The sequence below is a fragment of the Pseudomonas sp. MAFF 730105 genome (genome assembly GCF_055380705.1).
Genome location: NZ_AP018438.1, coordinates 2,543,967 through 2,599,800 on the forward strand (window position 1 = coordinate 2,543,967; position 55,834 = coordinate 2,599,800).

Annotated in this window: 59 protein-coding genes (2 of these 59 only partly in view); 10 read left to right on the forward strand and 49 right to left on the reverse strand. The window is 57.4% G+C overall.

Going from position 1 to position 55,834, the window contains the following annotated elements:
* From PCOSP_RS11430 to PCOSP_RS11440, 3 genes are all read right to left on the reverse strand, one after another.
* Window positions 1-432: the 5' portion of an integrating conjugative element protein gene (locus PCOSP_RS11430; RefSeq protein WP_464711225.1), read on the reverse strand. It extends 951 nt beyond the left edge of the window; 432 of the gene's 1,383 nt are visible here — the first part of the coding sequence; it begins with the start codon at window positions 430-432; its stop codon lies off the left edge, out of view.
* Window positions 429-1,385 (reverse strand): TIGR03756 family integrating conjugative element protein, encoded by a 957-nt coding sequence (locus tag PCOSP_RS11435; protein ID WP_464711227.1) that lies wholly within the window; start codon window positions 1,383-1,385, stop codon window positions 429-431. Before PCOSP_RS11435 ends, PCOSP_RS11430 begins: the two co-directional genes overlap by 4 nt.
* A 115-nt stretch (window positions 1,386-1,500) precedes the next feature.
* Window positions 1,501-1,755, reverse strand: a complete 255-nt coding sequence (locus PCOSP_RS11440; RefSeq protein WP_039011243.1) for a helix-turn-helix domain-containing protein — start codon at window positions 1,753-1,755, stop codon at window positions 1,501-1,503.
* Window positions 1,756-1,915: 160 nt separating this feature from the next.
* Between PCOSP_RS11440 and PCOSP_RS11445 the strand changes: the two genes are divergently transcribed.
* Complete coding sequence (locus PCOSP_RS11445) at window positions 1,916-2,173, forward strand: LasR-specific antiactivator QslA (RefSeq protein ID WP_464711229.1); 258 nt, start codon at window positions 1,916-1,918, stop codon at window positions 2,171-2,173.
* Between the two features lie 41 nt (window positions 2,174-2,214).
* Here PCOSP_RS11445 and PCOSP_RS11450 read toward each other — a convergent pair whose 3' ends face one another.
* From PCOSP_RS11450 to PCOSP_RS11525, 16 genes are all read right to left on the reverse strand, one after another.
* Window positions 2,215-4,968, reverse strand: coding sequence for a conjugative transfer ATPase (locus PCOSP_RS11450; protein WP_464711231.1), 2,754 nt, complete (start codon window positions 4,966-4,968; stop codon window positions 2,215-2,217).
* Window positions 4,968-5,384: a TIGR03751 family conjugal transfer lipoprotein gene (locus tag PCOSP_RS11455; protein WP_464711233.1), complete on the reverse strand. Its 417-nt coding sequence runs from the start codon at window positions 5,382-5,384 to the stop codon at window positions 4,968-4,970. The genes PCOSP_RS11450 and PCOSP_RS11455 overlap by 1 nt, the downstream gene beginning before the upstream one ends.
* A complete protein-coding gene (locus PCOSP_RS11460; protein ID WP_464711235.1) occupies window positions 5,347-6,864 on the reverse strand; it encodes a TIGR03752 family integrating conjugative element protein in 1,518 nt (505 codons plus the stop codon). The genes PCOSP_RS11455 and PCOSP_RS11460 overlap by 38 nt, the downstream gene beginning before the upstream one ends.
* Entirely contained in the window at window positions 6,854-7,666 is an 813-nt protein-coding gene (locus PCOSP_RS11465; RefSeq protein WP_434652523.1) for a TIGR03749 family integrating conjugative element protein, read from the reverse strand. Before PCOSP_RS11465 ends, PCOSP_RS11460 begins: the two co-directional genes overlap by 11 nt.
* On the reverse strand, window positions 7,663-8,304 hold the full coding sequence (locus PCOSP_RS11470) for a PFL_4703 family integrating conjugative element protein (protein WP_464711237.1): 642 nt from the start codon (window positions 8,302-8,304) through the stop codon (window positions 7,663-7,665). The genes PCOSP_RS11465 and PCOSP_RS11470 overlap by 4 nt, the downstream gene beginning before the upstream one ends.
* A complete protein-coding gene (locus PCOSP_RS11475; RefSeq protein ID WP_464711239.1) occupies window positions 8,301-8,714 on the reverse strand; it encodes a TIGR03750 family conjugal transfer protein in 414 nt (137 codons plus the stop codon). The genes PCOSP_RS11470 and PCOSP_RS11475 overlap by 4 nt, the downstream gene beginning before the upstream one ends.
* Window positions 8,715-8,721: 7 nt before the next feature.
* The gene (locus PCOSP_RS11480; protein WP_464711241.1) at window positions 8,722-9,093 is read right to left on the reverse strand and encodes a TIGR03745 family integrating conjugative element membrane protein; all 372 of its coding nucleotides are present in this window, start codon (window positions 9,091-9,093) and stop codon (window positions 8,722-8,724) included.
* Window positions 9,094-9,110: 17 nt separating this feature from the next.
* Window positions 9,111-9,350, reverse strand: coding sequence for a TIGR03758 family integrating conjugative element protein (locus PCOSP_RS11485; protein ID WP_464711243.1), 240 nt, complete (start codon window positions 9,348-9,350; stop codon window positions 9,111-9,113).
* The gene (locus tag PCOSP_RS11490) at window positions 9,347-9,682 is read right to left on the reverse strand and encodes an integrative conjugative element protein, RAQPRD family (RefSeq protein WP_464711245.1); all 336 of its coding nucleotides are present in this window, start codon (window positions 9,680-9,682) and stop codon (window positions 9,347-9,349) included. Before PCOSP_RS11490 ends, PCOSP_RS11485 begins: the two co-directional genes overlap by 4 nt.
* 360 nt (window positions 9,683-10,042) lie before the next feature.
* Window positions 10,043-11,290, reverse strand: a complete 1,248-nt coding sequence (locus PCOSP_RS11495; RefSeq protein ID WP_464711246.1) for an OprD family porin — start codon at window positions 11,288-11,290, stop codon at window positions 10,043-10,045.
* Between the two features lie 99 nt (window positions 11,291-11,389).
* On the reverse strand, window positions 11,390-12,607 hold the full coding sequence (locus PCOSP_RS11500; RefSeq protein WP_464711247.1) for a M20 family metallopeptidase: 1,218 nt from the start codon (window positions 12,605-12,607) through the stop codon (window positions 11,390-11,392).
* Entirely contained in the window at window positions 12,597-14,231 is a 1,635-nt protein-coding gene (gene nikE / locus PCOSP_RS11505; protein ID WP_464711249.1) for a nickel ABC transporter ATP-binding protein NikE, read from the reverse strand. Before nikE ends, PCOSP_RS11500 begins: the two co-directional genes overlap by 11 nt.
* Window positions 14,228-15,061 carry an ABC transporter permease gene (locus tag PCOSP_RS11510; RefSeq protein ID WP_464711251.1) on the reverse strand — a complete coding sequence of 278 codons (834 nt, stop codon included), beginning with the start codon at window positions 15,059-15,061 and terminating at the stop codon, window positions 14,228-14,230. The genes nikE and PCOSP_RS11510 overlap by 4 nt, the downstream gene beginning before the upstream one ends.
* Window positions 15,054-16,001: an ABC transporter permease gene (locus tag PCOSP_RS11515; RefSeq protein ID WP_464711252.1), complete on the reverse strand. Its 948-nt coding sequence runs from the start codon at window positions 15,999-16,001 to the stop codon at window positions 15,054-15,056. Before PCOSP_RS11515 ends, PCOSP_RS11510 begins: the two co-directional genes overlap by 8 nt.
* A 15-nt stretch (window positions 16,002-16,016) precedes the next feature.
* Window positions 16,017-17,588 carry an ABC transporter substrate-binding protein gene (locus tag PCOSP_RS11520; RefSeq protein WP_464711254.1) on the reverse strand — a complete coding sequence of 524 codons (1,572 nt, stop codon included), beginning with the start codon at window positions 17,586-17,588 and terminating at the stop codon, window positions 16,017-16,019.
* Between the two features lie 84 nt (window positions 17,589-17,672).
* Window positions 17,673-18,962: a M20 family metallopeptidase gene (locus PCOSP_RS11525; RefSeq protein ID WP_464711256.1), complete on the reverse strand. Its 1,290-nt coding sequence runs from the start codon at window positions 18,960-18,962 to the stop codon at window positions 17,673-17,675.
* A 69-nt stretch (window positions 18,963-19,031) separates the two neighbouring features.
* On the opposite strand from PCOSP_RS11525, the gene PCOSP_RS11530 reads away from it, so the two are divergent.
* Complete coding sequence (locus tag PCOSP_RS11530; RefSeq protein WP_464711258.1) at window positions 19,032-19,802, forward strand: GntR family transcriptional regulator; 771 nt, start codon at window positions 19,032-19,034, stop codon at window positions 19,800-19,802.
* 518 nt (window positions 19,803-20,320) lie between these two features.
* On the opposite strand, the gene PCOSP_RS11535 is transcribed toward PCOSP_RS11530, so the two are convergent.
* From PCOSP_RS11535 to PCOSP_RS11590, 12 genes are all read right to left on the reverse strand, one after another.
* The gene (locus PCOSP_RS11535; RefSeq protein WP_464711260.1) at window positions 20,321-21,052 is read right to left on the reverse strand and encodes a TIGR03747 family integrating conjugative element membrane protein; all 732 of its coding nucleotides are present in this window, start codon (window positions 21,050-21,052) and stop codon (window positions 20,321-20,323) included.
* Window positions 21,053-21,141: 89 nt separating this feature from the next.
* Window positions 21,142-23,247 (reverse strand): type IV conjugative transfer system coupling protein TraD, encoded by a 2,106-nt coding sequence (gene traD, locus PCOSP_RS11540; RefSeq protein ID WP_464711262.1) that lies wholly within the window; start codon window positions 23,245-23,247, stop codon window positions 21,142-21,144.
* A gap of 9 nt (window positions 23,248-23,256) precedes the next feature.
* Complete coding sequence (locus PCOSP_RS11545) at window positions 23,257-23,772, reverse strand: integrating conjugative element protein (RefSeq protein WP_464711264.1); 516 nt, start codon at window positions 23,770-23,772, stop codon at window positions 23,257-23,259.
* A complete protein-coding gene (locus tag PCOSP_RS11550) occupies window positions 23,769-24,311 on the reverse strand; it encodes a lysozyme family protein (protein WP_464711266.1) in 543 nt (180 codons plus the stop codon). Before PCOSP_RS11550 ends, PCOSP_RS11545 begins: the two co-directional genes overlap by 4 nt.
* Entirely contained in the window at window positions 24,293-25,012 is a 720-nt protein-coding gene (locus PCOSP_RS11555; RefSeq protein WP_464711268.1) for a TIGR03759 family integrating conjugative element protein, read from the reverse strand. The genes PCOSP_RS11550 and PCOSP_RS11555 overlap by 19 nt, the downstream gene beginning before the upstream one ends.
* 9 nt (window positions 25,013-25,021) lie before the next feature.
* Entirely contained in the window at window positions 25,022-25,693 is a 672-nt protein-coding gene (locus PCOSP_RS11560; protein WP_464711269.1) for a chemotaxis protein, read from the reverse strand.
* On the reverse strand, window positions 25,690-26,229 hold the full coding sequence (gene pilL2, locus PCOSP_RS11565; protein ID WP_464711271.1) for a PFGI-1 class ICE element type IV pilus protein PilL2: 540 nt from the start codon (window positions 26,227-26,229) through the stop codon (window positions 25,690-25,692). The genes PCOSP_RS11560 and pilL2 overlap by 4 nt, the downstream gene beginning before the upstream one ends.
* A 106-nt stretch (window positions 26,230-26,335) precedes the next feature.
* A complete protein-coding gene (locus tag PCOSP_RS11570) occupies window positions 26,336-27,082 on the reverse strand; it encodes a DUF5983 family protein (protein WP_464711273.1) in 747 nt (248 codons plus the stop codon).
* Window positions 27,083-27,136: 54 nt separating this feature from the next.
* On the reverse strand, window positions 27,137-27,631 hold the full coding sequence (gene radC / locus PCOSP_RS11575) for a RadC family protein (protein ID WP_464711274.1): 495 nt from the start codon (window positions 27,629-27,631) through the stop codon (window positions 27,137-27,139).
* A 101-nt stretch (window positions 27,632-27,732) separates the two neighbouring features.
* Window positions 27,733-27,990, reverse strand: a complete 258-nt coding sequence (locus tag PCOSP_RS11580) for a hypothetical protein (RefSeq protein ID WP_464711275.1) — start codon at window positions 27,988-27,990, stop codon at window positions 27,733-27,735.
* Between the two features lie 71 nt (window positions 27,991-28,061).
* Window positions 28,062-28,643 carry an STY4534 family ICE replication protein gene (locus PCOSP_RS11585; RefSeq protein ID WP_464711277.1) on the reverse strand — a complete coding sequence of 194 codons (582 nt, stop codon included), beginning with the start codon at window positions 28,641-28,643 and terminating at the stop codon, window positions 28,062-28,064.
* A gap of 868 nt (window positions 28,644-29,511) precedes the next feature.
* A complete protein-coding gene (locus PCOSP_RS11590; RefSeq protein WP_163854356.1) occupies window positions 29,512-29,853 on the reverse strand; it encodes a helix-turn-helix domain-containing protein in 342 nt (113 codons plus the stop codon).
* 209 nt (window positions 29,854-30,062) lie between these two features.
* Between PCOSP_RS11590 and PCOSP_RS11595 the strand changes: the two genes are divergently transcribed.
* Window positions 30,063-30,320 carry a hypothetical protein gene (locus PCOSP_RS11595; protein WP_464711279.1) on the forward strand — a complete coding sequence of 86 codons (258 nt, stop codon included), beginning with the start codon at window positions 30,063-30,065 and terminating at the stop codon, window positions 30,318-30,320.
* 37 nt (window positions 30,321-30,357) lie between these two features.
* On the opposite strand, the gene PCOSP_RS11600 is transcribed toward PCOSP_RS11595, so the two are convergent.
* The 10 genes from PCOSP_RS11600 to PCOSP_RS11645 form a co-directional block, all read right to left on the reverse strand.
* Window positions 30,358-32,325: a DNA topoisomerase III gene (locus PCOSP_RS11600; protein ID WP_464711281.1), complete on the reverse strand. Its 1,968-nt coding sequence runs from the start codon at window positions 32,323-32,325 to the stop codon at window positions 30,358-30,360.
* 224 nt (window positions 32,326-32,549) lie between these two features.
* Window positions 32,550-33,020 carry a single-stranded DNA-binding protein gene (locus PCOSP_RS11605; protein ID WP_025214465.1) on the reverse strand — a complete coding sequence of 157 codons (471 nt, stop codon included), beginning with the start codon at window positions 33,018-33,020 and terminating at the stop codon, window positions 32,550-32,552.
* Window positions 33,017-33,535 (reverse strand): DUF3158 family protein, encoded by a 519-nt coding sequence (locus PCOSP_RS11610; RefSeq protein WP_464711283.1) that lies wholly within the window; start codon window positions 33,533-33,535, stop codon window positions 33,017-33,019. Before PCOSP_RS11610 ends, PCOSP_RS11605 begins: the two co-directional genes overlap by 4 nt.
* Window positions 33,532-34,287: a PFL_4669 family integrating conjugative element protein gene (locus PCOSP_RS11615; RefSeq protein ID WP_464711284.1), complete on the reverse strand. Its 756-nt coding sequence runs from the start codon at window positions 34,285-34,287 to the stop codon at window positions 33,532-33,534. The genes PCOSP_RS11610 and PCOSP_RS11615 overlap by 4 nt, the downstream gene beginning before the upstream one ends.
* 144 nt (window positions 34,288-34,431) lie before the next feature.
* Entirely contained in the window at window positions 34,432-35,619 is a 1,188-nt protein-coding gene (locus PCOSP_RS11620) for an STY4528 family pathogenicity island replication protein (protein WP_464711285.1), read from the reverse strand.
* The gene (locus tag PCOSP_RS11625) at window positions 35,616-36,164 is read right to left on the reverse strand and encodes a DUF2857 domain-containing protein (protein ID WP_464711287.1); all 549 of its coding nucleotides are present in this window, start codon (window positions 36,162-36,164) and stop codon (window positions 35,616-35,618) included. The genes PCOSP_RS11620 and PCOSP_RS11625 overlap by 4 nt, the downstream gene beginning before the upstream one ends.
* Window positions 36,161-37,744 carry a ParB family protein gene (locus PCOSP_RS11630; RefSeq protein ID WP_464711289.1) on the reverse strand — a complete coding sequence of 528 codons (1,584 nt, stop codon included), beginning with the start codon at window positions 37,742-37,744 and terminating at the stop codon, window positions 36,161-36,163. The genes PCOSP_RS11625 and PCOSP_RS11630 overlap by 4 nt, the downstream gene beginning before the upstream one ends.
* A 304-nt stretch (window positions 37,745-38,048) precedes the next feature.
* Entirely contained in the window at window positions 38,049-38,891 is an 843-nt protein-coding gene (locus PCOSP_RS11635; protein WP_464711290.1) for a ParA family protein, read from the reverse strand.
* A gap of 4 nt (window positions 38,892-38,895) precedes the next feature.
* Window positions 38,896-39,126, reverse strand: coding sequence for an AlpA family phage regulatory protein (locus tag PCOSP_RS11640; RefSeq protein WP_464711291.1), 231 nt, complete (start codon window positions 39,124-39,126; stop codon window positions 38,896-38,898).
* Window positions 39,127-39,234: 108 nt separating this feature from the next.
* On the reverse strand, window positions 39,235-39,987 hold the full coding sequence (locus PCOSP_RS11645; RefSeq protein ID WP_464711293.1) for a hypothetical protein: 753 nt from the start codon (window positions 39,985-39,987) through the stop codon (window positions 39,235-39,237).
* Window positions 39,988-40,473: 486 nt separating this feature from the next.
* On the opposite strand from PCOSP_RS11645, the gene PCOSP_RS11650 reads away from it, so the two are divergent.
* From PCOSP_RS11650 to PCOSP_RS11680, 7 genes are all read left to right on the forward strand, one after another.
* Entirely contained in the window at window positions 40,474-40,785 is a 312-nt protein-coding gene (locus tag PCOSP_RS11650) for a Dabb family protein (RefSeq protein ID WP_464711294.1), read from the forward strand.
* Window positions 40,786-40,992: 207 nt separating this feature from the next.
* Window positions 40,993-41,445 (forward strand): nuclear transport factor 2 family protein, encoded by a 453-nt coding sequence (locus PCOSP_RS11655; RefSeq protein WP_464711296.1) that lies wholly within the window; start codon window positions 40,993-40,995, stop codon window positions 41,443-41,445.
* A 10-nt stretch (window positions 41,446-41,455) separates the two neighbouring features.
* The gene (locus tag PCOSP_RS11660) at window positions 41,456-42,790 is read left to right on the forward strand and encodes an MBL fold metallo-hydrolase (RefSeq protein ID WP_464711298.1); all 1,335 of its coding nucleotides are present in this window, start codon (window positions 41,456-41,458) and stop codon (window positions 42,788-42,790) included.
* Window positions 42,787-43,542 (forward strand): SDR family NAD(P)-dependent oxidoreductase, encoded by a 756-nt coding sequence (locus PCOSP_RS11665; RefSeq protein WP_464711300.1) that lies wholly within the window; start codon window positions 42,787-42,789, stop codon window positions 43,540-43,542. The genes PCOSP_RS11660 and PCOSP_RS11665 overlap by 4 nt, the downstream gene beginning before the upstream one ends.
* 28 nt (window positions 43,543-43,570) lie before the next feature.
* Window positions 43,571-44,737: a serine hydrolase domain-containing protein gene (locus PCOSP_RS11670; protein WP_464711302.1), complete on the forward strand. Its 1,167-nt coding sequence runs from the start codon at window positions 43,571-43,573 to the stop codon at window positions 44,735-44,737.
* A gap of 10 nt (window positions 44,738-44,747) precedes the next feature.
* Complete coding sequence (locus PCOSP_RS11675) at window positions 44,748-46,388, forward strand: GMC family oxidoreductase (protein WP_464711304.1); 1,641 nt, start codon at window positions 44,748-44,750, stop codon at window positions 46,386-46,388.
* Between the two features lie 374 nt (window positions 46,389-46,762).
* Entirely contained in the window at window positions 46,763-47,167 is a 405-nt protein-coding gene (locus PCOSP_RS11680) for a tautomerase family protein (protein WP_464711306.1), read from the forward strand.
* Window positions 47,168-47,327: 160 nt separating this feature from the next.
* On the opposite strand, the gene PCOSP_RS11685 is transcribed toward PCOSP_RS11680, so the two are convergent.
* The 8 genes from PCOSP_RS11685 to PCOSP_RS11720 form a co-directional block, all read right to left on the reverse strand.
* Window positions 47,328-48,623, reverse strand: a complete 1,296-nt coding sequence (locus tag PCOSP_RS11685) for an FAD-dependent oxidoreductase (protein ID WP_464711307.1) — start codon at window positions 48,621-48,623, stop codon at window positions 47,328-47,330.
* A 170-nt stretch (window positions 48,624-48,793) separates the two neighbouring features.
* On the reverse strand, window positions 48,794-48,997 hold the full coding sequence (locus PCOSP_RS11690) for a hypothetical protein (protein WP_464711308.1): 204 nt from the start codon (window positions 48,995-48,997) through the stop codon (window positions 48,794-48,796).
* 4 nt (window positions 48,998-49,001) lie between these two features.
* A complete protein-coding gene (locus PCOSP_RS11695; RefSeq protein ID WP_464711310.1) occupies window positions 49,002-50,588 on the reverse strand; it encodes a phytoene desaturase family protein in 1,587 nt (528 codons plus the stop codon).
* A 125-nt stretch (window positions 50,589-50,713) separates the two neighbouring features.
* Window positions 50,714-53,482, reverse strand: a complete 2,769-nt coding sequence (locus PCOSP_RS11700) for a LuxR C-terminal-related transcriptional regulator (RefSeq protein ID WP_464711311.1) — start codon at window positions 53,480-53,482, stop codon at window positions 50,714-50,716.
* A 105-nt stretch (window positions 53,483-53,587) separates the two neighbouring features.
* On the reverse strand, window positions 53,588-54,391 hold the full coding sequence (locus tag PCOSP_RS11705; protein ID WP_464711313.1) for an N-acyl homoserine lactonase family protein: 804 nt from the start codon (window positions 54,389-54,391) through the stop codon (window positions 53,588-53,590).
* Window positions 54,392-54,458: 67 nt separating this feature from the next.
* Window positions 54,459-54,845, reverse strand: coding sequence for a carboxymuconolactone decarboxylase family protein (locus PCOSP_RS11710; RefSeq protein ID WP_464711315.1), 387 nt, complete (start codon window positions 54,843-54,845; stop codon window positions 54,459-54,461).
* Between the two features lie 15 nt (window positions 54,846-54,860).
* The gene (locus PCOSP_RS11715; RefSeq protein ID WP_464711317.1) at window positions 54,861-55,808 is read right to left on the reverse strand and encodes an NAD(P)-dependent oxidoreductase; all 948 of its coding nucleotides are present in this window, start codon (window positions 55,806-55,808) and stop codon (window positions 54,861-54,863) included.
* On the reverse strand, window positions 55,801-55,834 hold the 3' portion of the coding sequence (locus tag PCOSP_RS11720; protein WP_464711319.1) for an alpha/beta hydrolase. The gene runs 626 nt beyond the window's last position; only the last 34 of its 660 coding nucleotides appear in the window; the start codon falls outside the window, past its right edge; the stop codon is at window positions 55,801-55,803. The genes PCOSP_RS11715 and PCOSP_RS11720 overlap by 8 nt, the downstream gene beginning before the upstream one ends.

Consider the following 55,834-nt stretch of genomic DNA (forward strand, 5'->3'; position numbering starts at 1 on the left):
GATACGCCCCTGCATCACCCCGTTACTGAGCAACTCATAGAGACCGGGATTAGCGCGCTGAATAATCAGCGCCGGCAGCGACATGACTGCTTGGGTCGCGTTCTGCACGATGCTGCCCATGATCTGCTGGAAACCTTCGGTGACGCCGTTCAACTGGTTTTGCAAGGTGTTGGTGAGGCTCATGTTTCCGCACATCATGTTCGCCTGCCAGGATCCGCCAACACCGAGGCCGTTGGGGCGATAGAGCGAGCTCGGCGAGCCCGCTGCCGAGCCGCCACCGATGGTGTACATCACCCGGTCGTCGAGCACTTCGCCTTGAGTGCCTAGACGGTAATCGTCCTCGGCGCCGTGGGCATGCGTGGTCACGGCGAGCAGTCCGCAGAACAACAAAGTCATAGGGCTTAACCATGGTTCTGCAAGAAGCCGACTCATGAAGCACCGCCTTCGAAGTCGATGCTGAACAGGAAGGTCTGTCCCTCACGCTTGCAGCAGCTATAGGGGCGCCACAGCGACCAGGCGTAGCCGCCATCCGCGCTCTGCACCGGATCGCTGGGGAAGATGGCGCATGTGGGTTGAACCCGGGGGGAGAGCAATTGCCATTTGTGGGTCGAAGCGTCGTTTTCAACGATCGGGCCAGGCGGCCAATAACCATCGCGTGGTACGGGTGTGAGCGGGACATACACGTGCGGTTGCCAGTTGAGGGTAATGACGTCACCCGCTCGCTGCGCCATCACCGCAGCGGCTTTGAAGTCGTCGGGTTGCACCAAAAATCCTTGCCGGGGATAGACGTTGCCCCACATGTTTCCCGCGAGCTGACGACCGATTTCACGGATTCCCGGCACGAGTGACTCGGGGTAGAGGCTTTCCGGGATGCCATGACGCCAGGCCAGTGAGTCCAAAGTGCTCAGGTAATAGGGCATGAACGCAGTGGCGCCGCTGGCGCAGGCGTAGCCGGATTGCGAGGCCAGATGCGTGGCGGCCCAGCCACCGGGATGGCCGATGCCATCAACGTTTTTGAAACGAGGCAGATTATCGCGCTGGGTGTTCGGCGTGATCAGGTTACCGCCTCCTTCCGCCCCACTGATAGGAGAGGATAGGGCGGCCATCTCGGTCCAAGGATTGGCACCGGTGGTGGCATAGCTCGAGACCACCAGCTCAGGAATGAAGTGACGAACCTTGGTTGAGGTTTTAATCGTGCAGCCGAAGGGGGTGCAGAGCAACCAAAAGCAGATGCCGATGACTCTGTACTCGAGGCAGTCTGGAGAAAGTACGGAGGCGGTAATGCTGCCGGTATCTAGCGCCACGCTCGACCCGGATGCCAGCAGAATGCTTAGCACCAAAGGATGTAACTTTTGGGGTGAAATATGCGGGCAGGCGGCAGACATGATCCAGGCTCTGGGTGTATGGCCTGGACAGGTTCAATGATCGAAAGAGGGGTGTCAGTGAGAAAGCCGAAGGCAGGATAATCGGTTTACAGCGACCTTCTAGATCAGCAGATAGTCATTCAGCGCTCAGCGTACGAGCAAGCGCCTCAGACTCGATGAGCAACTGATCCGTTCTGATCTCGAAAATGTTGGCGAGTTTGCAGAGGACCAATAACGACGGGTTGCCTACCCCTCGTTCAATTTGACTCACGTAGGTACGATCCACCTCGGCCATGAGCGCCAATTGCTCCTGGGTAAGGTTCTTCACGCGTCGCAACGAGCGGATGTTTTCCGCAAGTTGCAGACGAAGTTGTTCGTAGTCTTGAGTCATGCGCGCAAACTGCGCCTTGAGGGACTCTCAATCCACGGGATATAGTCTACATGGCTCTGATTCGGGCGCTTTTTTGATGCTTAAGCGAAGTGTCAGTTTTGTTTCTATGCTGCTTGGGACAGACCCAGCATTAATAATTAAATCGAAAGCTAAGGTGTCTATGGACGAAAATTACGTTTCAATTCCGGCGGCGGACGGCTGCCCGAGCCTTTTGACGCCGTGGGGCAGCGAATTTGCGCCTATGATCGAACGCGGTGCGCAATGCGCCCAGGCTTGGCTCGATACTCCCGGCGAGACTCCACTGTGGTGGGAGCTGGCCCAAACACGCAAGACCTTTCCTGTCGGTGACTGCCAAGATGCTTTTGAAGCCGGATTCTTGTTGAGGATTCAGCAGCGGCTTCGAGGCGCATCGCAGTAACCGGCCGCTAGCTTTAGAGCGCGATACTTGAGTAGATTTCCCTATACGGGTTCTATGCCTCGCGCTCTATCGATCCGTTCAGCTACCCGGCAAGCGGCTTCCAACTCCGAACAGCCAATGTTCTGCATCAATGTCCAGCGCTCTGCTTTTTCCTCGGGTTCCGTCATGGCCAGGGCGAGGTAAAGGCTGGGCGGCACGGCTCGAAACAGCGTTTCGAGCTTCTTCGACAGCACCACTCCCTCGGTATATTTCCCCGGATCTTTGCTAGCTGAGAGCAACAAAGATTTCTGTGCAGGCGTGAGCTTCTTGAAGCGTGCTATTTCTTCGATTTCCGCGGGCGGCATGTTCAAGCAAATCCACCATTCGATCATGTTGAGCATGGTCTGCGCGGCGGTGGGGAAGTCGGCAAGGTTTTGCGTTGCCAGCCAGAACCAGGCACCGAGCTTGCGCCACATCTTCGTTCCCTTGACCACAAACGGCGCCAGCAGCGGGTTTTTGGTGATGATATGGCCCTCGTCAGTGACCATGATGATCGGTCGGCCCAGGTACTGGTCGCGCTCGGCCAGGTTGTTCACGGTGTTCATCAGGCTGATGTAGCTGATGGACATCTGGGCCTCGTAGCCTTCGCGAGCGTAAGTGGCGAGATCGACAATGGTCACATCGCTTTCGGGCCAAGGTGTGCCTTCGCGATCGAACAGTTCCCCCTCGAAACCCTGGCAAAACAGGTCGATGGATTCACCCATTTCCTGGGCACGCTCACGACGCTTCTCCGGCAAGTGCGTGTCGGCGGCGACGCGCAGCAACGCGTCGCGCACATCGTGGGTCAATACCTGTCGACACGACGCGACACAGGTCTGTGCCGCATCGAGAATGCACTCGCGGATTAAGCTGCGATCGGCTCGACTCAGGCGCGCCTCTTCCTTAGCCTCGCCGCCGGTGATCATCAGCCGGGCGGTGATTTCCAGTTCGCCAAGAACATCGCGTTGGTCTTCTCGACTTGCTATCGCCTCATCGTCCAGCTCATCAATCGACAGACTCGCCACCTGATCCGGTTGCTCGACCAGGCGCCAGGCATCGGCGAACGGGGCGAGACTGACCGAGGCGCCAGGTTTTAATTGGACCTTATTGACCGACAAGCCCCGAGTTGCGAAGTAATCACCCTGCAAGCCGAATGAGTTGCCGGCCTCGACGATAAACAGGCGAGGGCGGTACACGGCCATGACCTGCATCAGTAGGGTGACCAGGGTGGCCGACTTGCCGGCGCCGGTGGGGCCGAACAACAGCAGATGGCCGTTCATGGCCCGATCTAGGCGTGACAATGGATCAAAGCTCAACGGCGAGCCACCACGATTGAACAGGGTGATGCCTGGGTGGCCTGTGCCGGTACTGCGGCCCCACACCGGAACCAGGTTCGCCAGGTGCTGGACAAACATCAGGCGCGTGTACCAGTTGCGCGTGTCGCGGGCCGGGTTGTAGATCATCGGTAACCAACGCAGATAGCTGTTACAGGCGGCAACCTCGTCGCCTTCACGTACTGGTTGCAGTCCCGCACCCAGCAGCGCGCTGGCCAGGCTGATCGAGCGCTGGTGCAATTGCTGCTCATCGTGACCGCGCACGTAAAACGCCAGGGTGCCGCGGTACAGCTTGTGCTGGCGGCCGATGATCGCGCGAGCCTCTTCAACATCCTGACGGGTCTGGGTCGAGGCCAGGTTTTCACCGATGGCTTTGCGCGCCAGGCGGTTCAACTGCTCCTCGAGCATATCTTGGGGTTTGACCACCAAGGTCAGGCTCATCACCGTGCCTTCGGGCAACTGGTCGAACAGCGCATTCACCGCGTCGCCCTTGCGGGTTTCGCCAGTGAGTTGGCCTATCAAGGGGGCCCGCCGCAGCTTGTCCACCACCATGACTCGATGGGGCTGACCATCGAAAAACCAAAGTCCACGCTGAACATCCGAACGCGGTTCGTTGAAGAATAAACGCTCGGCAAAGTCGTGATCGAAGGGCAGTTCCGGCGACTCACCGTCGGCCGACTCCGGATAGGCCACTTGGTGGTAGAAATCTTCGGGCGATTCATCGGTGAGCTTGGGGGCTGGATTGAACCAGGGCAGCAGCCAGGCATACAAACCTGGGCCATCGACTCGCGTCGATTTCACCCCACACGTTTGCAACGAAGCCGCGATACGTTCGCAAGCCTGATGCAGGGCTTGCACTGGGATAAGTCCGGTCTCCTCAGCGTCAGACTCGAGCCAACGATAGACCACCAGGCGCACCCGGCGGCTGTTGCCCCTCCAGGGTAGGCGCGTGACGGCCTTGTCCTCGAACAGACCTCCCGGCTTGGCGATAGCCTTCAGATGACGGCGGCTGAGTTCCAAATACGCTTCGGTGAAGACCGTACCTCGCGCGCTGTCCTGAATATAATCGGTGAGCCGGGTCAGGTAGGGGATGAAGTCGTTGTCGTCCTGGCAGAAAAACTGCGCTACCCACGGCGCTTGATCCAGTTCATCAAAACTATCTTGCAGGGCATCCTCGAGGGCATCGCGGGCCGCCATCAGCCAATCGGGTTCGCGTCCTTCGGTGCCGATGGGCAGTAACTCGAACACCGCGCCTACCGAGCGATTGTCATCGAGTAGAAAACACTGCTCGGTCTCCAGGTATTCGACCCAAGGCAAGTAGTCGGTGAAGCTCGGGTTGTGCGCATAGAGTGCAGTTTCATCGGCTATGGTTGCGCGAGGGCGCAACGGGTGGCGCCAGGCTTTCCACGCCGAAGTGCGATTGCTCGGATCACCGGCACGCACTACAGGTCTTCCTGTCGTTCACCGGGCAGTGCGTATTGCACCCGCTGGTAGAACGGAAAGACGGTCGAGTAACCCGGAATCGGTGCCTGCTCGGTACCGCTCAGATGCGGATACACGTACAGCACCAGATCGGGATTGGGCAGGCGCGGGAACAGGTTGCGGATCTCGTTCGCCGCTGTGCGCGTGTACGGCTCCTGGAGAACAACGGAGAAATCTGCCTGGTCCAGCGGACGGCGTAACTGGTGCCGAGCATCCAGCAGTTGCTGCTGAGTGCCTTGCGAACCAGCACCGTTCCAGATGTCCAGCATGGTTTGCTCGCCATGGGGCAGCAGCGTCTCCTTGTCGGTGGAACACCCCGCCATGACCCAGCAGAGCAAACTAATCCAGGGCAGGCAGAGAGGCTTGGTCTTTTTCATGGCGAACGCTCCGGCCCTTCGGCTCGTAGTCGATGGTGATCTCATGGTCGAGGTGCAGGGCGACCTGTGCCGCCGGCGGCACGTACACGGCGGCAAAGGTCTCGCCATACAATTTGTTGATCCACGCGCGAATGTCGCTGACGCCACCACTGAGAATTGAATTCAGCGCGCTATTGCCACTGCTGCTAGTGACCCCGAGCGTACTGCCGCCCGAACTGATCACGCTGCTGTTGTTCCGCTCATCCCCAAGCAAGGCGGCGACACCGGCGCCGGCGGCAGTGATCAAGCTCTGGCTGCCGAGGTACTGTTGAGCGTTTGAGCGGCGCTCACCGGCAATGCAAGGAATGCCAAACGGATCGGACAGGTAACCGAGTCCGCCACGAATCTTGTCGGTGTTCGAACTCTGGGCGGTGGAGACGTTGCGGCTGGCTACCGCCTTCGGCTGAGGCACCGTGCGGATGGTGCCGTCGGTAAACACAAAGGTGATTGACTCGACCTGTCCGCGTACACAGGACAGGGTCCAGTCACCGGACGCCGTGCCGCTCATCACGGCCCCCGCGACGTCCGGCAGGTCGATGCCGTTGGCCGTCAGGTTCTCCGGACCGACCAGCACCTTGAAGGGATAGGGGTCATTCACGGTGCCGTCCACCGGGACTCGGCCGATCAGCGCGGTCATGGCGATCGAGCCCATCAGCGTGGCGTTTTCGGGGATCGTGTAGACCGGCTTCGCGCCTTCGGTACGATCAGCGGAGCGTGTCAGTTCACGTTCACCCTTGGTGACCTCGCGTAACTGCTTCTGGCTGCGGTCGATGGCATTGTCCTTCAAACCCTCCAGTGAGTTGAAGGCAGTAGGCAGACTCAGGGCGGACGCGGTCTTGGTTTTGCTCCGGGCGTCGGTGGGCGGAGAATCCGAGGGCTCAATCCATTGCAATGCATCATTGGCAGAGTGCTGCCCTTCGAACTTAGCACCGTCGCCTGGCTCAAGCCCCAATCCGATCGGCATGTCCTTATCTTTGCCGGTCAGCCCCGAGAGCTGTTCTTGCAATTGTGTCAGCAGGCCACGGGCCTGGCGACTGTCTTGTTCCGCTTTGAGTCGGGCCTCGTTGGCTTGTCGGCGGCCTTCGTCGACTTGCTGGGTCACACTGCCTAGCGCCGTCTGGATACGCGAATCAACACTGTTTTCCCGCTCGCGCAGGCGGATGTTCTCCGTTTGCAACGAATCATTGTGTTTTTTTAAGCCGAGCATGTCGCTGCGCATGGCCTTCACCTGGCCGATCAGGGTGGCGACCGTATCGCGTGGGGTGTCGCCCGCAATACCGAGTGACTTGGCTTGCTCGGCGGATAACTGAAGATTGCCTTGATCAACCGACTTCTCTGGAGAGGAACTGCTGCCATCCGCGACCCAAGTTTTCAGGATAATCAACACCACGCCCAGCAGCGCAGCCGGTACCAGCCATTTGAGCATTGCGTTAGTCCTCATCGCCAGCACCTCGCGCAACGGGCGGAAGCAGTACGGCGTGTTCGAGGCCGGCATCGCGAGTGACGAGGTAGGCGATCGTGGTGTCTTCTGCACTGCCGACCGGCCCGAGGAAAGCATGTTGGAAAGCCGCGGCGAACAGCTTGGCCTGAAGTCGACGTGGATCGAGTTGCACCGTCTCTAAACCACGATTGCGCAATTTCACCGCCGTCACCCAGTATTCACCTAATCGCCAGGCGGCAATGGGTGTGCTGGATACGTTTTCGGTCGGCAGCAAGGTTGGCAGTTCGCTGCGCAGCTTGAGCGGGACGCGGCGTACGCCGGGCAGGGATTCTACGGTGCGCAGCGGCGCGTACAGGCTTTGCGCGGCGTAGCGCGTCAAAGCGACCGGGATCGGCGTACGTTCTGGAACAGAGGCGGTGCTGGATTCCGTCTCGGTAGCCTGCACCGGAGCGTTCTTGATAATACGCACGGGCTCCAGCGGCTGATCACCAGGCGTGGCCTCGACATCCAGCAGGATGATCTCGCCCGTCGTGACCGATTGCAGTTGCAGTCGAGTCGGGGCAATGGCTTCCGACGCGCGCAAATACAGCGTGCCGCCGGTAGATTGCACGCGCAGCTTGTCCCTCAGGGATGAGGGCACTCCAACTCGAACATTTTCATCGACAAAGACCACCCGCTCCTGATTGATAACCAGCGGGACCGCAAGGGGAAGGCGTTCCCAGTGCATCAGCTCGACGGCCTGCGCTGCAACGTCCCACAGCATCAGTGCAACGGTGAGTCCCAGAATAGAAATCCGCTTCATGGCTCACCTCCAGACAGGGAGATTTTCTGCGGCGTGCCCTGATAACAATCCAGTGCCAGTCCCCACTTATTGCGTTCGGGGTCCAGGTCGAAACGCACCACGCGCAATGGATAACGCACCACCACCCGCTTCACCGGTTCGGCGGCGTAATACTCATCAGCGTTGAGGTCGAGGGTGACCAGCCAGCTGTCGTGATCGAGTTGCTTGACCCTGAGTTCCGGATACTCGCTGTAACCTCGTCCCAGAATTTCGTAGACGCCACGTACCCGCTGGCGCAGCTCGCCGGCGGCCTTGCGGTACTCGTAGTCGCCCTCGAGGAAGGCTTTGCAGGCGGGTGTCAGGTAGGACTGCAAGCTGTAGATAGCGCGGCGGTAATCCTGTTCGCCATCCGAAGGCCAGCGGTTAAGTTGACCGAAGATGTACAGGGCGAAGGCATAGACATTCTCTGAGGGGATGTCCCACCATTTGCGCGTGCTGCCCGAGCGCAGATCCGGGGGGACATGCACGGTCAGATCGGTCGGTGCCGAGCGCCAGCCATACCAGAATCCGGCACACAGCAGGGTGAGGACCATTACCGCTAGACGCAGGCTGAAGATATGAGCCTGTTGGGCATCCACCTTGTTCCGAAATCGGCTCATGACTGCCACCGGGACAGGGCTGGGCGCAGTCGACGCGAACGGCGAACCGTCCAAGCGCCGGAGTGGAGAATCAAACGTCCGCGCCCCAAGCGCCAACGGCTGGCGAGCATCCATTCCAACTTGCGGTACAACCAGGTCTCGGGGCGAGCCCGTTTGGCCCGACGCAGTAGCGTGCCACCAGCCAATAACACCACCGCCATACCTGCGATCATGCTGGTCGGCGCCACGGCAATGGACGCGGTACCGATCGTCGCGGGAACTCCCAGCAGCAGGCCAATGAGGGCGCCAGTGCCGAGCGCTGCCCACATCTCATCATTGGTCAAACCACGCAATACGGCGGGATCACGATTCAGTCGTTCAGGCAGAAAGACCAAGGTGCCGTCGGCAAGGTGTTCGATAGTGTCGTTCATGTCGATCTCACAGAATCGCGGCTGCCTTGGTCAGGAACCAGATGATGATCACCACCAACAGAGCGCCGATTCCGACTACAGCACCGAGGTCCTTCCAGGTCTTGCGCTGGTTCTGCACGTCGGCATAGACGGTCAGGGAGTGCCAGGCTACACCGAGAAACGCGAGCAGAGCGATCAGCAGGCCGAGCAAGATGCCGCCATCGTAGGCGTAGTTTTTGATCGTCTCGATCAATCCGGATCCTTCACCGCGCGAGGGGGCTTCCATGGTGGGGAGCTCGGCAAAGGCCAGACCTGGACCGAGCACCAGCAGCAGACTGATCAAGCGTTGGCTCGTACGATCACGCAGATTGTTTTTCAGAGGGGCAAAGCACTTGAGCATGGCGGCGATCTCCTGGGTTAGGACAGGGTGAAGAACATTAAAACCAGCAAAGTGAGAAGTACGCGCACGGCGCTGCCACCAAAGGCACCGAAGCGCACACTGCCCGCGGCCCAGCCCCGGTAAGCCGTCCACATCACCCAGGCACACCACAGCAAAGCCAGGACCAGAACCATGGAGACCCACAGCGTCGAGCTGCTCTGTGCCGAAAAGCCGGAGGCGTTATGGAAGGCAGCCGTTTGCGCATCAGTCATGCTCATGGGGACGGCTCTGCGGACGGAGTATCGAGGTGGTAGTCACCGACCAGCTCGCTGGTATCGCGGGGTTGGGCGCGAGAGGGGGAAAGGAAGCCTTGTAAGCCCTCGCGGATGCGCTGAATGTCCTGGCACAGACGAGGATAATCGAAGCGATAGCGTTCACCTGAATCGGAGGTGCTAATGGCCTCTGCCCGCGCGGAGAGGAGTTCGATTGTATCGAGTTGCTGCAGCATTAGACTGAGCTGAGTCTGTTCATGAGTAGAGGCTGCATAGCTGCTCTCATGAACCAAAGCCAGTGATAGCCATGACCAGCAGCGAAAGGCGGTCGTTGACATGATCTTGCCCCATGTAGTCATGGTCACAGGATCGAGTTCATGGTGTGGGCTCTTCAATAAAAAAAGTGAGTTTCGGTAGATCGTTTTTCAGTTGGAGTTGCTTTACAGCTATGTGGCCCTTTGGCTTTTGGTGAGAATCAGTTTGGGAATTGCTATATACCCGTTTCCTCAACGGCATGGGCCTTCCAATGTTGGACGGATCGCTGTTCCGGAAGAAATTCTGGTGCGCGTGGCTTACTTTAGGTGAGTTTATCGCCTGTAGCTCAAGTGCATCGACGCACCATAGCGAGCATTCGCAAAGGACAGCAGCCACAGCGGAGAGAGAAATGCCGGCGATGAAAGCTGCCGGCTTTTTTAGAGTCAGAGGTTGATTGGGTATTGGGTGATGAACCTGACGTCGTCGACATCGCCACTGAACGAGTTGCGATAGGTGGCCTGACGCACCCGGAACGACAGGTCTTTCAGCGGGCCGCTCTGGATCACGTAAGACGCTTCCAGGTCACGTTCCCATTCGGTTTGATTATGTGCACCGTTTGCCAGGCTGATGTTATCGCCGCTGATGTAGCGGGCGAAGACGTCCAGCCCCGGCATGCCGAACGTAGCGAAGTTGAAGTCGTAACGGACCTGCCACGAGCGTTCGTCTTCACGGGTGAATTCGGCGTACTGCACGTAGTTGGCCATGTAGTCGGTATTGCCGCCGTCGTTATAAAACACGTAGCCGTTCTTGCCGGTAATGGCTTGATAAGCCAGTGTCACTTTATGCGAGCCATAAGCGTAAGCGCCCTTGATGCTGAACGAGTTGCTGTCGATATCGCCGCCATTCTCCGCACCGGTACTCTTCTGGTTATAGAAACGGAAATCGGTGGAGAACGTTTGCTTCGCGTCGATCGGCTTGACCCAACTGAGGCCCAGGTACTTTTTCTTCCACAAGTCTTCGACGTCCGATGCGTAGATAGCTCCGGTAAGATTTGGTGTGAAGTTATAAGTGGCACCCACCACTTCGGCCTTGGTCATGCCGTTGGCATTGTGAGCACTCTGGCTATAAGCGCTCAGGGAAGTCAGGTGCGCCACATCGACTCGCAAGTTGTCGATTTCCTTGCTGCTCAAGTAGAAGCCTTCGGTTGTCTCCGGCAGCAAACGACTGTCGCCGGTGGAGTAGACCGGCAGATTGAGGGTCTGCTGACCGTACTTGAGCACCGTCTTGGAAATCTTGATCTTCACTGCGCCTGCCGCGCGGGAGTAGTCGTCTGCGGCATGATCGATACCGGCCACGTGGTTGCCGCTGCTGGGCAAGAGCCCGCTGCCTATCCGGTCAGAACTACTGTCGAGCTTCAAGCCGTAAAGGCCGATTACATCAAGGCCAAAGCCAACGGTACCGGGCGTAAAACCCGACGTGAAGGTGCCGATAAACCCCTGCGCCCACTCTTCGCGATAGCTCTGCGCAGTGGCTGCCGCGTTGCGAAAGTCGCGATTGAAGTAGAAGTTTCGCGCCACGATCTGTGTAGTGCTGTCTTTGAAAAACGGATTATCGATAACTTCATCCGCCAACGCCGCGCTCGAAATAGCTGCGCACAACGTCGCACTGCCAAACATAAAAGTTGACCGCATGGTTTTAAACCCTTGTCAAAAAATAATCAGCAGATTGCGAAGAAGTAAAAGCACTGTTTTTATTATTCGCGTCCGTGCCTTTTGTTTATGTATTCAGTGTTATTCGGCAATCTCACAGATACTGAGGATGGCCAGGATGTAGACGCGCACCATGTCCAGATAATCGGTTTTATGGACCCGCTCGTCCGGCATGGTGTTGAACTTGCCGCCAGGGCCGCACACCACGCCTTGCATGCCCAGACGCTGGTAAAAATGCGCCGCGTCGGTGCCGAAGTAAGCGGGCGGGGTGATGATGCCGGTGGGTTGCGGCTCTCCACGCACCTGCTGATAGGCCTCATTGACCGCCTGGACGATCAACGAGTCGTGGGAGACTTCGAACGGCGGCATCAGCGGCTGGTTGTGACTGTCATTGATCAGCGTCGCCTGCAAACCGGGGAATTGCTCGCAGAGCCGGTCCAGCAAACGCTGTAAATCAGCCAGCACCGACTCGACGGTCTGGCCCGGGGTGTAGCGGGCCGAGCCACGCAGGCGCAGGAAGTCCGCGACTTGCGGAGGACGCCATTCTTCGAGGTCGCGGCCCAGTGCGCCTCGGACCACACCGATGTGCCCCCGATTGACTTTCTCATGCTCGGGCGAACGGGCGCCGCTGAAGGTGATGCCGTTTATTTGCGGGATCAACTGCACGGCGGCGGTAATGACGTCCACGGCTTCTTCGCGCTTGGACAGATGGCGAGTGTCGCCGGTCAGTTCAATGACAAACATCAGCGATCCGACATGTAACGTCACCGCCTGTAAATCGGTCGGCTCGGAGTTGATGAAGTAATCAGCCTTCACGCCTTGTTCGATGGCGGCGATGGTGCCGATGCCACCCTGCAGTTCGCCCACCACGTAAGTGAGGATCACGTCACCCTTGAGCTTGATGCCTGCATCGATCAAGGTTTTCAGCGCGCAGAAATAAGCCGCATCACCAGCCTTCATGTTGGACACGCCGATGCCGTAGATGAATTCGTCATCAATCTTTCCGGCCCAGGGGTCGACCGTCCAGCCTTCCGTTACCGGGTTGGTGTCCAGATGGCCGTTGAACAACAGGCTATGGCCGCCACCTTGACCTTTGAGAGTGCCGATGGCATTCAGACGCTCGCCGGGAACCGGCATCAACTGCGCGTCCAGACCCAGCTCCTGCATCTGACGGGCCATGTATTCGGCGAGTTTGCGTTCTTCAGGAGTAGCACTGTAGCTTTTGTGCTGCACCATACGCGCGAGAAAATCCAGGCAGTACGCCTCGTCAAGGCGGTCGAGTAGCGCTTCAGGCGTCATCAAGGGGCTCCAGTTCATTCAAAGGCTGCGGCACTGCGTCGAGCAGGGCGCGGGTATAGGGGTGACGGGCTTGGGCCGCCATGTCCACGGCTGGCAGAATCTCCAGCAGGTCGCCGCGGTACATCACAACAATGCGGTGGGCGATTTGCCGGATCAGGTTGAGGTCATGGGTGATGAACAGGTACGCAGTGCCGTGCTGGCGCCGCAGTTCCAGCAACAGTTCAATCACCGTGGCCTGCACTGAAACGTCCAGTGCGGCGGTGATCTCGTCGCAAATCACCAGTTCCGGGCGAGCGGCGAAAGCCCGGGCAATGGCGACACGCTGCTTTTGCCCACCGGACAGTTCATGGGGATAGCGGCTGGCGAAGTCTTCGGGCAGGCGTACTTCCCGAAGCAGGCGGGCGATGGCCGCAGGTTCGCTTTCGCCTTCCGTCAGGCCGTACAGGCGCAGCGGTCGCGAAAGAATCTGGCCGATGGTTTGCCGTGGGTTAAGTGATGCATCCGGGTGCTGAAAGATGATCTGCACCTTGCGCCGGTAGTCGCGGTCCATTTGCGCCGGGCCCTGGATCGGGATGCCGTCGAAATATACCGCGCCGGTGAAAGGCGTCAGACCGGTGAGCGCTTTGGCCAGGGTCGATTTGCCCGAGCCGGATTCGCCAATGATGCCGAGGATCTCGCCACGCGCCATGCTCAGATTCATGTCGCGGGCGCCCATGGACGGCACAGACTTGCGGCGCAGCAAACTGTCGAGCATGCCGGGGCGTCCGTAGCGCACATTGAGATCGCTGACTTGCAGCAGCGGCGCGCCGACGACTCTTTCTTCATTCAGCAAACGCTTGTCGGCGGCCGGTACCGCAGCCACCAGACGCTGGGTGTAGGCGTCGCTCGGCGCACCGAAAATACGCCCGCCGCGGGCCTGCTCCACGATGCGTCCCTGATTGAGCACGCAAACCCGGTCCGCGACCCGCGAAACCAATGCCAGGTCATGGGAGATATACAAGGAGGCAACCCCGGTCTCTTCGCGTAGGCGTCGGAACAATTGCAGAATCTGCGCCGAGCTGATGACGTCGAGAGCGGTCGTGGGCTCATCAAAAATTAGGCATTGCGGTCGGCAAGCAAAGGCGGTGGCAATCAGCACCCGCTGTTTTTCACCGCCAGAGGCTTCGTGGGGGAAGCGCTTCATCATGGCAGCAGGGTCTTTCAGGTCGACGTCGGCCAGCAACTGCTCGCCCAGCGCCCAGGCCTCGCGATAACCCAGATCCCGGTGACGGGTCAGGACTTCGACGACTTGCTCGCCCAGACTCAGCGTCGGGTTGAGCGAAGCGCTGGGGTCTTGAAAAATCATGCCCAGGCGGCCACCACGCAGATTCTCCACCTGACGCTGAGGCATTTGCAGAAGGTTCTCACCTTGTAACTGGATGCTGCCGCCCACCTCACGGGCGTTACCGGCCAGGTAACGCATGATCGCCCAGCCTAGGGTGGTCTTGCCCGAGCCGGATTCACCAACCAGGCCAACCACTTCACCGGCCGCGACGCTGAAGTCGATGTTTTTCAGCACGTGCAGTGGGCCATTGGGCAACTGGTAGTCGAGGCTGTAATCAGCCACTTGCAAGACGGTACTCATGAGCGCTGCCCTTTTGGATTGAGGGCATCGCGCAAGCCATCGCCCAAGAGATTGAAACCGATCGCTACGATGGCAATGGCCAGCCCCGGCATGAGCATCATCCACGGCGCCTGGAAGAAATAGCGCCGCGCTTCGGCGACCATCAGGCCCCATTCAGGCTGCGGCGGCTGTGCGCCAAGGCCGAGGAAACTGAGGGTCGCGAACAGCATGATGGCGAATGCCACACGGATGGTGGCTTCGACGATGATGGGCGCGACGATGTTGGGCAGCATTTCGCGCACCACGATGTAGGCAATGGATTCGCCTCGGGCAATGGCAGCATTGACATAGTCCTGACGGCGGGCGGCGAGGGCGACACTGCGGGCAATCCGCGCCATGCCGGGCACGAAGGCAATGGTGATGGCCAGTACCGCATTGAAGTCGCTTCTGCCCAGTGTGCTGACGATCAACAAGGCAAACAGCAAGGTCGGGATCGACATCACCGCATCCAGGGTACGCATCAGTGCTTCATCGATACGTCCGCCCAGATAGCCGCTGACCGTGCCCAGCAATGCGCCGATGAGCATCGCCATGGCAGTCGCAAACACGGATAACGAAATGGTCGCTCGCGCGCCAATCAGCACGCGACTGAGAATGTCCCGCCCCATCTGGTCGGTACCCAGCCAGTGGACCAGGCTCGGCGCCTTGTAGCGGGCAAGAATCGAAATGGCTTCTGGATCGAACGGTGCCAGGGCCGGCCCGGCAACCACCAATACCACGGCGAACAGCAGGATAAGACTGCCCAGCAAGCCCTGAGGCGTCGCCAGCAGCCGATAGAAAACTTTACGCATATTGAATTCGCCGGTCGAGATAGGCATAGGTCAGGTCAGCCACGAAGTTGACCACGCAATAAGTAGCGGCAAGGATCAGCACGCCGCCCTGAATGGCCGGCAGATCGCGGGCGGCGACAGCCACCAGCAGTTCACGGCCAATGCCGGGGATGTTGAAAATCTCCTCGACCACGACGATGCCGCCCAGCAGATAGCCCACGTCCAGCGCGACAATGGTGATGGTCGGCAGCAAGCCGTTACGCAGTGCATGGCGCAGCAACACTCGGCGCCGCGTAAGGCCTTTGAGGCGGGCCGCCCGAATGTAATCGGTTTCCAGCACGTCGATCATTTCCGAGCGGACCATGCGCGAAACGTGAGCGACCATGATCATCGACACGGTCAGCGTCGGCAGAATCAAGTGGCGAATGCCTTCCCAGACGTTGTCGCCCAAGGGCACATATCCGGTAGCGGGCAGCCATTGCCAGACATCGGCAAAGAGCAGGATCAGCAGCGTGGCGGTGACGAACTCCGGCAATGACACCCCTATATAGGAGAGCACGCCGATGATCAGGTCCACGGGACGCCCCCGACGTACCGCCGCGATGATGCCCAATGGAATCGCCACAGCCAGCATCAGCAACAACGAGCAGCCCGCCAGCAGCAATGAGCGGCCGAGCGCGTCGAGCAGAGAGCCGAGCACTGGCTGGCCATTGCGCATCGACATGCCCAGGTCACCCTGCAATACCGCAATCAGCCAGTGGCTGAATTGCAGCCACGCCGGTTGATCCAGCCCCAGCTTTGCCCGCAGGGCAGCCAGGGCTTCGGGTGTGGCGCTCTGGCCCAGCAGCGTTACCGCCGCATCAGCGGGTAGCAACTGCGTGATGGCAAAGACCAGCAGCGAAACGATCAGCAGGGTATAGACGACCAACAGCAAACGCTTGGTCAGATAAGCAGCAGTCACAGGTTTATCCTCGGTTCATCCACGCTTCGGCGCGCTGTCGTCCAGCCAGGCCTGATCCAGACGGAATACCGCGCCGCGCGGGTGCAGCTGATAGCTCTGCACATAGTTGCGTTGCGCTGCCAGGACGTCGAAGAAGGTCGGGATCAGCGACGGAACCTGCTCGTGCATCAGTTTTTGCGCCGTGACGTACAGCGCCGCGCGCTTCACCGGGTCATCGGTGCCACGGGCAGCCGTCACCGCCGTGTCGAACTCGGCGTTGTTCCAGCGAGTTTCGTTCCAGGCGGCGTTCGACGTGTACAGCAGCGAGAACACCGCATCGGCGGAAGGCTGCATGTTGTAGAAACCGACGTAGAAATTGCCTTTCTTCCAGACCTGATCCAGATAAGTGCTGTTGGCCATGGTCGCCACATTGATGTTGAAACCGGCAGGCTTGGCCATTTCACGCACCGCGATGCCCAGCTGCGTGCGGGTCGACGGCTTGTCCGAGGCCACCAGCGTGATGTCCAGACCGTTGGGATAACCGGCATCGGCCAATAGCTTTTTGGCCTGCTCGATGTTGGCTTCGCGTAGGGCGATATCGGCGTGGTAGCGATAGGCAGCATTGAGCGGTGTGTCGTTGCCGGGTGTGCCAAAACCTTCTGCGACAAAATCAACCAGCGCGGCGCGGTCCACGCAAAGCGACAGCGCCTGGCGAACACGGACATCGTTGAACGGCGGCTGATCGCACGCCATGTTTATATTCAGAAACTGGCCGGAGGCAACACGCAGTCCTTTGACGCCGCTGGCTTCATTGAGACGGCTGAACTCCGTGGCCTGTGCGGAAAGCATCAGGTCGATGTCACCGGACATCAGCGCCGAGCTTTCCGAGGACGGGTCGGGATAGACGCGGATTTCGACGCGGTCCAGATGGGGACGCTGCGGGTCGTAGAAGTGTTCGTTGCGGGCCACCACGACCATACGTTCAGGCTCGAACGACACCAGTTTGAAAGGCCCGGTGCCGACTGCTTCACGGGACAGTCGGGCCAGATCGCCTTGCACGATGGCGGCCGGAACGATCTTGGCATCCGGGTAGGCCAGGCTGACGGGCAAGTCGGCGTAGGGAGCGCTGGTGGTCAGCTTGACGCGTAACTCATCCAGGGCTTCAACCGTCTGGATCGGGCCGATATTGCGCAGGCCGGGGGAGGCTGTCTTGGGGTCGAGTATCGCTTGCAGGCTGGCGGCGACGTCCCGGGCTGTGCAAGTGCTGCCGTCGTGGAAACGCACGTTGCGGCGCAGCGTGAAGGTCCACTCGGTGAGGTTGTCGTTATGGGTCCAGGACTGTGCCAGGTCCGGTTCGGCCTGCATGTCCTGGCTCAAGCGCGTCAGCCCGTTGTAGAGCAACTCGCTGAGCAGGTATTCAGGATTGACCCGGGCCAGCAGCGGGTTGAGCATGCCGACTGCCTGGTCGACGCTGATGCGCAACGTGCCGCCCTTGCGAGCTGCCGTAGCCGCCCAGAGCGTGCCGGAAAACGGCAGCATCGCAGCTCCGGTGACAATAGCGGAGGTGGTCAGGAAACGACGGCGGTTAAGCCTGAAAACTGTAGTCATGGCGATACTTCACTGGTTAATGAGTGGACGTAGGGCAGCCAGATAAAAAAGCCGATGACCAGTCTTGGCGCCAGTCTTCGGGGCTTACAGTGTTCGGTCAGGCAAAGCAGGCGGGGTGAAGTCGGCCGCCAGGTAAACCAGGATCGATTGCGCCAGAGCGACCAAGTCGCTGCGGGTGGTGTATTCGTCGGCAGCATGGATGCGGCTTTCCGGGCGGATCAGCCCGCCGAGGAGGATTTCCTGAATGCCGGCCTGCTGCACCCAGCCCATGTCGGAGCTGCTCGATGAGCCGTAACACTGGAATTGCTCCGCAGTGAAGCCGAAGCCGATCCCCAGCGCGGCTTGCCAGCGTGGCCAGTGCGGTCCTGTGGGGTCGGCAACCGGCGCCAGATGACCGATCACTTCATGCTCGACGGACAGCGCTTCACTGTTCGCCATGGCCGTATCGATGCACTGCTGCAGCTCAGCCATGACCTGCTCGAATGGCTCCTGTGGCGCATAGCGGCGATTGATCAGAATCTCGAATTGCGCCGGGACGGTTGAGCCTTTGCTGCCACCATGTGCCGCCGCCAGGGTCATGCGTGAAATCAGTGGGGCGCCGTTGTAGTGGAGCGGCGACGGCATCGGCCAGGCCCGTTGTTGCACTTGCAGCTTCAGAGCGTGCAGGGCGTTGAGCAGTGGCAGGCTCTGTTCGATGGCATTGATTGCATTGACGGGCTCTCCGGAATGGGACGAGCGCCCTTTGACGGTGATCTTCAAATCAATACTGCCGAAGCAACCTGCCCAGATGCGCGGTGCGGCGCCACCGTTGAAGCTGAGGATGTGACCCTCTACCAGTTTCTGCTCGGCCAGATAACGGATGCCGGGGTACAAACCACCTTCTTCATCCGTACACAGCAGCAGCGAAGGGCAGTAACGCAGCGGCAGGTTGAAGCGTTGTGCGGCACGCAAGGCGGCGAGGGTAGAGGCGATGCTGCCCTTCATGTCGGCGCTGCCGCGACCCATCAGCTTGCCATCCACCTCGGTCAGCTGTAGCGGAGGCTGGGTCCAGCCGTCGCCTGGCGGTACGGTATCGACGTGGAAATACAGGCTGCAGACTTCCTGATCGCCGGGCTGCCTGGCAATAACGTTGATACGCTCGCCAAAGGCTTCGCCGCTGCGGGTTTGCCACAGCGCTTGTGGCACGGTGACCCGGCGGGTGTGCAAACCCAGCGGTGTCACCAGCTCATCCATCAGGTCGGCAAAGGTTCCATAGCCCGCTCCAGGAGGAAAACAAGTGTCTACGGCGATCATTCGTTGCAGATCGCTTATCAGCGAATCATGATCCGCCTCGATGGATTCGAGTGCCTGTTCAAGGGCTGCATGGGTTGTCATTTTTGCTCTCGAAGTATTTCTATATAGTTTATAGTTAAGTATCCACGCATGGATCGTCAAGGAAAAAAGATGACAGATAACAATTCGCCGGCCGCCTCTGGTAATTTTTCGCGGCTGAGTGAAAACGACAGCGCGCCTCTATATGAGGTGGTCAAACGACACATTTCCGAGGCGATCCTGCTGGGTGAGTGGACCAGCGGCACAGTGATCCCCAGCGAAAATGCCCTGGCGAGTGATTTTGGGGTGTCGGTAGGCACCATCCGCCGCGCCTTGGCCGAGCTGGTGTCCGAAGGGATGCTGATGCGCCGTCGCAAAACCGGCACCGTGGTGACTGGCTGGGCACCGCTTCACAACCTGCGTTATTTCTTCCAATACTTCCGCTTGCATAACAAGGAAGGGGCGCTGCTGAAATCGCGCACGGTCCTGCTTGATTACCAATTGGGAGAGGCGAGTGCCGAGGACGCCCAGAAGTTGCTGATAGACGAGGGCAGTCCTGTCTATCAGTTGCACCGCTTGCGCAGCATCGATGGGGTGCCTGCCATGCACGAGCAGTTCACCATCGTGGCCAGCAAGGTGCCCGACTTTCCAGGGCCTGAAGAACTGCCGGAATTGCTGTATCGCTATTTACTGGAGCAATACGGCCTGCGGGTGGCCGCAGTACGTGAGCAACTGACCGCAGGGCTGGCCAATGAAGAGGATTGCCGCCTGCTGGAGTTCACTGCGCCACATGCCGTGATGATCATTGATGCGGTGTCGTTCGATCAAGCCGCAACGCCCGTGATGATGACCCACCAGCGTGCGAGTACCGAACACTTCATGTACGTCAACGAAATACGCTGAGGCGTGGACTGGCTAAAAGCGGTGCAGCAAGCCGCTGCCGGTCCCGCACGCTCCACTTGCCATGGAACGATAGGTACAGCAGGCCCAACTCAATAATGGGACTTTTTCTTTCCGAGTCGGATCAACATCTTATTCGTTGCGAAGAGGCAGTCTTTATGCCGAGAAACCGGATGTGCTTTGGAGCGCAGCGGTTTGACGTCAGTCACGCACATGGCGACGGCTTCGTGGGCAGCGTGCCGAGACGATAATCACCGACCAGTTGCGGTTCTGGGCTCAGGGCTTTTTTGATTACGGATATGGCGAAAGCGAAGCGTCGCTGGAAAGAGGCAATCTGTGAGGCTTCGCACAACCCAGTGTTGGGTGTGAACCTTGCGTTCACGCAGGCGGTCATTGCGCATATCCAGAGCATCTTCGAAAACCAGGACTCGAAAGCGTAGAGTCACGTCGGGTTCGTGCTACGTTGCGCCTTGAGGGGGAAGACATGATCCCACACCTAGTCCATCTGTCCTGGTACCTATTCAGAGATACTTTTTGAATGTCGCCGCCGTAATTGCCATAGTTGTACCGAGCAACACGGCGCAAGGCAAAAAGACCGCCATGGGATTAAGCGAAAAGGGCAGGGATAGGTAAATGATCCAAGGCACGACTAGCTGTGGTAATAAAGTCCGCTTAGCCCTGTGATAAACAAAGCTGCTTTCCCGGCCTGCGCCAAACTTGCGTAGGTCACGGCGCATCAAGCCATCAACAAAACCCGTGACCGAGGCCAACAAAAATAGTGGCGTGGCTAAGGCCAGGATGGTCAGGCGCACCACGAAGGTAAAGGTTACATACACTGCAGCCAGCACGAAATCCTCAATGCTCACGTATAGCTGATTGATCCAACTCCAGAAACCGTTTCCCTGGTTCGCCCCCCGCGCCTGCTGGGCAAAATCAGCGAAACCGGTCCTTACCAGCAGCCAATGATTGAGGAACTCCAGCCACTGGCCAATCGTTTGTCCAGGCTGTTGAACGATGAGTGAAACTTTAAAGTGCATGCCGAGCCAACTCAGTTCACTGGTTAGCATGGCTTGGCTGTGTCGCCAACCCTTGTCGCTCCAGAACAGCAGCAAACCGGCGAACTCGATGAGTATCGAGAACAGCAACGAGGCGATCAGCAAACCGATGATGCGTAAGACCAAGCCAATAACCGAGACGATCAATCCCGGGCGCTGGATCGATTGTAGCGGCGTGTTCTGTACGGAAGTCGCCATCCTTTACTCCATTGCGCACCGTTAAGTTGATGCTGCCACGGCGCCTGCCGTATACGTGTTTGCTGAATCAAAACCTGTAGCGGGGCGGGCTACCCCACCTGATCCAGATCGAAGTTGGTTGTCGGGCCGCCACCGCTCGCACTCCACCATTGGCCCGCCTGTTCGTTGTAAGTGGCGCGCATCCGCTGGGTAAGCTCCTGCAGGTCCTTGGGCATGGCATCGTCGTTGGAGGGCTTAGGCAACGGCATGCGGACTTTCCAGAGCTGCCCACCGGCCTGGAAGGAGAACATTTGCCCCTTGGGCAAGCTGACGATGTGAGCGGGCTCGATCAACGGCACGCTGGTGCTGCTGATGCGATCCTGCGAGGACGAAGTGAAGTCTGTGTTGGCCTCAGGATCGGAGGTGTCTGTGGCTCCGGATACCAGCGTTTTTGTTAGTACATTCACCATAGGCAACTGCTTGGTAAGTAACTCCGCGGTAGCGGTTTCGCGCACTCGGAGCATCTGCAGGGTGTTGAAATTGCCAATCACTTGACCGGCTTTGGCCCGGTTGCCGATGCGCGCCTCGATATCGCTAAGGGTTTGGGTATAAGCCGTCACCTGGATACCCGCTCCGCCGCCCTTGTTAATCAGCGGGATGAACTCATCGCCCATCAATTCGTTAAACTCATCAGCGTGCAGATTGATCGGCAGCTTGTCGCCGATGCCGCCTGATTGGGGTAGGCCATAGTCAATGCCATGTTTGTAGATATGGCCCGCAACTGAGACCAAATCGGCGAACATGGAATTGCCCACAGCAGCGGCGACTTCTGCATCGGTCAGCGCATCCAGACCAACGTAGACGATGCCGCGTTTTCGGATGATCTGCATCCAATCGAATATTGGCCGCGGGTCATCTAAATCGATGTAGTTGGGAGCCAGTAGCTGGGCGGTCTTGCCGGTGGTGAGTTTCTCCAGCAGCGGTAGTAGCGAGGCGACGATCTTGTCGAAATAGGTACGGTCGTAACGCACCGCCGAACGCAATCCGTCCATTACCGGATCAAATACTCGCTTCACCGCCAGATATTGCTCGATCGCTACTACACGCTTCTCGCGCCCGATCATATGCCGGGGAATGTTCTTCTCGGTGAGCTTGCCTTCAAGCTGGACGATCATTTCCCACGCTTTCGGGTCGGTTCTGGCGAAAAACTGTTGGGCGTATTCGATGAACAATGCATCAATGTTGACCACATGCCGTTGGATCTGCAGGTAGTCTGGGCGTCGGCCCAACTCGATCAGGGCGCGGGCGATGATGTTGACGAAGCGCCAGGCGAACTCGCGAAAGGCCGCCGAGTTGCCTTCACCGCTGAGCTGCCCGGCGATGCGTGATGCCACTTCCGAGATGCGCCCGAAACGTCCAACGGCGTTGTAGCGGGCGGAAATCTCCGGCCAGCCCAGATGGAACACATAAAATTCCTTTTCTCGACCGGCCCGTTTGGCTTCGACGTACATCCGCTTGAGCAGGTCAGCATCGCCCTTCGGATCGAAGACGATCACTACCTCGTGTTCAATGCGATGGATGTCTTGGGTGATGTACACCTCGGCGAGCCGGGTCTTGCCGACACGGGTCGTGCCCAGCACGAGGGTATGTCCGACTCGTTCACCCAGCGGCAGACTGACTTCCGTTTCGTCGGGCTCGACCCCATGCAACAGCGGTGAGCCACCGACTGGGGGTGAAGGGCGCAACGGATTAAAGACGCTGTCCCAGGCCGTGACCCGGGCCAGTGTCGAGAACGGAAACGGTGCATGTTCCAGGCGACGTTCGAGTCCGCGTGCCAGCCGGTAATGGGTCGGTTGGTCGACATAGTTAGCGACCGTCGGATCCTGGGCCTCTACCAAGCGCTGTGTGTGCAGACGGGTCCAGTGAAAGCCGCGCCCCATAAACAAACGCTTACGACTAACCGGAATCTGTCGGCTGGTCAGTTCGTAGCGGGGCAGCCGACGGATATTGCGCCGATAGCGCAGAACCTCCCAGGCTTGTCGCAGCCGGATCAGGCCGAACAGGGCGTAGGCCAGCGCCGCAACCAACCCGATCTCGGGTGATAGGGCCACCGCCCAGGGCGAGTACACGCACAACACCCCGGCGGCGATGCAGATTGCTACGGTGTACAGCTCCACCGCTGGCCGGAGCTTGGACTCCATCGCATGCTCGGCCATGACCTGGACTCACTGTTCCAGCGAGGTGGCGGTGATCAAGACGGGGTAGTGCTCAATCTGTAGGCGGGTGGCGATGTCGTTGCCGTTGACCGGCAGGATGGTGATGCCCGGGGCGGCTGCTCGAATCCGGGCCAGGGCTTCAGTATCGGCCACTTCGACGGCGAGGCCGGCCGCGCCCATTTCTTGCAGTTCCGTCGCACGCTGATGCAGCCAAACCAATGATTGGGGATCCTCCCCGACCAGGAAAAATGGCCGCAAGCCCGGCATGTCCAGGGTGCGAGTTGTGATTTGGCCTGGGCTCAAGTGAGAGCTGCGCACGGGCACTATCCAGGTTTCATCGGCAAATGCAGATAGATCTGCATGTATGGCCCGAGCAGGCTGAATCTGGTTGTTTATTGGCGGCCTGGAAGCTTCAAACTGGGGGCGGGTGGAACCGCCTGGCTGAACTTCTGCAAACGACAGTCCCGGCTGGGCGAGCGCAGCCAAGAGCACGGCGAAGTAATACGCACTGGTAAGTCGCTTCATGGTGGTGTGCCCTGTTTGAAGGAAAGCTTGTCGAGTTGGCGGGTAAAGCCGGCGCGGTAACGCGCGGCCGGCGTTCCTCCTGCCGGGCGGTGATACCGGCCAGCAGCTAACACCCAATCACCAGTAGCGGCGTGATGCTCCTGCAACAGTGCGGCAGTCACGGCGAGGTTTCGGTAAGGATCAAGGGCTTCGCAAGGGCTGGAAAAACGTTGTCCGTGGTAACCCAGATTGGTTTGTCCAAGACCGATATCAACCCGCTTGGCGGCATGTCGAATGAGTGCTTGAAGCAAGGCGTGACAGGCGGCCGCTCGGGTGGTGAATCGGTAAGGTATTCCGGCGATGTTCAGGGTCCAGGGCCAGGGCAGCAGTTGATCACGGACGCGGATACCACTCTCCTGCAGCGCAATCGCGAACAACACCGTTGAAGGGATGCCAGCGTCATGCGCCGCTAGTTGATAGGCAGGCGGCGAAAGCTCGTCAGCCTGGGCTGCGAGCATCGTCAGCATGAGCGCAAGTCCACTCAGTCTAGGCGTTGCCATTGTTCACTCACTTGCTGAAATTTGACGGGTAGCGGTCTCGGGGCACCTAGGCTGAACCAGCGACCACGATCATGGTTCAGGGTGATTTGCCGGCGTTGAACCTTGCTCGGATCAATGCCTGCTTGCCGGGCCCAGCCACGGACATGTTCATCCTCACCTTGGCTACCCACCAGGTAGATATCGAAGGCCGTATTACTGCTTTGCAGACGCTGTGCTTCGGCGGTGCATGCTGGGCAATGGTCCTCGACAAACAGCGCTTGGCGCGGCTCTAGCGATGAGCTGGCAGGATGCGGGGATGCCATACCCTGAATCGGCAAAAGTCCAGGAAACAGCTTGGCCCAAGCCGCGGTGTAAGCATTTTGGTAAGCCAACTCGCGCTCGGCACGTTTGGCTTCCAGCGCTACCTGCAATTCGGCATAGCGCTGACGCTCTTGGTCGTTCTCTGCTTCGACGCCGAGTGCAGTCAGCGGATCGAGATTCGGGCTCCAGTAACCACGCGGCCCGGCTTGGATCTGTTCGAAGCGTGTCCACTCCTGCTCCGTCAGACCCCAGCTTGCCGCCTGTTTAGAGTGCGAACGCTCCAGCGGAGCAGACTGCGTGTCCTGGGTCCGTGACGGTGTCGTGGCAGGGTTAGCCATCGCAGCGTCGGTGCTAAGCAGTGAAACGAGACAGACAACGGAGGACAGTAGCGCTCGGTTCATGATCGTTTCTCAAGGGAATGGTACGGTCTGGTCTGGGTGATTGGTCACCGCGAAGATGGCGGCCTTCAACTCCATCACCTTCAACTGCCATGTGCCGAACTGCTCGCCGTTGTGCAGCAACTGGATATCCTTGAGTGAGCGACTATCAGGAGGAGCTACGGCCAGAAAGAGCTCGCCACCGCGAGACTCAATACCCAGCACTGAGAATGGCGGCGAGAGCGGGGCAGGCTTTGGGAGAGGGGCTTTTTTCGGCTTGGCCGAGGAGGGCGTCGGTGGCGGGAATGGTGGCTGGCTTTTGAGGTCCAGGAGTTGCTGTTCGACGTGCTCAAGTCGTGCGCGTAGCGCGATCATGTCGGCTTCGGTGGCACGGTCTGCCAGACCGTCGCGTAGCTCCTGTATCTCTTGCGCCCATTGATCCAACATCGGATCGAGGGTATTGGCCTGTTGCTCACCGGTATCGACCATCTGCTTCAGGTCTTTCAGTGCGTACTGCAGCTTTTCCTGGGCATCCAAGAGGGTGCTTGAATCACGTTGCAGGGTATCCAGGGTCTGTGCGCGTTGGGCGTTCGCATTTTCCAGCTCGGTCATGCGTTGATACTGGTTATACAAGCCACCACTTAGCCCGGAGACCGCCAGACAAAGTGAGCCGACAATGAGAGTTTGAAATGTTGAGGCTTTCATGGACGAGCCTCCGACTGATGGGACGAGGTTGGCGTGACCCGCACCGTGCCGCTATTTTTCTGCGGTTCGAAGCAGACCGAACGGCTAACTTCATCGGTCGTGAGTTGCCAGGCGGGGCCAGCCAGCACTTGGAGCGCGCTGCGTAATGAGATTGGGCCGAGCCGGTAATGGGCGGAGGGCAGAGGCCGGGTAAACAGTATTTTCACTGGCTCTTCGGCAGGACAGAGCGAATAACCCGAGCGCAGCAGCACGTAGTGCATCGCTTCCTGTACCGAAGAATTCAGGTGGGACGGAATGCTCACGTCAACGATTTGAGCGAGAAGATCACGTTGTTCCGTGGTGGGGTCGGTGCTGACCAGCGTATAGCGGCCATAGCGGAGCTCTGACGGATGGTTTTCGTCGGCTGGGCTCCTCGATAACTGAGGCCGATTGGAGCCACCGTCAATCTCTGGATGAGTCGGCAATGGGGTTGGGATTTGCGCGGTGCAAGCACTCAACAAGCCCAGCAGGCAGACAGGCGTGAAAAAACGCTCCATGGAAAAAACCTCATGTCAGATTCAGTGCAGAACCTGACATGAGGTGAAGGAGCCAAGCAGTGAGAAAGTCGATTCAAGGCGAGTCGCGTTAACGCTGAAGGCATTACTACTGATCAAAAATGGCTAGCCCATCCAAGACGGCAGCGTCGGGGTCGAAAATCAACAACCTAACATCCGCCAATGCCGCCAGATACAGCACGTTGATCAAGGCCTCCGGCGTACCTGCGTCGAGCTGCTCTTGCCTCAGCGAAGAGTAAGGATTGCCCTCGATTTTCACCAAGTTATCGTCGGTCCAGGGCGTCCCGATCAGCTTACATCCGATGCCATTGCAGTCTGGCAGGGCAAAGGGTTCAAACAGCAGTCCGGTTGGCTTGGAGTCGAAATTGCCAACCCGGATTTCCAAGTGGCGTAGTGCTTCGTCAGTGAGGTGTGCGGTACTGATTTCCCAGGCTCGACTGTAGTGTCCTGTGTCGAAGTTCAAGCGATGGATCATGGCTTGGGCTTCTTCCAGGGAGTACAGGTCACCGACGTGATGTCGCTCGTTGAGCATTTCGCCAGTCACGGCATAGGTCACTTGCCGCACCAGTCCGGTGGATTGGAAGCGTTCATCCAATTCATCCGGGATGGACTGACCCTCGCTAATCAGAGCGAAATCGTCATTGAACAGGCACGGGTACAGTTCTAACGCGTCATCGGGCAGATGGGCTTGTGCGTCGTGTACGGGGCGAAAGCAGGGAGGGCAGTCATTTGCGTAGGTGATCTGTAGCAGTCGTTCGATATGCAAGTTGTCGTAGCCGCGAGCAAATGGGCTTGAGGTTTCCGGCAGAGCTAAGGGTTGGGGTGTTGGGTTCATGAGGATTCTCCAGGAGGGAAATGAATAAGGCGTCCGAAGACGCCTTTTGGGGGGTTAAAGCCAGCCATGCTCGGCAAGGGAGAGAGGACGACCTTCACCGATGATGAAGTGATCCAATAAGTGCACTTCAATCAAGTCCAAGGCCTCTTTCAACCGTGCGGTCAAGGCGCGATCCGCCAGGCTGGGTTCCGTGCAACCGGAGGGGTGGTTGTGAACGACAATGGCAGCTGCCGCGTTATGCGTTAGCGAGCGCTTGACGACTTGGCGGGGGTAAACACTGGCGCCATCGATGCTTCCGTGAAAGAGGATATCGAATGCCAGAACGCGATGGCGAGCATCGAGAAAAATCACACCGAAAACCTCATGCTCTTGGGGTGCAATATGCAGTTTTAGGTATGAGGCCACGGTGTCAGGTGACGTCAGGTTCGGGCCTCGGGTGAACAGCCGGCGATCCAGAATGTGCAGCGCCTCGTTGATCAGCTGGTTTTCCTGGGCGATACGATCAGCCTCGACATCCGAGGCTTCAATCAGGGTGAGTTGGGTGCTCATGGGGTACCTCCGAAGGGAACAATCCGGGGGGTACACACCCGAGGGGAGTGGTGTCCCCGAGGTGGATATAGAATGACGGGCATTGCGCGATGACGCGCTGTTTACAGCCGAGTGAATCGGTGGCGTTGTCCATACAGGTGTGAATCGCAACCGTCGCAGGGCAATGGGGAGAAGGTTCTTATGCCACGGCCAGTTTCGGAGTCGAAGTCGGCACTGATGGGCATTAGCCGAACCAGCCCAAGATCGAAGCCGGCGATGCGTTTCTCGATCTCATCCGTCATGTAGTAGAGCGATAACGTGCTGTAGTCCTCGTAAGCCGTAGCGAAGAGGCAGTCGTCGCAAAGCCAGAAGGATTCCATGTTGGTTCTCCTGTGCGGATTGAAGGAAAGGCGCTCGATTGAGCGCCTTGATGTAAAACAACGTGGACTGTTCAGGCGGGCTGAACAGTACGTGTGGCGACACGGCGGGCCGTGCGGGGAGTGGATGGAGATTCAGGTTCAATCCTGGATTCCTTTGGGTTGTCGGTATCTTCAGCGTCGGCATCAGCTGACGTGGAGGATGGCTCACTGGTTGGCGCTGGCTCAGCAGGTGCTGTTGCCTCCTGCCTGGCAGGCGCTTTGTATTCGTACGTGCCGTTGACCTTGATCCAGTCGATGTACAGCAGACGACCTTTCAGGCTGGCGCCCGGCTGGCCTTGTTTATCTCCTTTCTCATAGAGAAATGGGTCGATCCACAGGTCGCCGATACGGAACGACAGCAAGACCTTTTTCTCGGCTTTGACGGCGTCCATATAGAGACGTACTACGCGTTCAGCTTCGCCTCCAGCCACCTTGCAGTCGAAGCGGGTGTACTCGACTGCATCGGTGGCACCGTGCAGGGCGGCGATATCGCAGGCCATGAACGGCTGGCCGCGACGGACTTGTACTTCACGAACACGGTTGAGGTAGCCGATACCGACGGTGTGCAGATTGAAATAAGTAGTCGCCTCTTGGGATTGGTTGGCGTGGGCCATGGTGGTTCTCCTGTTTCAAGGGAAAACGGCGACGCACAGCCCCTGACGGGGAAGTGAGCCCCGTCAGGGTGGGTAAAATGAAGGCGAGCGATGAACGACTCGTCGCCGGCAAGCCGATGACCATCAGATCGATGCGCCTGGAGAATAGGGGGGCAGCAAAGGAGAAACCCGCGGCAGATCTGCGGATCTAGGGTAGTAGGCATTCATCACCGCTGAAGCGGTAATCGTGCGAGCCTCCGAATGCTGATCGCACTTGGGTAAACCACCACAAGCGTGGCGTAGCCTTGAAGGTTCAAGCTACCTGGGCTGTGCTGTCAACGACAGCGAACCACGCCCTTTGTATAAGCCTGTCACAGGGGAGCGTCAAGACGCCGTAAGCCGATTTTTTTAGGCCGGAATTAAGTGGCAATCACTGGACGGAAGAAAGTGAAGAGTAGGCCTGGCGGGGTGCCAGGCGAGGAATAGAAAAGCCACCTTAGGCGGTCTGACGCAGTCGACAAGCTCCTCGCAAAACTTGATTTAACTGCGCCATGATTCGCCAACCAACCCTTATCGTGGCCTGGGTCGGAATACGCTGGCACGCATCCGCGCACAAAGGGTGCCCAGTATTTCCCCGGCGGGCTCCGGGACTGAATGCGATCGCGGTAGCGGATGACCGCTGCTGCCTGGCAGAAGCAACAGTGGTCATCCGCCACATTAATCCGGTCGAGCACAAAGCGGGAATGAAATTCCGCAGAAGAGAAGGCTCCGAACTCAGGGAGTCCGACCGAGCTACCCGGAGCGAATCGGTCTTGGGTCGCCGTAAGCGATGATCCTGAGGCACTACAGCAGAGGGAGTGGGACGACGTCAAGCCAGTGTGCTGAGAGGTTATTTGCTACTGAGATGAGCGGCCAGCTGTTCGACGGTCGTCAGGATAAAGGCACGGTCGCGTTCTTGAAGGCCGCTCAGCAGGCCCGCGATCATCTGGCCCTGGTCGTTGGGGCGATTGCTTGACTCCGTCAACAGTTCATCCATCCGGCAGTCGAAGATGTCCGCCAATTGCATCAGCTTGATCACGGAAAGCTCCACTACACCCCGCTCAAGGCGCGAAATGGCTTCGCTGCCGATCCCTAGGCGTTCAGCGACCTCTTCCTGGGTCAGATTACGCTGAGTGCGGTGCTTCGCGATCATGCGTCCGATTTGGGCTTGGGTTGGATGTTTATGTGCCAAGTGATGAGTTCTCCAATTCAACCCGAATGGTTGAGCAAAGACCCGTTGACATGAACATCCTTATCGGTTGAGTATCGACTTATAGGGTTGTTATATTGACTGAAATAGCTGTTTGTCGCGACGTGACATCTATTCCTCCAGGAATCAGAGGCCGAAGTGACCAGCGGGACTGAGTGGCCTGATAGGGCCTGAGGGAGGTGAGGTTGAGCATGGATGAGCCGCGCGAGAACGACATGGACCTGATCTGGGATCGAACACTGGAGCTGTTCATCAAGATCCATGACTGCCCTAATAGCCCCGAACATCTCGACAGCCTTGTTCATTGGCTAAACGAAGATCCTGCTCACCTGAAAGCGTTCAACGAACTGGGGCAGATATGGATCGCGACAGGCATCGCGTTGGCCCGTGAAATCGGACAACCGCTAGACGACTTGGAGAAGGATCAGGCGCCGTTGATGATGCACTGACAACACCACCGAGGTTCATGTAAGCGCCAATGGTGCCTCATGGTCGACGTATACCTTTGCTGATCGGCACAGTGCCTTTGCAGTCTGGGTAGTGGGAACATGACCAGAACGGCCCTGATTTTCCCTTACGCCTGAGCATTGAGGCATTGCAATTGGGGCAAGCCGGCCCGGCTTCGACCGGTACCGACAAAGTGAGCGCTCCGCAGTTTGCGATCAGTTGCGTAATCCAGTGCGCCTGCTTGGCAACGAATGCATCCAAGGTCAGACGTCCTGCTTCGATTTCATCCAGAGCTTGCTCCCAGATTGCTGTCATACCCGGATCGGCGACTGCAGCGGGTACGGCTTCAATCAGGGTATGGGCCGCTGCGGAGGCCGTTAAGGCACGTTTTTTCTTCAACAAATAACCGCGATCAATCAACCCCTTGATGATGCCGGCTCGCGTGGCTTCGGTGCCGATACCGGTGGTGTCCCGAAGTTTCTGTTTCAGACGCGGGTCGTTGACCAGCTTGGCGGCGTTTTTCATCGCCTTAATCAGATCGCCCTCGGTGAGCGGTTTGGGCGCAGTGGTGCGCATGGACTTGAGTTCGACGTCGTCCACTGCGCACCGTGTTCCCTGTTGTAGGACGGGCAATACCTGGGACTTTTGACTGGGTTCATTGTCTTCGGCGTTGTCGGAGAGCAAGCCTTTCCAGCCTTGGACGAGGATCTGTTTTCCAACAGCAATCAAACATTCGGCGCCGCACTCCAGTTTGACCTCGGTTCGATCAAACTCGTGATGCGGCAGAAATTGCGCGAGGTAGTGGCTACGAATCAACTCGTAGACTTGGCGCTCTTGTTCGGACATCCGCGTGAGATTCGCCGGCTCGGTGGTGGGGATAATGGCGTGGTGCGCAGTGACCTTGGCATCGTTCCATGCTCGTGAGCGCAATGATCGATCGACGCTTCCGAGCGCTGGGCGCAATGCGGAATCCATTCTGAGCAGGGCATCGAATACCGCGGCTACCTCATTGAACATGCTCTCTGGCAAATAACGGCAATCGCTACGCGGATAGCTGGTGGCTTTGTGGGTTTCATACAAAGCTTGGGCGATGTTCAGCGTTTCCTGAGCGCCGAGTCCCAACTTGCGTGAACAGACTTCTTGCAGTGTGCTCAGGTCGAAAGGCAGGGGTGGCGCTTCGCGCAAATGCTCAGTCTGCAGCGAGACTACGGTGGCGGTCTTGCTGCCAGAAATCGCTTGGACGGTCTGGCTTGCAAGCGCTTGCCGCAGGCAGCGACCGGCTTCGTCACGTCCTGAGCTTGGCGGTATCCACGACGCGATGAAGGGTTGCCCCATTGAAGACAGGTGCACATCCACCACCCAATACGGCACAGAGACGAAGCTGGCAATCGCGCGGTCTCGTTCAACCACCAAGCGCAAAGTGGGCGTTTGGACGCGTCCGACCGACAGCACGCCGTCATAGCCCGCCCGCCGTCCTAGGAGGGTAAACAAACGACTGAGATTCATACCCATCAGCCAATCGGCGCGGCTGCGGGCGAGGGCTGAGTGATAGAGCGGGAAGGTCTCCTGACTAGACTTCAGCGAGGACAATGCTTTGCGAATCGACGCCTCGTTGAGTGCGGATAACCAGAGGCGCTCAACAGAACCACGATAGTTGCAGAGCTCTAGTAACTCGCGGGCAATCATTTCACCTTCGCGATCGGCGTCGGTGGCGATGACGACGGTGGTAGCTTCGCTGAGCAGCTGTTTGATGATTTTGAACTGCGCGACAGTCTTGGGTTTGACCTCAACCCTCCACTGCGCGGGGATGATCGGTAGATGATCCAACGACCAGGTTTTGTACTGATCGCCATAGGCTTCAGGTGGGGCCGTTTCCAGCAGGTGACCGATACACCAGGTGACGGTTGTCTCGCGTCCGATCAAGCAACCATCGCCAAGTCGGCTGGCTCCGAGAACCTTGGCGATGTCACGACCTTGGGAGGGTTTCTCGCAGAGAAAGAGACGCATAGAACTGCTCCGGGTTGAGTTCGAAGCAGCGTTATTGGAAACAGCAGTGGCGAGCTATGAGAAACCTGAATGGCAGGTTCCTCATATTAGTCGATGAGGGCAATCTTGATTGGGGGCGAGGCTAGTACCTTGTAGTCACGTGGACCACAGTGCTTCACGAGCAGCGAGTAATGACAGACCGGGGGGACTTCACGCAAAGGCGCAATTTTTATGCCTCAAGTCCGTCATGCCGATGGTGGCTGCCCTCTGCGCTTTTTGGACTTCGACGCAGGCGAGCTGGTCTGGTCTGTAGCCTGCCCGACGTGAGCCGCAGATTGGGCTGGATCATTAGAGCGCTCCCGCATTGCCACGTTCTGCACGCGATGAGGCAGGATGCCGACACGACGCGCCTCGATCTTGAAGGTGACCCGCGCATTGTCTTCACTGTCCTCCCACTCATCGCGCACGGTGCGGCCTTCGACCAACACGCGCATGCCTTTCTGGTACAGCGTGCTCCAGTGTTCAGCCTCGCGGTGCCAAAGCTCAACCGGCGCCCAATAGCCGCCTCGATCCTCATAGCTGCCATCGCGTGGCACGGGGTTGTCGAAGTATACATTCAGGCGCAGCAAACGCCGTGGCTCGTCATTGCCTGACGGGAACTCCTGAAACTCTGGCGCACTACCGATGTTGCCTTCGCCGACGAAAAAAGTACTCATCGTGATATCTCCGCTGCTGGTGTGAACTGGCGCAGCAGCCGTTCGGCGCTGGCCATTTTGATTGCGCAGGTTGAAGCCTGACGGTAGAGCGAATGCACCACGCTCATCTGCAAGTTCAGTGCAATGCGCTCGCATTCGAAACGGTGCATTCCGTCGCGTACGGCTTGCGGCAAGGCCTTGTTGGAGGCCTGGCGTTCCCAGACCGCAACGCCCATACGGGCGAAGTCACGGGTGCGCCATCGCAAAAAGGTGCTGCCCGCACTGGTGTTTTGCAGCACCAATCGAATATCCAGCAGCGAGTAAGGCGGTTGTCCGGCCTGCTGCGCCACAGCCTCCATCAGGTGACATAATTGCGCCTCGATTTCCCTCGCCATCTGCGCCAGGTAGTCCAGCTCCCCCTTACCCTTAAAAGGTTTTAAAAGGCCTTTTAGGGAGGCAGCGTGTTCAAGCTGTCGATAGGCATCCGGTGTGAGTGTTTCGAGGGACATTGGTTGAGTCGGGATCAGGGGCCTCATACTTCGTCCTCCGGCTCATCGACTGTCGCAGATGGCACGACCGCTTCCTCTGCCAACGCGCCAGCGCCATCCACTGCCACAGCACCACGACGAACGATGGGTGGCGCGAACTGGGAGCGGCGATGCCCCTCAAGGATGTCCGTAGGGGGCAAACCCATTCTCTCTATTGCCGCCAGAGCACGAGCGTTGTTCGCCGCCATGTCATCACGGGTGACGCCAGCATGCCGATAGCGCTGGGCCTGACCGAACAGGCTGCGCAGCAGATGGGCGCCGTCGTCGATCCAGGCTTCCATGTCTCGGCGACCGATCAAGGCGGTGTGATGGGCCAACAGGGTATGTCGCACCAAGGTGTCGTAGTCGGTCAGCAGGTAAACGGCGAGGAAGCCCAGTTGGCTGCCGATGTACAACGGCAAGGTGACGGGATGGATGTTGAGGTTGTCGCCCATGTCGATCTGCGTCGGCAGCTCTTGTCTGATCCGGTCCAACTGCTGGGTCAGTTCCAGCATCCCATCCTTGGCCTGCATCAATTTTCCTTCGAGCTGCACGATCGCCCAGTCGGCATAAGGATCGTCCTGCGCTGCGGCTTGTTTGATCAGGTTGGTGACGCTGATGTAGCCCGCCATACCCATGATCGAGTGGACGCCTTCGCGTGCGGTTCGGCCCAGCCAGATTCGGGCGGCGTGGTGGGTGTGCAGGGTCAGGGTGATGCTGCTGCGCAATGAACCCAGGTTGAGCTGATAGTGATCGGCCACGATGTTGTCCTCGCATAGGCTTGGACGGAAACGTTGCGACAGATGAGGGTCAAGGACAGCCGAAAAGCTGAATGCGGTGTGTTCGATTTGGTTCGAGACGGTTAATTTCCGACGCGCTCGACAATGATGCCAGTGGCATCAAATCTACTGACGTCCAGAGCGTTTGCTGCGCAGCTGGCGCAGTTCATCCAGGCACGCTTGGGCGAGGGCAGAGGCAGGTTCGCCCTTTTTCCTAAGCTGGCGCGGGGAAGCGGGTGGCGGTTCTGCAACGGGTAACGATTCAGCCTGACCTGCCCAAGGGCGGAAATCGCCTTTCAGCGCCCGCTGGATCAGGCCCATCAGATACGCCGCCGGTTTGCGGACGCTACCTGCCGCACACCGCGCGGCCGCTTCGTTGAGCACCGCCTGCCGATCCGCTGATTTCAGCTTGTTCAGCGTCACGGTGACGGCCTGCCGCTCGCTCGGACTCAGGTGCAGCGGATCAGGCCAGTGCAGGTTATCCACCGCTGGGGTCGCGCGCGGTACCGTAAAAATACTTTCTTTTAATACAGTACAGGCGGCATTCGGATTCCGAACGCTGCCGTAAACCTTGGCGTTCAGACCCGGTTCGGAATCCGAACGAGGTTCCACACGATTCCGAACGAGGTGGTCGCCACCCAATTCGGAATCGTGTAACGCTTCATTGGGCGCCTTATCCAATCCTTGTTTTGTCCAATGGTCGCTCCAACTGTCGAGCCGGGAGGGGAGTCGACCTAGATCGATATTCGTGTCCTGACGAATTTCTTCCAAAACATGCTGAGCGACAATTCGCACAGCCTTGGTCGCGTGAGAGAGGGCATGGCCGACCAGCTCCAGATAAGCCTGATCCAGCTCCATGGCTTCGGCGGGCGTTAACGGTTCATCGTGCAGGACGTACAGAGAACCTTGTAGGCGCCCGCTGAGCTGATCGCGGCCACGACTCACCAAACTGAGCCAGCGAGTCAGCCTGAGCATCGTCAAGACGCGAGCGATGGTTTCACGGGAGGCTGACGCCCCGTAGGGCACGCTCGACAAGTAAGGCTGCAGATCTTCATAGCGCGGAGTGATCATGCTCTGGCCTTGCAGCATGAGTCGAAATACTTGCCAGGCATTCCGTTCCAATGGCGTTAGCCGACTATCCAGCAGCAGCCGACGCGGCACGACTTCGTGAGATTGGCCACTGAACAAAAAGCCCGCCTGCAGGGCCTGGTTGGAAGGATGTTCAGTGGTGGGGCGTGCGGGCCAACGTTCACTTAGTTGTTGGGTGCATTGCTGCAGAACACGTTGCCAGCGACTGGAAGGGGTAGTGTTCATGTTCCGTTGCTGTAATGGTCGATCTGCTGCCAAACGATGGTCAAGCTGATCTGTTGCTCTTCTGCCAACATCATCATGGCGTCGAGCTGATCCTCAGCACCGTCCTCAGCGCGTAGTTGGCACCAACGCTGCCAGAGCGCATGTTCCTGCGCTTCGCTCAAGTTCTGGGGGCGGCCCTTACGGGTTTCTATCTTGAGCAGACGTCGGCGCAGGGCCGTTTCCGAATGCGCCAAACCGAAGTACTGATACATGATGGTACTGCTGGCACCGAGCTTGAGCGCTCGGTTGATCAGGCGTTCGTTCTGTTCGTCACGTTCGGCCTGGTCGATCAACCGATGTAATACCGGCGAATCAATCTTGACCTCAACCCAGGGAACGGTGGCATGGGCCAGCCGTGACAGTGTGGTCGGCGGTAATGATTGCAACAGGTAGATATCCTCTTCATCCAGTCCGAGTGCTTTGCAGCGTTGCAGATTACCCAGGCGCAACTCGTGAAGGACCTGGGTCAGCATGGCCTGGTTGAGCACATTGAAGGACGGGTTCATGGCAGCTCCCCTGGTGAATCGTCTTCATCGGTAAGCGTTAAGTCGATCAGGCGCCGGGCTAAGCGAATGAGGCGATACAGTTTGATTAACAGATAGTCGGGCAGTCGCTCCAGCCCGACGTCCACGGCTGGACGATCTGCCAGCGGGAGTTGATAAACCCCCAATAGCAGTTGCCCGAACAGGGCTGAGGGCAATTGCTTGCGATCCGCCCAGTTCACTTCGTCTTGGGCACGCAGCAGGGCTAAGAGCAACAGGTGGACGCCGGCCGCACGAGGCGCTGCAAGATCAAGCTGCTCGATGCTGAGGGTGAAACCCAGGCCGTGCTTTTGGTCGATGATGCTGTCTGGATGTCCGGCATAGGCCGCCATTTCCCTAGTCAGGCCGGCAATGGCTAAACGCAGTTGTTCGGGGGTATCAAGTGTTGGTGCGATAATCCAGATGTCTTCGATCGGACAGGTTGCGACGGTCTGTGCTGGTTCGGAGGCAGTAGCGCGATCAATATGTTCGCGGATCTGCTGGACACGTGACGGAGGGCTAACGGCTGATACCACACCCGGTTCGGGCAGCGTGAGCTGCTCCTCTCGCTCTGTTTCGGTCATCGTTCTGGTTTCAGCTGATTTGGAACGCGGCTTGGAGGGGGGAGGCTCGGCTGCGGGCTCACCGACGCTTGGCAGAAGGGTGTTCTCCGGTGGTGTGACGGCAACGCCGGGCGTCCCGATAACCCGTTGGGTATCGCCCAGCTCCAGGGCCAACATACGGTAGGACTGTCCGAGTAAGCGACTCATGCGTTCGAGCAACTCATCCTGTATTTGCTCAATGTCGAAGGACTCTGGGTCGGCATCAAATTGTCCTAAGGTGTCGAGCCAAAACTCGGGAAAAGCGATGGCTTCGGTTGGATAACGATTCCAGGTTCTTTCAGCTTGGCTACGCAGACCAATTAGGCGTTCAATTTTTGGTTTCCCCAACCCGGCATACAGGGTTTGTGGAATGGCGGGCAATAAATGTTCAAGGGTGTCCAGCATCCGGCTGATGTGCGACTGTGAAATGGGATAGCCCCCACCAGCTAGGCGTCGCGCCAGCTCACGTTGTGAGAGTGTTGCTCCATCTGATTCGAGCATTGTCTTGAGTTTGGCTACCGCCAGAGCACGTTCGATAAAGGTGAGCTGGCCGTGCAGATCGCTTTCGGCCAGATGGCCGAGTAGGGTGGTGACTTCATTGCCCCAAGGACGAAACAGACAATGAATGCGAAAGAAGCGCTCTTCGCGGGTTTCCTGCCATAGCTCGCCGAGAATTGCCAATCGCGTATTGCCGCCGTTGCGGATTATGAAATAGGTTTCACCCGGACGGCGGGTAATCGGCGGTGGTTGATCCAGCCCGCGTTCACGGATCGATGCTTTTATATCGTCATAAAGTGGATTGCGGATGAAGCGTGGGTTGTGCTCGTAGGGCCGCAACTGCTCCAGCGTGACCAGCATGGGGGTATCAATGATTGGATCGGATAGCCGCTCCAGTTCTGGACCCCGAGGAAAATGGTCCTGGTGTAGTTTTTCGGTAATCTCCTCCTGACTGAGCTTCTTCATTTGAACAGCCTCAGTTAACGCCGGTTATGCAAATGGTCACCGACCTCGAACTTAACGATCTCGGCTGTTCCCGAACTTTCGAAATACCGAGACAGTTCCGCGAGAAACCGACCCATGGCCGAGCGCCCACGCTGCAGGCGAACGACCACGGTGCAGTATTCCTCGCTAGGTGGATGATCTTGTCGAATGGATGGCTGAACGATGATGGGAAGCTGATCCAACATCAAAAGACTCCTCGCCAAACACTGTTGGCCTCAAGGTTGAACAAACAAAGATGATTTGGCGACAAATACCGTCCTTCGTCTTATCGAAGCTCTGCGTATCTGCTCACCCTAGACATCGCTTCGCGCCATTCCGGAAACAACTCGATGGCCAGTGCTTGCATGATCTCCAGCGCCGATGGCGAACGTTGCTTATATGACCGGCGTGTCTCGATTCGATGGACCGGTAGGCCAAGGGAGGCGGCATTGAGATACGCCACTCGGTCTGGAATTACGGTATCTAGAACCAAGATGTTGGTAGCCCCAGCGAAAGTCTCCCGCAGACCGCTGATGATCATCCGGGCGTCCATTCGAATGGCGTTCACCTGGTTCAGTAGCAATCGCAAGGGTGGCGGTGGAAGGCCCAGGTGGCGGAACGGTTCGAGTTCGTTGAGTAAACTCAAAGTGCCGCGGCGTAGTTCGCGGGCGGCTAGCATTTCCGGTGTGATGGGGGAGAGGGCGATATCGCAGGCGAGGATGGCCATCTCCAGCAGCACGCTACGCGCGCCTTGAGTGTCGATCAAAAGCAGGTCGTAACGGGGGCGGAAATCATCGAGCAAATTGCGCAGCCGTAATCGCCCGTCAGGGGCGTGCAGTAGTAATGTATTCAACTGGCCCTGAGCGTCGTTGGAGACGATCAGGTCGAGCCCTGCAATCACGGTCCTGGAAACAATCTGTGCAGGCGTTGTTAAGTTGAATGCAATGAGCTCATACGCGCCAGCGACAGCTTTCTGGCTCAAGGCGTAATAGTTGGAGAGGGTGGGTTGGCTATCCAGATCTAGTAGCAGAACACGCAGGCCAGCGTCCGCCAGCAGACCGCCGAGGTTGGCGGCTACTGTGGTTTTGCCTACTCCACCTTTAGTGGAAACCACCGATACTACGCGCATAGCATCAGCCCCGCTGCGCCAAACGCTCGGTAACCCACCGTTCGATCTCTAGCGAGTCCCAGCCCACAGCACGCAATCCTATGCGCTTGGCTTGAGGGAATTTGCCTTCCTTCATCAGGCTATAAATATGCGCACGTTTGAAGCCGGTTTTCCGTTCCACCTCGTCACGCCGCATGATGTGACGCTCCACCTGTGGTTGAGGTTCTTTAGTGGTGGGTGAGTACTGGCTTGACATGCTGGTCGCTCCTGGCGTCGGTTGGCGCATCTGGGAAGTGACCTGAATTCAATATCAGAAAATGAGATTAGTCATTGCAAAGCAATTGACGATATTGCAATGCAATCATTACCGCCTGGCTTGGGCCAGGCTACGTCGAGCAGCAGCAAATTTTTCATCTAGTGAACGCTTACCTAACCCAGGAACCTCGCCGTAGTGTGCGGTTATTGAATCGACGATTGAGGTTTGGCTGTTGAATATCGAATGACGTCTTCCGGCTTCGGAGGAGCCGAGCATGGTTTCGACTAGCGCTCCAATGATGTTGAGGAAGCTGGTTTTGCTATGTTCGCTCACGTCTTTTTTGTTCTCAGCTAAAGAGCGAAGACTTTCGCGCTCCAATCCAGCGGCCGTCAGTTCGTCCAACACCTCCTGAAGTCTCGCTTCAGTTACTTTTAACTGTACCTGAAGGGCTTCCCTATCTGCCTGCAGAATAAGGTAGGTGTCATAGCGGACAGCTTCGTCAGTAGCGGTTGGATGAAAAAGAAAGGAAGGTCGCTGATCTGGGTAGTAATGAGATATCCACGACTTTAAATCCGAATGCCGAACGGTTAACAACTTGAGATCGACAGGCGTACCTGGCGCGACGGTGTGGCCTAAAGCACCATAGCGCAGTTCTTGATTTCGTATGGCATCCAGAATTTTTTCAAGATGACTATAAAGGAACGGCCATTGTTGAAACGCTGTGTTAAATTTTTCGGGGCTATCCCAGGCAGCTGCAAGAATTTTCGCTTCGTATTCCATCAAGCCGCACCAACGAATGGCTGCTTCGATGGGCCTGTAGAATAATTTTTCAAACTCGTTGAAGTTGTTAGGTCCGTGCATAGAGGGCTTCCTTTCAAAGGGCAGACCCGCTAGGTACTGTCTAAGATAACATATTACTCCTTAGGCTTCCGTGCGGTTGCTGTCCTTATTTCCGGTTCTCGAAATTTATTCCGTGCTTGTTGATAAAGTAGCGAATTAGAGGGGAGCCTGTAATTCATTATTCAAACCTCTGAAAAAATGTGCCATAAGTAAAAATTCGTATTTAGTGCCATAAATTCAGAGCGATATTGCTAAATCTCCTCCCATGGTGCGCAGCAGCGCTTGGGAGAGTCGTGACGATATTACAAATCGGTCATCGGTTGTCAATCGCATTTGGAAAAATTAGGTTGAGATCGGATCCTTCGTCTTCTTTACCGCGTGGCCGCTGCGCACGTCGCACATGGCTCCGAAAAGATGAACTATCTAACGATAGGTTTTTTCATTGAAAAGGTGCGTCAAACTCTTCTGCTTTTATAACGTTACCTGCTTGATGATAGAGGCGAATTGATGATCAAACACATCGTTATGTGGAAGCTCGCGGGCTCCACCGAGCCAGAGCGCACCGCTGCAGCTATTAAAATAAAAGAAGCTTTCGAGGGCTTGCGTGGCCTTATACCGGGCATGTCGCATATCGAGATTGGCATTGACTATATGCACCTCGACCATTCCTGCGAAGCGGTACTCTATTCAGAGTTCGGGTCAGCAGAAGCCTTGGAGGCCTATTCGACGCACCCTGAACATTTACGGGTCCGTGACGAACTCGTTGGGCTTCGGCTATCGCGTTATCAGGTCGACTACGAGGTCGAGACTGAGCAATAGCAACCTAATGTGGCCAAATGCTGAGCGCCGTTTTCTGACTAAAAATCGGAAAAAGGCGTTTTCGTTATGTCCCAGTACGCAACGTTGGGGCTCTGAATAACGAGTGATGTCGTCCAGAAGCGAAGGTCGACCCTCCTATCTTTGGACAGGCGATTCAGCAGCCGAAATGGCAGGAAATTGGGGCCTTGATAATAAAAGGAGAGCCCCATGTCGACCCCTCCCGTCCATGTAGTCAGCCTTGATCAACGCATCGCCACTGAGTGGGCATGCGAACGATTGGTAAAGGTCTTTGCCCAGCTAAACGACGACCGGGACCACGATGGTATCGCCGAGCTGTTTGTGGAAGATGCGCGTTTCTCTCGCCCGCTTGCGCCTGACGATTATGTCCAAGGCCGAGAAGCCATTCGAGCCATGTTTCGTGAGCGTCCCCAGCGTCTCGCGCGCCACATTATGACCACCATTTTGATCCAGCAAACTTCGTCCACGACCGCGAAAGGGCGAAGCTATCTTACCTACGTGTCCAACGGCAATGTGGCGGCGCCCCAGCCAGCGCCCGTCGAAGGTACGCCTATGTACGGCCAGTTTGATGACGAGTTTGTCCTCACCGCCGACGGCTGGCGCTTCTCCTCCCGACGCGGTTGCATAGCTCTTAAAGGCTGAGGACTTTGCCATGACAGCTCCAGACTTTCGCCGCTGGCAAGTAGGCGAGGTACTCATCACTCGCATCATAGAAACCGCGCCGGTCAGTGCACCCGTGACGTTGATGTTTCCCGATGACGATAACTCACTGATAACACCGCACCACGAATGGCTCAAACCTCATTTTCTCTCGCCTGAAGGCGAGATGTTGGTGGCTTGGCAATGCTTTGTCATCGAAACGCCTGAGCGCCGAATCATCGTCGATACCTGCATTGGCAATGATCGGAACCGTTACTTTGACATCTTCAACAACATGCATAACCCGTTTCTAGAGGACCTTCAGCGCGCTGGGTATCCGGCTGAGAGTATCGATACGGTGCTGTGTACACACCTGCATTATGACCATGTGGGCTGGAACACCCATCTGGTCGATGGCCGGTGGGTACCGACGTTTCCGAATGCGCGTTATCTGTTTGGTCGGGTTGAATGGGATTACATGATCGGCCTGGCCGAATCAGGAGATTGGCAGCACGCAGGCCACGTTCCTGACTCCTTGCAGCCAATTATGGATGCCGGGTTGGCCGAACTGATCGACACAGAATTTCCTGTCTGCAAGGAAATTCAATTACTTCCAACACCTGGCCATACGCCAGGACATGTCAGCGTACATATCGAATCGCAGGGTCAGGTCGCCGTTATTACCGGCGACATCATGCATCACCCATTACAAATGGCGATCCCCGATAAGCCTTGCGCCTTCGATCACGATCAGCCGCAGGCCTGTTGCACCCGCCGCGCCTTCCTTACGCGCTATCAAGACAGTGATGCCTTGGTTATTGGTAGCCATTTTCCTGAGCCTACCGCAGGGCGCGTTCATAGCCATGAACAGGCGTGGAGCTTTGAAGGCCTGCTCTCAGAGCCGAAAAAAACAACAATAGGAACAAGCGATATGACAAGTGCCGCTAGTGCAAATGAGCAACTGGTTCTGGATTTTTTCACCACGCTGAGCAGCGGGAACCTGGAAGAGCTCAGTGCCTTTATCGATCCGGACACTACCTGGACTCCAATGTTGGAAAATGTACCCGGCGCCGGCACCCACACAGGAGCGGCTATCTGTGAGGAGTTTCTGGCACCTGTTCGTGGGTTGTTCGTTGATGGTGACCCCAAGGTTCACGTCGACAGCATGGTTTCCGCTGGCGACAAGGTTATGTGCGAAACCCGTGGGATCGGCACGCTACGCAACGGTCGCACCTATAACAATTTGTATGCGTGGGCCTTTATCATTAAAGAAGGTCGGATCAAAACCATCCGTGAGTACATGGACAGCCATTACGTGATGGTGAACCTCATGGGGACGCAGCCATGAGTTTCGACTTCAAGGGGTTCAACGTACTGATTTCCGGGGCTGGGAGAGGGCTTGGGCGCTCCACGGCTGAGCACCTTGCGGCACTCGGAGCCAACGTCGGTGTTAGCGATGTAGATTCAGAAGGGTGCGCGGATACGGTCAGGTCCATTCGCCAGGCAGGCGGCGTCGCCCATGGCTACGTGGCTGACCTCTCTTCTCGCGATGCTTTTCTCGAGGTTGCGAAATTGTTTGCCGCAGAGGTCGGGCCCCTCGATGCGGTTTTGAATAATGCATCTGTGCTGCGCTACGAACCTATCGAGTCAATCTCCGAAACGACGATGGACCTGATGCTCGGTGGTGGGCTTAAAACCGTATTTTGGGGGGCCCAGGCCTTGCTCGCCAATATGGACCCTAAGCGCGGTGGCTCGATTATTAACTATGCCTCGCCCGTGTCATACCACGGCTATCCCAATGCGTCAGTTTATACCGCTGTTAAAGGCGCCGTCTTGGCAGTAACGCGTGCCATGGCAGCGGAGCTGGGACCCCGTAGTGTGCGGGTAAATGCCATCGCGCCAGGTTCGGTGCCGACGCCGGGAGCTGTCGCCTACGTATCCCGCGAAGAATATGCCAAGCGTGCAGCCAATATTCCACTTCGCCGGCTCGGTGAAGATGAGGATAACGCTCGCGCTATCGCCTTTCTGCTCAGCTCCGATGCCAGTTTCGTGCACGGCACCGTTCTCAACGTAGACGGCGGAATTGTCGCTGCCGGTTGAACAGCCCCCTGAATTTCACGAGGTTTACATGGGTACTATGAATGCAGAGCGTCGCTTTTCAGCGAAGCGTCTGGAAGAACTACGTGCGGTTATAGAGCGTGACATTTCCCGTGGCGACTATCACGGCGCGGTAATTCGAGTGTCGTTGGGCGATGAAATCGGCCTGGATGCTGCTATTGGCTGTGCCGATGCCGAGCAAACTCGTCCACTTTCGCGAGACTCTGTGTTCAGCATTTTTTCGCTGACCAAAGCGCTGACCAACGTGCTCGCGCTCCGCTCCGTTGAGCTCGGCCGTTTCGCCTTGACCACCCGGGTAGTGGATGTGATTCCAGAATTCAAAGGCTTGCCACGTGAGCACGTGACTCTGTATCACCTTCTGACGCACACCACAGGCATGCCGGGCGTATGGATCCCAAAACCAGACATGTTCCAGGACCGCCTTGATGAACTGGTTCAGGCGGTCTGTGAAAATGTTCACGCCAGTGTGGAACCGGGCAAACGCTGCGATTATTCGCCCGTCGCCAACCAGGTATTGGTTGGCGAGATGTTGCGCCGTACCGACCCCAAAGGCCGGTCTTTCAGTGAGATGATGCGCGAAGACCTGTTTGAGCCACTGGGGATGCGCGATACCAGCATGGGGGTTCGATCCGATCTTCGCTCGCGCAAGGTGGTGCCTGACATGCGCGGGGTAATCCCGATCAAGTGTCTGGGCCGGACCCAACCGGGCCCATTCAGCCTGTTTGAGGAGGAATTGTGCGAGGCCCCTCACGTAGGCGCTGTATCAACTGCTGGAGACATGTGGCGCTTTGCCGAAATGCTACGCCGTGGTGGTGAGCTCGATGACGTGCGAATTCTCTCGCCACGTATGATCGAAGTCGCTCGGCGCAACCAGACAGGCGAACTTTATAACGAACTGTATCGAGGCGTAGCCCTGCGTGCGGGCTGGATCGATCCGCCCCCGGCCTATATCGGCCTGGGTTTCAGCGTACGGGGCGAGCGCATCGTTCACCACCAGTTTGGCACGCTGACTTCCACCGAAACCTTTGGTAATTACGGTGCTGGCACCACGATGTTCTGGATCGACCCCAGCCTGGATCTGGTATTCACCTGCCTGACCGCCGGGGTGATGACGCAGGCCGCCAACATTGAGCGCTTCCAGCGTCTATCTGATCTCGCCGTATCGGCCGTAGTGTGAGCCTTTTGCCATGAACGAAATTTTTGACTACCTCATCGTCGGTGGTGGTTCGGCAGGTTGCGTGCTCGCCAATCGCCTGTCCGCAGAGGGCCGCAACACCGTCGCACTTATCGAAGCGGGCCCCAAGGACGATCACTGGGTACTGACCATTCCGACCGGCGTAGCCGCTGCGTTGAGCAAGCCGCAGTTCAGTTGGGCTTACGAGAGTACGGCGCAGCCCGGGCTGGGCAACCGGCCTTTTGTGATCCCACGCGGCAAAGTGCTGGGTGGCTCCAGCTCGGTTAATGGCATGGTGTATTTTCGTGGCCACCCCGGGGATTTTGATGATTGGTCCGAGAAGGAGGGAGCCATCGGTTGGAGTTACGCAGAAGTTCTGCCTTACTTCATACGCTCCGAAGACAATCCGCCTTATGCAGGCTCGCCGTATCACGGCACCCGAGGCGAAATGCGCGTGGCCAATCCGCCCCGGCCGAATCCGCTGGTTCACAGCTTTCTTGATGTGGGCAAACAGCTTGGGTTGCCGGAATGCGATGACTTCAATGCCGCCGATCCAGAAGGAATGGGACTGCGTCAGGCAACTATTCGCAATGGCCGGCGAGAATCTATGTCCACCGCCTTTCTTCGCCCTGCGGCGAGTCGCGCGAATCTGACTGTTATTACCAATGCGTTAGTCGACAAAGTGATTATCCAAAACGGCCAGGCGATCGGTGTGCGCTATCTGGTGGAGGGGCAGCCACGCGAGCTGCGTGCGCGAATGGAAGTGATCCTTTCAGCCGGCGCGTATGGTTCGCCTGCCGTCTTGTTACGCTCGGGTGTCGGTGATAGTGCGGAGTTAAAAAAGGTCGGCATCCCTGTCATCCATCACCTTCCCGCCGTCGGCGTTGGTCTGCGTGATCATCCTAGTGCGGCAGTTCAGGTTTATACCGACAAGGACTACACCTCGTACGGAGTGTCGGCGCGCTCCATGCTGCGAAATATCGGGAACCTCGCGGAGTACTTACTGTGGAGGCGTGGGCCGATAGGGGGAAATGTATTTGAAGCTACCGGCTTTCTGCGTACTTCTGCAGAGTTGGAGCGACCAGACCTGCAGCTGGTATTCATGCCTGCGCACCGCGGGCCGAAACCTACGCTGCTGCCTTACGGCCATGGGTACGGAATACTTTCGATCGCAGTGCGGCCGAAAAGTTACGGCCGGGTTAGCCTTTCGAGCGCAGATCCAGCAGCGAAGCCTTTGATCGACCCACACTTCTATGAAGATGAAAGTGATTTGGCAGTGGTGCGTCACGGCCTCAAACTGGCTCGCCAGATGCTTAAACATTCTGCTTTCGATAAGTACCAGGCAAGGGAGATTCTGCCTGGATCAGAGGTTGAAACAGATGCGGCTCTGGATGACTACATCAGGCGTACCACTGTGACTGTTCACCACCCTGGTTGCAGTTGCCGAATGGGTAATGACCCAGCTACCACGGTAGTTGATCCGCAACTGAAAGTACGAGGGATACGCGGTCTTCGCGTAGTTGACGCTTCGGTATTTCCGACACTGATCGCCGGCAATACCAATGCGGCGGTGGTCATGATCGCTGAGAAAGCGGCCGATATGATCCTCGGCAAGCGTGCGCCTGCGGTGGTCGACTTGCCTCACGCGAAGTAGTGCTGGAACCGTGTTCTGTTAATCGTGTTAGCGAAGGAGGGTGGGCACGTTGTGTCTGCCCTGTTGGCTTAGCCTGCAAAGCCGGAAGCGCAAGTATTTTTGACTTCATAAACACGGAGCTTTGCTCCGCTACTGATGAAGTGGATCACAAAAATAATCTTACCCCTCCAGACGTCCGAACCAACATCCACTGTTCTGAATAAGGCATCGGGGGTATGCGTCCGGCCAACACACCTTTCCGAGCCCAACGCTAGGGGTAGCTTAGCCTACCAGAGCCATTGCTGAGCTCAGCTATCTTTACTAGGATGGCTGAGCTTAAGTTGGTCGGGCCAAATACCTTCACTAGACGCTTGTGAATCAAACAAGGAGGCGCCATGCCTGTTTTCAGCGCACACATCCCTAAGGGTCGATTCTCGAGTGAAGAAAAGCGGGCTATAGCTGATGCCCTGAACCAGTCGCTCGTCCAGGGGCTAGGGATACCAGAGGGTGACCGCTTCATAATGCTCACCGAGCATGGCCCCGATGAGTTGTTCCTGCATCCGAATTTCATGGAGATGAACCGTGATCCGGCTCAGGCAATGATTATCACAGTTCTTGTCGGCGCTCATCGACCTCTTGAAGATAAGCGCAAGCTAGCCGCCGCTATCAACCGCTTGGTCGTCGACGCTACAGGTGTATCACCCGATGACATCTTCATCTCATTGGTTCCTGTGCCGAACGAAAACTTCTCATTTGGCCGCGGCGAACTTCAGCTAGCGGAGGGCGGGCCGAAGTGGTGACACCAAATTTTCTGCGATTAACCCGGCTGCGCGACTCTCCTTTGACGTAAGCCATAACGAAAAATGCTTCGTATCTTTCGATACGGAGCATTTTGTTTGAGTGCTACGTTGGTTGCTAGGTTTTCACACAATCTGCTGAGGCGGTTTTTTGTTTAGCTGATTACTCAATCTCACTGGTAACACGAAGCGTTCCGGTCGTACCGCCCACTAATGCTTTTTTTTTATCGGTTTCGCTTTTTAGCTGGTCCTGCCTGAGAAGGCTGTCACGCCAATCTGCCTGATAAGGCCGGCTTTCCAGACCGAAGACAGACATCAATGCCCCGCGAAGCATCTCGGGGTTGTTCGTCAGATGCAGGAAGTTGCGCTCGTCTTCAGCACGCTTTACCGGGTCTGCTTCTTGAGTGCGACGTTTGAACTCGATTGCCGTCGGGTTGGCGACTTCAAGAAAGATGCGGCGACGCTCATAGGCGTACCAATCAAACACTTCTTCGCCGGTTTCTCCTCGAAGTATTTTTTCGAAGCAGTCGATCAGTGTCACGGCATCTTGAATGCCAGAAGTGAATCCCATGCCGCCAATCGGGTTAGTGGCGTGAGCAGCATCGCCGGCGAGTAGCACGCGCCCGGAACGATAAGTCGAGGCCGAGCGTTGGTGAACACGGTAAGAGTTGGCGCGTTCCAGGCGGTACTCAGCGCCCTCTGGCAGCCAATGACGGAGGCGTTGGTCGACGCGTGCCAGGCGTTCTTCTTCGCTGAGGTCGCTGCTTTCTCCGTATGCAACTCGCCACAGATTGTCACTGTTTACGCGTGCGATCACGGCCCAGTGGGTGGGGTCCGAAATCATGTTGGAGTCGGCGTAACCCAGCTTGGCGAAGTCGAAATAGATGTTGGTGGCCATAAAGGTGTCGGGCCAGGTGAATCCGTCGAACGAGGCGCCAATCAATTTGCGTACGGTGCTGCGCGCACCGTCTGCGCCGATTAGCCAATCGGCTTCAAGCTGGCGCGAGCCGTTGCTGTCGCTGACTGTCGCAATAACTTGATCGCCGTTCTGCTGGATGTTCTCAAGCATGGTTCCCCACAGCACTTGGCTGCCAGGAAGGGCCTGAAAACGTTTGAGGATCATGTTGGCGAGCACGTCCTGGCCGAAGTGCAAAATATAGTGGTACGGCGTCAGGTCTTCGACCAGGCGGTGATCCATGCGCCCTATATTGCCGGATTGGGTAAAATAGCACTGGTAGTCGTAGCTCTCCGGGCCGAGCTTTTTCGCGGTTTCGAGCAGGCCGATTTTTTCCAGCGCTTTTACGGTCGATGGGAGGTAAACCATCGCCCTGGGAGAATCGATCACTTTTGCCTCGCGATCAATCACGGTGACGCGAGCGCCTCGCTGAGCTAGGCCGAAGGCGGTAACGAGACCTGCAGGGCCGGCGCCAACAATGATGATGTGCTTGCTATCAGCCATCGTGTTTTCCTCTTGTTGTTCTAGTGTGGTTTTTAGGGTTACGGCTGAAACGCTACGGCGGCGGGTGCGCGCTCTGCGTCCCCCTTCACGACCTTCAGCAACCCGTCTTTGACGATGAAAAAAGTAATAGGGTTGGAAGGTCCGCGTTAGTAAACACGGCAAGGGAAACCTTATTTGCGTAGCAGCATGCCGACAAGAAACAACACCAGCTTGGCGTTCAGCAGTTTGAAGCCGCCACGCAATTCTTCAGGACGCAGTTGAGCACTGATGGGCATGGCGCCAAAGGCTGTGCCTTTGAGCACCAGCCGGTTGCCATCTCGCTCCAAGCCCTCGATTTTCATCAGCTCGCTGCCATCGGGTGAGTACAGTTTCATTCGGTTATGCCTTGTTGAATTGGCTGAAGTTCATTTTCAGGTCGTCGAATACGCGGATGGCTGCTGCGCGGCCGGCACCGAACACGCCGCCACCCGGATGTTGGAATGGGCCCACCAGGTAAAGCCGCTCGACCCCGGGCACGGTGTTGCGGCCCAGGTCGGGAGTGGGGCGATGAGCGCCAAATTGGTGTTGATAGCCGGCGATGCCATGAAGGTCGCCACGCTGGAAGCTGGGGGAGGTGCGTTGCATATCCAGTGGTGTGTCGACATGACGGCCGATAATCAGCGCGCTATCGAGGTTATGGAAGTAAGGCGCCATGCGCTCCAGCAGTTGGTCTGCGTACTCCTCTTTGATGGTGTCCCAGTACTCCGCTGGGTGGCGACCAATCTGGAAGGGGACATAGGCCCACGCATGCATGGTGGCTTTGCCTGCTGGCGCACGACTTGGGTCGATATTGGTTGGGGAAACCAGCGCCAGTAGCGGGTCTTTTGGCAGTTCACCGTAGCGCACGTCGTCGAACGAACGGCGAAAGCGGGACTCGCTTACTGGCAGCAGTTCAACAAACGCGGCCTGATCAACGTGTTCACCGGCACGGAAGCGCAGTTTTTCGTTCAGCGAGGCATGGATGGTGATGCAGGCGCACGGTGAGGTAGCGGTGCGCTCGGCGCGCTCAAAAACTTGAGGAGCAACATTGGCATCTTCGAGATAGCCGCGCAGCAAGTGCGGGTGGATACCACCGATGACGGCATCTTTTGCTTCAAAGCGCTGACCATCGTGAGTACGAACCGCGGCGACGCGCCCGCCTTTGGTTTCAATCGCGGCCACGTCGACTTGCGAACGCACTTCTCCACCGTGGGCTTCGATGCAGCGGATCAGCGCGGCAGTCAGGGCGCCGCTACCGCCAACTGGAATACCAATCCCGTACTTCTCCATAAACGCCAGAAACATGAACAGACTGATGCCTGAACCCATTTCTTCCGGGCTTGCCAGGTTCTCGCCCACCATTCGTGCGAAGTGCAGGCGAATTTTTTCGTGCTGGAACCATTCGGTGATGATCTCCCAGCTGCTTTTCATCATGGTGGCGAACATTTCCCGGCCTTCCGGGCTCTGGTCCATCATGGCGAACTGTGCACCCATCGGCACGGGGGCTGAATAAAGCGTGCCGATCAGCATCGGCAGGTAATGAGCCGCAATTTCGGAAAATTTGAGGTATGCGTCCGCGTCCTGCTGCGAAAACTTTGCCAGCTCTCGATAGTTCCGCTGGCGGTCGCGGAACAAGCTGATGGAGGTTCCATCGTCAAAAACGGTCATCAGCGGAACTTCAGGATAAATGTACTTGAGGCCATATCTGCTTAGCAGCCCAAGTTCATCATTACGAATCAGTGGGTTGGCTTGGATAAAAATGTGACCGACGCTGTGCTGGTCATGCAGGAAACCTGGTGCAGTCAGTTCGCGCGTCACTACGCCGCCACCGAACCAGGCGTTACGCTCCAATACCAAGACCTTTTTTCCTGCTGCAGCTAGATAAGCAGCAGCAACCAGGCCGTTATGGCCAGAGCCAATAGCGACGATGTCATAAACCGTGGACATGCTTGGTTCCTCTGTTTTGTCGTATTGCGTTTTATCAACGATGCGACAAGCAAAAAGGCCAAGCACCTATCCATGGATAGCGGTAGAGGATTTGAGGCGCCGCAGGCATGACGTGCAGCGGTGGGTTAACGCAGAATGCCCAGTTGACGGGCTCTTTCCGCTGCCTGTGAGCGCCGACGAACACCTATCTTGTCGTAGATTTGCTGGAGGTACCATTTGATCGAACCCTCCGTCATGCCGAGCTTGATGCCGATCTCACGGTTCAGCATGCCAATGCTGACCATTTCCAGAATATCCAGTTCACGGCTGTTGAGAGCGCCAAACATGGCATTTGTTTGTTCGGACATGGGGGCTGTAGACGAGGTCGGGGCAGGTAATTTTCCATCCATGCCTTCGAGTAAGCTGCTGGCAAATACATCAGCTGGTTCACCTTCCAATACAGCCGCCTGCAATTGATCGCGAAGCAGGCGGGCCAGCCACTCGCCCTCGTCAAGGAAGACCCGCTTGAAGCCGCAGGGCGCGGCCTGAAACAGGGCTCGGCGCAAGGCACGCTGTGCCGCTCGTTTGTCCCCATTAAGCAAAGAAAGATGGGCGATGATCAGACTCCAACGCAGCGCGCTGCGCACCGCATTGGCAGCTTCTAGGTGTCGATGCCAGAGCTTGGCTAGATTGAGGGCTTCAGGCAAACGATCTTCCGCTTGGGCCACTCGAACCCAACATAGAGCGCGAGCTTCATTGCGGGTGTTCACATTCGTAACAGGCGCTACGTCGCTCACCGGGCCGCGAAGCTTGTTCTTGCGCCCCAGACGAATCACTTCATCGACCTCGCCTTGGCGTAGCAGCCATTTCAACCGTTCGGCGAGGCTGAATAGCCGAAGGCGCTCAAAACCATGCTCGTTGGCGAAGACATCGGCCTCATCAAGCATTTTAAATGCATTGGCCTTGTCGCCATCAATCATCGAAATCCGAGCTCGGGTGAGCCATCCCGCTATCGCCTGGTCTACAAAGCCGATGTAACTGGCCTGTTGAAGGTATTGATCAAGCAGGGTACGGGCCTGCTGAAGCTCGTTACGCTCGTAGTGCGCCTTGGCCAGATGAACCGCAATCATCGCGGGCAATGGAGAACCGTGCCCGGTGATCTTGATTGCCGAGCGAAGCGCTGTACTGAGTGACTGGATTGCCGCATGGGTGCGGCCGGCCATCAGCCGAGCGGGGGCCAGTACCGCGTTATGGAAAACTTGCCCCGCTTCACTGGGTAAACGGGTGAAGTTTTCCATGCAAATCGTATTTAGTCGTTCCACTTCATCCAACTGATAGTGCTCACGGCGAGCGTATAGCTCTGCCGTGTAAAAACTGCCTTTGACCAAGGCTGACGCGTCTTTATAGTTTTCCTGCAAGTATTGGGCTTGTGCCTGGATGGCCGATGGATCGTCCCCCAGCATGCCCAGCATCAACTCTCGATGCATCCACTCATAACGGAGTGTCTGAATACGGTCCTTTGGAAGAAGTTGATCGCGTTCGATCTGATTCAACCGTACACGTGCTTTTTCCAGCAGGGTTCGGCAGGTCTCGAACTGCCAGCGCACTTCAAGCTGCCAGATCTGGCTGAGGATGATCGCCGGAAAGCGCATGGCGATATCTTCTGGAAGCATGTCCACCAGCGCCCAGGCGTGCACATTCGAGGAGAAGATTTCCACGTTGTAGGTATCGAGAATCTCCGCAGCACGCAGATAATCTTTGGTGGCGAATGCCTGATTGAAACCGCCCAAATAATCACCGGCCTGGATTAGCCATTCGCTGGCTATCATGTGTAACTGCAGCATGCGTTTTTCGTCAGCCTGGCGTAGCTCCCGCCGCAAAAACTCCGCGAACAATGGGTGATAGCGGTAATTGCGTTGCTCCTCATCCATAGACGTCAAAAACAGCCCGCGGCTTTCGCATTCGCGCAGCTTGGCTTGGCTATCCAGCGATCCAGTCAACGCATTGCACACGTCGGCATCCAGGCGATCGAGGATGGAGGTCTGCAGAAGGAAGTCGCGGATCTCCTGAGGCTGGCGGAACAGAACGTCCTGCAAAAAGAAATCTGAAAATTGTCGGCGTTCGCCGGAGAAGTTGGCGAGGTTATAGACCTGGTCGGGGTCATGCCGCAGCAGCAAGGCGGCAAGTACCAAGCCACCGGTCCAGCCTTCCAAGCGGCTTTCCAATTGTTCCCATTGCTCTTCGGGAACGGACTCAACGCCCAGATGTTTGAGAAGACTGACGGTTTCCTCGTGGTTCAAGCGCAGGTCGCGCACGTTGATGTCGACGACCTGTCCCTGCATGCGTTGCCTGGCCACCGATAAGCACGGCTCACCGCGAAAACTCAGTACAAAGTGCAGGTGCGGCGGCGCGCGTTCTATCAGCATGGAGAGGCAGCGAACGGCATCACTCCCGGCCAAGTGGTGCACATCATCAATAAAAAAATAAATCGGTGCTTGATCGCCTTGCAACAGCTCAAGTAGTGCGGTCAGCGATTTTGTGAGGCTGGTTTCACCCACACGGGTCAGCAGGCTGTTGATCGGTGTGGTTTGATCCACCAGTTCAAGCGCGGCCTTTAGATAGGCACTGAAGTGTGCCAGGTTTTGCTCTCCCTCTTCGACTGACAGCCACGCGGTTCTTACCCCGGCCTGTTTCAGTTGGTCGTAGTGCTGTTTCATCAACCCGGTCTTGCCGTAACCCGGTGGTGCTTGCACGAGGGTCAAAGGAATGTTGGCCGACTCCTTCATGCGTTTAAGCAAACGTGGCCATGGCACCAGGTTGGAGCAGGTAGCTAAAGGGTACAGCTTGGAAGCGATAAGGGAGATCTGCAGAGGTGCCTGCAGCGTCTGAAATAAGCTGTTTTTGTGACTGCGCATGGCAGTGACTCTCCGCGGAAGGGCCGATTTTTCGACCTCTTATTACTATTAAGGCCCCTAACCTAGGGGCTGCACTTATGTATCGCTTAAAGATGTGTCCTTTGTCTACTGAGCAGTTGGGTTCAGATGGAGGGCAACGACGTCGTCCGTCGGATTGCCATGGAAAGGGTAGATGTATCGAACCAGCGGGTCATGACCGGGTACAAGATGCTCAGGCGAATCAGCGAGTGCCAGAAGCTTTCGATAGCCATCCAGCATGACGCCTACGTCCAGAACGACGGGAAAAGGCGAGTCCTCTTCCATATTCGCGTAGTAGTGGCTTGCATCGGACGCCAGCACGACCCATCCCCTCGCGGTATGAACACGCACGGCTTGCAGCCCCAGTGTGTGGCCTCCTACATGAACAAGCTCAATCCCGGGGCGCAGCGTTACGTCACCCTGATGAAAAATAACACGCTGCTGATAAACCCCTCGCACCAGATTGACCACATCTTCCACGTTGAATGATTGCCGCAGAGGCCGGTAGAGCATGTACTTGCCAGTGGCGAAACGCATCTCCGACTCTTGCAGATGAAAGCGCGCATGCGGCAATAGGTCGACGTTACCGGCATGGTCATAGTGCATATGGGTGATGATCACCTCATTGATATCTGACGGTGACAGGCCAAGCGTTTGCAGCGCTGCGATCGGGCAACGAAGCAGCTGGCGGCCGCGCGCGTCTGCTGCGTCCTGGTTGAAACCGGTGTCCACCAGATACACGATCTCATCGTTGCGAATCACCCATACGAAATAGTCCATCGGCATGGGCAGGTCATGGTCGTCGTGACTGTCGATAAAGTTGTCACGCCGCACACGGTCGATGCAGGCGTAGCGAAGCGCGAATACCTGATACTCCGGTAGTGCGTTCATAGTGCCTCCCAGTGTCGTGCTTGCTGATACATCGAATCTGCCGGCCGTTCACGCCGGCAGCGAACGATCACGGATGTTCAGCTTCCCAGGCCTTAATGGCTTCGCTAGCGGTGCGGAACGCAGCCAATGCTGCTGGCACGCCGCAATAGATGGCCGTTTGCATCAGTACAGCTCGGATCTCTTCCTTGGATACGCCATTGGTGAGCGCGCCTTTCACGTGAACACCCAGTTCATGGTGCTGACTCATGGCGGTAAGTGCAGCAATGTTGATAATGCTGCGGGTAGTGAAGGGCAGTGTTTCATCGCCCCAAATGGCACCCCAGCAATATTCGGTCACCAGCTCCTGTACCGGGCGGTTGAAGTCATCGGCGCTAGCCCAGGACCGCTCCACGTGGTCTGCGCCCAGCACGGCTTTGCGGTTCTCAAAACCCTTATCGAAGAGTTCTTTGTTCATTTCGAGATCCTACGTTCAGTTGGTGTTTGAAAGACGGGTTGGCACTTCGATTCCGGCCCATTGCTCAATCAGGCAGGCGATGCGGGTGAAGTCGGCGTTGTCGCCGAATGCGGCGCGGGTCATGTTCAATACCGTGCGGACACTGCTCCCCACGGGCATAGGGACGCCCATTGCCTCGGCTTCATCCAGGCACAAACGGGTATCTTTCAAGGAAAGGGCCGTGGTGAAACCAAAATCGAAGGTTCTTGGCAGCACGGCTCGCGGCAGCTTGTCTGCCGTGGCGCTGTTGCGTGCGCTACCGGCATTGAACACATCGAGCATCACTTGTGGGTCCAGGCCAGCTTTCACACCCATCACCAACGCTTCGCAAGAAACTGCCAGTGCGGTAACCGAAACCAGGTTATTGACCAGCTTCATGGTTTGGCCCAGCCCTGGGGCGTCACCACAGAACAACGGTTTTCCAATGTTTTTCAGGATCGGCAACAGCTCTTCGTAAGTTGCATTCGGGCAGGCCACCATCAATGCCAGCGTGCCTTTTTCAGCCCCGGCCGCACCGCCGCTAACAGGGCAATCGACTGCGACGATCTGCTTGGCCTTTAGTTCTTCGGCGACGGCTTTGGCAGTGCGAGGGCCCGTGGTCGAAAGGTCAACGAATACCCGCACTTGCTCACCCTGAATAACGCCGCCTTCACCAACGGCTACCTTACTGACGATATCGGGAGTGGGGAGGCTGGCGAATACGATCTGCGCGTGATCGGCTACTGCTTTTGGATCCGCCGCGCGGGTAGCTCCTAGCGCCTGCAGACGATCTACCGCTGCTTCATTGAGGTCGAAAACGGTTAGGGCAAAGCCGGCCTGAACCAGGCGGCGAGCCATGGGTTCACCCATGGTGCCGAGGCCGATAAAACCGAGAGTAGGGTTGGACATCGCGTTGTAATCTCCGTTTTGGCGCCGTTTAGGCAATATATTTCTGAGGCATGATCAGGCGT

Bases quoted from the DNA above. Each gene is read 5' to 3' on its own strand.
- PCOSP_RS11665 (WP_464711300.1), top strand. From the start codon at position 42,787: ATGAGTTTCGACTTCAAGGGGTTCAACGTACTGATTTCCGGGGCTGGG.
- traD (WP_464711262.1), bottom strand. From the start codon at position 23,247: ATGGCCGAGCATGCGATGGAGTCCAAGCTCCGGCCAGCGGTGGAGCTG.
- PCOSP_RS11555 (WP_464711268.1), bottom strand. From the start codon at position 25,012: ATGAACCGAGCGCTACTGTCCTCCGTTGTCTGTCTCGTTTCACTGCTT.
- PCOSP_RS11480 (WP_464711241.1), bottom strand. From the start codon at position 9,093: ATGCTCAAGTGCTTTGCCCCTCTGAAAAACAATCTGCGTGATCGTACG.
- PCOSP_RS11560 (WP_464711269.1), bottom strand. From the start codon at position 25,693: ATGAAAGCCTCAACATTTCAAACTCTCATTGTCGGCTCACTTTGTCTG.
- PCOSP_RS11585 (WP_464711277.1), bottom strand. From the start codon at position 28,643: ATGGCCCACGCCAACCAATCCCAAGAGGCGACTACTTATTTCAATCTG.
- PCOSP_RS11580 (WP_464711275.1), bottom strand. From the start codon at position 27,990: ATGGAATCCTTCTGGCTTTGCGACGACTGCCTCTTCGCTACGGCTTAC.
- PCOSP_RS11670 (WP_464711302.1), top strand. From the start codon at position 43,571: ATGGGTACTATGAATGCAGAGCGTCGCTTTTCAGCGAAGCGTCTGGAA.
- PCOSP_RS11705 (WP_464711313.1), bottom strand. From the start codon at position 54,391: ATGAACGCACTACCGGAGTATCAGGTATTCGCGCTTCGCTACGCCTGC.
- PCOSP_RS11595 (WP_464711279.1), top strand. From the start codon at position 30,063: ATGGATGAGCCGCGCGAGAACGACATGGACCTGATCTGGGATCGAACA.
- PCOSP_RS11630 (WP_464711289.1), bottom strand. From the start codon at position 37,744: ATGAAGAAGCTCAGTCAGGAGGAGATTACCGAAAAACTACACCAGGAC.
- PCOSP_RS11660 (WP_464711298.1), top strand. From the start codon at position 41,456: ATGACAGCTCCAGACTTTCGCCGCTGGCAAGTAGGCGAGGTACTCATC.
- PCOSP_RS11490 (WP_464711245.1), bottom strand. From the start codon at position 9,682: ATGTCAACGACCGCCTTTCGCTGCTGGTCATGGCTATCACTGGCTTTG.
- PCOSP_RS11475 (WP_464711239.1), bottom strand. From the start codon at position 8,714: ATGAACGACACTATCGAACACCTTGCCGACGGCACCTTGGTCTTTCTG.
- PCOSP_RS11645 (WP_464711293.1), bottom strand. From the start codon at position 39,987: ATGCACGGACCTAACAACTTCAACGAGTTTGAAAAATTATTCTACAGG.
- PCOSP_RS11625 (WP_464711287.1), bottom strand. From the start codon at position 36,164: ATGAACCCGTCCTTCAATGTGCTCAACCAGGCCATGCTGACCCAGGTC.
- nikE (WP_464711249.1), bottom strand. From the start codon at position 14,231: ATGAGTACCGTCTTGCAAGTGGCTGATTACAGCCTCGACTACCAGTTG.
- PCOSP_RS11530 (WP_464711258.1), top strand. From the start codon at position 19,032: ATGACAGATAACAATTCGCCGGCCGCCTCTGGTAATTTTTCGCGGCTG.
- PCOSP_RS11520 (WP_464711254.1), bottom strand. From the start codon at position 17,588: ATGACTACAGTTTTCAGGCTTAACCGCCGTCGTTTCCTGACCACCTCC.
- PCOSP_RS11635 (WP_464711290.1), bottom strand. From the start codon at position 38,891: ATGCGCGTAGTATCGGTGGTTTCCACTAAAGGTGGAGTAGGCAAAACC.
- PCOSP_RS11455 (WP_464711233.1), bottom strand. From the start codon at position 5,384: ATGAAAAAGACCAAGCCTCTCTGCCTGCCCTGGATTAGTTTGCTCTGC.
- PCOSP_RS11690 (WP_464711308.1), bottom strand. From the start codon at position 48,997: ATGAAACTGTACTCACCCGATGGCAGCGAGCTGATGAAAATCGAGGGC.
- PCOSP_RS11460 (WP_464711235.1), bottom strand. From the start codon at position 6,864: ATGAGGACTAACGCAATGCTCAAATGGCTGGTACCGGCTGCGCTGCTG.
- radC (WP_464711274.1), bottom strand. From the start codon at position 27,631: ATGAGCACCCAACTCACCCTGATTGAAGCCTCGGATGTCGAGGCTGAT.
- PCOSP_RS11465 (WP_434652523.1), bottom strand. From the start codon at position 7,666: ATGAAGCGGATTTCTATTCTGGGACTCACCGTTGCACTGATGCTGTGG.
- PCOSP_RS11650 (WP_464711294.1), top strand. From the start codon at position 40,474: ATGATCAAACACATCGTTATGTGGAAGCTCGCGGGCTCCACCGAGCCA.
- PCOSP_RS11640 (WP_464711291.1), bottom strand. From the start codon at position 39,126: ATGTCAAGCCAGTACTCACCCACCACTAAAGAACCTCAACCACAGGTG.
- pilL2 (WP_464711271.1), bottom strand. From the start codon at position 26,229: ATGGAGCGTTTTTTCACGCCTGTCTGCCTGCTGGGCTTGTTGAGTGCT.
- PCOSP_RS11710 (WP_464711315.1), bottom strand. From the start codon at position 54,845: ATGAACAAAGAACTCTTCGATAAGGGTTTTGAGAACCGCAAAGCCGTG.
- PCOSP_RS11570 (WP_464711273.1), bottom strand. From the start codon at position 27,082: ATGAACCCAACACCCCAACCCTTAGCTCTGCCGGAAACCTCAAGCCCA.
- PCOSP_RS11535 (WP_464711260.1), bottom strand. From the start codon at position 21,052: ATGGCGACTTCCGTACAGAACACGCCGCTACAATCGATCCAGCGCCCG.
- PCOSP_RS11435 (WP_464711227.1), bottom strand. From the start codon at position 1,385: ATGTCTGCCGCCTGCCCGCATATTTCACCCCAAAAGTTACATCCTTTG.
- PCOSP_RS11550 (WP_464711266.1), bottom strand. From the start codon at position 24,311: ATGGCAACGCCTAGACTGAGTGGACTTGCGCTCATGCTGACGATGCTC.
- PCOSP_RS11685 (WP_464711307.1), bottom strand. From the start codon at position 48,623: ATGGCTGATAGCAAGCACATCATCATTGTTGGCGCCGGCCCTGCAGGT.
- PCOSP_RS11495 (WP_464711246.1), bottom strand. From the start codon at position 11,290: ATGCGGTCAACTTTTATGTTTGGCAGTGCGACGTTGTGCGCAGCTATT.
- PCOSP_RS11440 (WP_039011243.1), bottom strand. From the start codon at position 1,755: ATGACTCAAGACTACGAACAACTTCGTCTGCAACTTGCGGAAAACATC.
- PCOSP_RS11525 (WP_464711256.1), bottom strand. From the start codon at position 18,962: ATGACAACCCATGCAGCCCTTGAACAGGCACTCGAATCCATCGAGGCG.
- PCOSP_RS11545 (WP_464711264.1), bottom strand. From the start codon at position 23,772: ATGAAGCGACTTACCAGTGCGTATTACTTCGCCGTGCTCTTGGCTGCG.
- PCOSP_RS11695 (WP_464711310.1), bottom strand. From the start codon at position 50,588: ATGTCCACGGTTTATGACATCGTCGCTATTGGCTCTGGCCATAACGGC.
- PCOSP_RS11610 (WP_464711283.1), bottom strand. From the start codon at position 33,535: ATGAGGCCCCTGATCCCGACTCAACCAATGTCCCTCGAAACACTCACA.
- PCOSP_RS11485 (WP_464711243.1), bottom strand. From the start codon at position 9,350: ATGAGCATGACTGATGCGCAAACGGCTGCCTTCCATAACGCCTCCGGC.
- PCOSP_RS11500 (WP_464711247.1), bottom strand. From the start codon at position 12,607: ATGACGCCTGAAGCGCTACTCGACCGCCTTGACGAGGCGTACTGCCTG.
- PCOSP_RS11680 (WP_464711306.1), top strand. From the start codon at position 46,763: ATGCCTGTTTTCAGCGCACACATCCCTAAGGGTCGATTCTCGAGTGAA.
- PCOSP_RS11510 (WP_464711251.1), bottom strand. From the start codon at position 15,061: ATGCGTAAAGTTTTCTATCGGCTGCTGGCGACGCCTCAGGGCTTGCTG.
- PCOSP_RS11470 (WP_464711237.1), bottom strand. From the start codon at position 8,304: ATGAGCCGATTTCGGAACAAGGTGGATGCCCAACAGGCTCATATCTTC.
- PCOSP_RS11700 (WP_464711311.1), bottom strand. From the start codon at position 53,482: ATGCGCAGTCACAAAAACAGCTTATTTCAGACGCTGCAGGCACCTCTG.
- PCOSP_RS11605 (WP_025214465.1), bottom strand. From the start codon at position 33,020: ATGAGTACTTTTTTCGTCGGCGAAGGCAACATCGGTAGTGCGCCAGAG.
- PCOSP_RS11445 (WP_464711229.1), top strand. From the start codon at position 1,916: ATGGACGAAAATTACGTTTCAATTCCGGCGGCGGACGGCTGCCCGAGC.
- PCOSP_RS11655 (WP_464711296.1), top strand. From the start codon at position 40,993: ATGTCGACCCCTCCCGTCCATGTAGTCAGCCTTGATCAACGCATCGCC.
- PCOSP_RS11620 (WP_464711285.1), bottom strand. From the start codon at position 35,619: ATGAACACTACCCCTTCCAGTCGCTGGCAACGTGTTCTGCAGCAATGC.
- PCOSP_RS11675 (WP_464711304.1), top strand. From the start codon at position 44,748: ATGAACGAAATTTTTGACTACCTCATCGTCGGTGGTGGTTCGGCAGGT.
- PCOSP_RS11600 (WP_464711281.1), bottom strand. From the start codon at position 32,325: ATGCGTCTCTTTCTCTGCGAGAAACCCTCCCAAGGTCGTGACATCGCC.